The following is a 57,671-nucleotide window of genomic DNA, read 5'->3' as shown; positions in this document are numbered from 1 at the left end:
CCGGACCGTGCCGACGTCGATCCCGAGCCGACGCCCCCGCCCCGGATCCGCAGCAGTGCTCGGATCCCCCGGCCGGTCGGGCGTGCGGCTGGTCGAGTCGGTGTCGGGCACGGGGTCAGCTCCGGCCGATCTCCGCGCGAATCGCCGCCAGCGCCGCGTCGATGCCCGCCGCCCCCTTACCGGAGCCCTGGGCCAGTTCGGCCTTGCCGCCGCCGCGGCCGTCGACCACGCCCGCGATGACCTTGACCAGCTCGTCGGCGCGCAGCCCCTTGTCCTGGGCCGCGGGGTTGACCGCCACCACGAACGGCACCGTTTCGTTCTCCCCCTCGGCGATCAGCGTGATCACCGCGGCGTCGCCGCCCAGCTTGCCGCGGATGTCGCCGACCAGGGAGCGGAGGTCGCCGCCGGAGATCCCGCCGGCCATCCGCTGCGCCACCAGTTTCACGCCGCCGATCTGCTCGGCCCCGGCAGCGGCGTTGACCGCGGCCGAGCGCGCGTTGGCCAACCGCAGCCGGTCGAGCTCCTTCTCGGCGGCGCGCAGCCGCTCCACCAGCGTGGCGACGCGGTCGGGCACCTCCTCGGAGGGCACCTTCAGTGACGACGCCAGGCCGGCCATCAACGCGCGCTCCTTGGCGAGGTGACGGAACGAGTCCAGCCCCACATAGGCCTCCACCCGGCGCACCCCGGAACCGACCGAGGACTCACCGAGGATCGTCACCGGGCCGATCTGCGCCGAGCTGCGCACGTGGGTGCCGCCGCAGAGTTCCAGCGAGAACGGCCCGCCGATCTCGACCACACGCACCTCGTCGGGATAGTTCTCGCCGAAGAGCGCCATGGCACCCATCGACTTGGCCTTCTCCAGTTCGGTGGTGAAGCTGTGCACCTCGAAGTCGGCCTCGACCGCCTCGTTGGTGACTTCTTCGATTTGTGCGCTTTGCGCGTCCGTCAATGCGCCCTGCCAGTTGAAGTCGAACCGCAGGTATCCCGGCCGGTTCAGCGAACCGGCCTGAACGGCGTTGGGCCCCAACACCTGTCGCAGTGCGGCGTGCACCATATGGGTACCCGAATGGCCCTGTGTGGCGCCATGCCGCCAGCGCGGGTCGACCGCCGCGACGATCGTGTCGCCCTCGACGAACTCGCCGGACTCCACGTTCACGCGGTGCGCCCACAGCGTTTTGGCGATCTTCTGGACATCGGTGACGGCGGCCTTCGCCGTCTGCGAGGCGCCGGTGCCGGCGATGGCGCCCTCGTCGGCGATCTGTCCGCCGGATTCGGCGTAGAACGGGGTGCGGTCGAGGATCAGCTCGACTCGCTCCTGCGCGCCCTCGCGGCCGGTGTGCGTCACCACGGGCACCCGTTTGCCGTCCACGAAGATCCCGAGAACCCTTGCCTCGCTAGTCAATTCGTCGAAGCCGGTGAACTCGGTGGGGCCGGCGTCGACGAGTTCGCGGTAGGCCGACAGGTCGGTGTGCGCCTGCTTGCGCGCCGCCGCATCGGCTTTGGCCCGGGCCCGTTGCTCGGCCATCAGGCCGCGGAAACCCTCTTCGTCGACACTCAGGTCGGCCTCGGCGGCCATCTCCAAGGTGAGTTCGATCGGGAAGCCGTAGGTGTCGTGCAGGGTGAACGCGTCGCGCCCGGACAGCTTCCGGGCCCCCGATGCCTTCGTGGCGCGGGCCGCCTCGTCGAACAGCCTCGACCCGGACGCCAGCGTGCGGTTGAAGGCCGTCTCTTCGGCGACCGCGATGCGCTGGATGCGCTCGAAGTCCGTGGCCAGTTCCGGGTACGAGGGGCTCATCGCGTCGCGGACGGTGGCCATCAGCTCGGCCATGACCGGCTGCTCGACGCCGAGCAGCTTGGCGGCACGGATGATGCGGCGCAACAACCGGCGCAGCACGTAGCCGCGACCCTCGTTGCCCGGGCTGACGCCGTCGCCGATGATGATCGCGGCGGTGCGGCTGTGGTCGGCGATGATCCGGTAGCGGACGTCGTCGTCATGGACGCCCTGGCCGTATCCGCGCGGCGCCAGACCGGCGACCAGGTCGATGACCGGGCGCAGCAGGTCGGTCTCGTAGACGTTGTCCACGCCTTGGAGCAGGCACGCCACCCGCTCGATGCCCATGCCGGTGTCGATGTTCTGCCGCGGCAGCGGCCCGAGGATCTCGAAGTCCTCCTTCGAGGTGCCCTCACCGCGCTCGTTCTGCATGAACACGAGATTCCAGATCTCGATGTAGCGGTCCTCGTTGGCCTCGGGTCCGCCTTCGATGCCGTACTCGGGGCCACGGTCGTAGTAGATCTCCGATGACGGTCCGCACGGTCCGGGTATGCCCATCGACCAGTAGTTGTCGGCCATGCCGCGGCGCTGGATGCGTTCGGCAGGCAGGCCGGCCACCTCCTGCCAATACCCGACCGCCTCGTCGTCATCCAGATACACGGTGGCCCAGAGCCGTTCGGGGTCGAAGCCGTACCCACCCTGCTCGACCGGGTTGGTCAGCAGAGTCCAGGCGAACTCGATGGCGCCCTTCTTGAAGTAGTCGCCGAAGCTGAAATTCCCGGCCATCTGGAAGAAGGTGTTGTGCCGAGTGGTGACACCCACCTCGTCGATGTCCGGCGTTCTGATGCACTTCTGGATGCTGGTGGCGCGGTCCCACGGCGGAGTGCGCTGACCGAGGAAGTACGGCACGAACTGCACCATGCCGGCGTTGACGAACAACAGGTTCGGATCGTCGAGGATCACCGAAGCGCTGGGCACCTCGGTATGGCCCGCCTTCACGAAATGATCAAGGAACCGCTTCCTGATCTCGTGTGTCTGCACGTCCTGTTGTCCTTCGTTTAACCTGCGAATACTCGACCGCACCACAGTACCGGTCGCCCACAGGTGCGGGCCGTCAGCCCGACACGAAGCTCAGCCGGACCGAGCGGCTCGGATTGTCCCTGTTCAGGTCCACCAGCACGATGCTCTGCCAGGTGCCCAGCAACGGCCGGCCACCGGCCACCGGCACCGTCACAGACGGCGACACCAGCCCGGCAACACGTGGTCGGCGCCATGGCCGGGTGACCCGTGCGCGTGCCGGTACCGGTCGTCGCGCGGCAGCAGGCGTTCCAGCGCGTCGAGCAGGTCCGCATCCGATCCGGAGCCGGTCTCGATGAGCGCAAGGCCGGCCGTCGCGTGCGGGACGAACACGTTGCACAGCCCGTCCTGGCGGCCCGCACAGAAGGTCCGCACCTCCGAGGTGAGGTCGACGATGCGGCGGCGAGAGGTGTCGACGTCGAGCAGTTCGGTGTCCACCTGTCGAGGGTACGGGCCGGGCACCCGATTGACGTGCGCGTTTATTGACCGGCCGGTGGGGTATGCCTGCGCCAGCCTGACATTCGCTTCTGGAGGAAGACATGACCATCACCGGCATCATCAGCGCCATCCTCATCGGCATCGTCGTCGGCGTGCTCGGTCGGCTCGTACTGCCCGGCAAGCAGCCCATCGGCATGCTTGTCACCATCCTGGTCGGCATCGTATCGGCCCTCATCGGCACCGCGGTCGCCCGCGCCATCGGGATTCCGACGGCCACCAGCGGTGTCGACTGGCTCGAACTGCTCGTCCAGGTCGTCGTCGCAGCTCTGGGTGTGGCGCTGGTCGCCGCGCTCATGGGCCGCCGTCGCACCGGCATCACCGGTGGCCGCCGCTCGGGGATGATGCGGTAGACGGACCCCAACACCCCCCTTGGTGATCCCGGCTGGGCCCCCGACCAGCCGGGATCACCTCATCTGGGGGGGCGGTCAGTGTCGACGGCGGATGATCGCCCGCAGCTTCTCCACCCGGGTCGAGATCTCCCTTTCCACTCCACGGTTCGTGGGCCGGTAATAGTCGACCCCGATCAGCTCGTCAGGCGGATACTGCTGCGGCACAACCCCGTCGGGACTGTCATGGGCGTACTTGTAGCCGACCGCGTTACCCAGCTTCTGAGCGCCCGAGTAGTGACCGTCGCGCAGGTGCGCCGGAACCAGTCCGGCCTTACCCGCGCGGATGTCGGCCATCGCGGCGCCGAGCGCGGTGGTGACGGCGTTGGATTTGGGTGCGGTCGCCAAATACACCGTCGCGTGGGCCAGCGTCAGCTGCGCCTCCGGCATACCGATCAGCTGGACGGTCTGCGCCGCCGCGACCGCGATCTGCAACGCGGTCGGATCGGCCATTCCGATGTCCTCGCTGGCAAGGATCATCAGCCGGCGTGCGACGAAACGCGGGTCCTCGCCGGCCACCAGCATCCGGGCCAGGTAGTGCAGGGCGGCGTCGACGTCGGAGCCGCGGACGGACTTGATGAACGCGCTGACGACGTCGTAGTGCTGATCGCCGTCCCGGTCGTAGCGCACGGCCGCCTTGTCCAGGGACTGCTCGATGACCTCGACCGTCACAGTTCCCTGGCCGGCCGCGGACGTCTCGGCCGCCACCTCCAGCGCGGTCAGCGCCCGCCGGGCGTCGCCGGCTGCGAGCCGGACCAGCTGCTCGACGGCCTCGTCGGTGACCTTCACCTTTCCGTCCAGCCCGCGCGAATCCTCGATGGCCCGCCGGATCACCGTGTCGATGTCGGCCGGCGTCAGTGGCTGCAACTGCAGGATCAGCGAACGGCTCAGCAGCGGCGCGACGACGGAGAACGACGGGTTCTCCGTGGTCGCCGCGACGAGCAGCACCACCCGGTTCTCGACCGCGGCCAGCAGCGCGTCCTGCTGGGTCTTGGAGAACCGATGCACCTCGTCGATGAACAGCACGGTCGGCTGCCCCCGGAGAAGCGCGACGCGGGCCTCCTCGATCACCGCGCGCACCTCTTTGACACCGGCGGCCAGCGCCGACAACGCCTCGAACCGGCGGCCCGTGGCCTGCGAGATCATCGACGCCAGCGTGGTCTTCCCGGTCCCCGGCGGCCCGTACAGGATCACCGACGCGGCGCCGGAGCCCTCGATCAGGCGGCGCAGCGGCGAGTTCGGTGTGAGCAGATGCCCCTGCCCGACGACCTCGTCGAGCGAGGTCGGACGCATCCGCACGGCCAGGGGCGTCGAGGCTCCCGCGGCCGCCGGGCGCGCGGCAGGCGCCTCGCCGGGGTCGTCGAACAAGCTGTCGGACACGCTCCCTGCTTACACGGGGGCGGTGACGAAGTCGATGAGCTCCTCGACACGGCCGATCAGCTCGGGCTCGAGGTCGGTCCAGTCCCGCACCCGGGCCCGGATCTTCTGCCAGGCCGCGGCGATGTCCGCCTGGTCGCGGTGCTTCCAGCCGAGCGCGGCGCACACGCCGTGTTTCCAGTCCTGGCCTCTCGGGATCACCGGCCACTCGGCGATCCCGAGCCGGACAGGTTTGACCGCCTGCCAGATGTCGATGAACGGGTGCCCGACCACCAGGGTGTGCTCACCGCCGGGGCCGCGCCGCACCGCTTCGGCGATGCGGGCCTCCTTCGTGCCGGTCACCAGGTGGTCGACCAGCACGCCGAGGCGGCGTCCCGGTCCCGGGCGGAATTCGGCGACGATCGCGGCGAGATCGTCCACGCCGCCGAGGTACTCGACGACCACCCCCTCGATCCGCAGATCTTCGCCCCACACCTGCTCGACGAGCTCGGCGTCATGGCGGCCCTCGACGTAGATACGGCTGGCCAGCGCGACCTTCGCGCGGGCCCCTTTGACCGCGACGGAGCCGGACGCGGTGCGCGTCGGGGCGGCCGGCACCGCTTTCTTCGGCGGGGTCAGGATCACGGGCTCACCGTCGATCAGATAACCGGGACCGACCGGAAACGGTTTGGTACGGCCGTTGCGGTCTTCGAGCACCATCCGGCCGTATTCGACGCGCAGCACCGCACCGACGAAGCCGGTCTGGGCGTCCTCGACGACCATGCCGATCTCGATCGGCTGCTCCCGCGAGCGCGGCTTGCGGGCCTGGTGCGGGTTGTTGGACAGGATGTCGGCGCCATAGCGATCAGCCACCGGCTGATCGTAGGGACAGCGCGGCCGGACTCGGGCCAACGCGGCCCCGTGTGTTGCTCACCTTCCGGCGCGGCGGCTCGCGCCAACCTGTCAGCCCATCTGCTGGCTCTGATCCGCGACGGGCGCTCCCACCTCGGCCAGTTTGGCCGGGTTCGAGGTGATCTCGTCGATCACGGTGTGGATGAACCGCATCTTCTCCAGCACCGGCGGTGGCAGCACGAACGGGTAGAGGTCCTGTTTGCCCATCGACCGGTTCACCATGTTCAGCGCCCAGGAAAGCGGCAGCCACAGGTCGATCAGCGTGTCGAATCCGCTGGGCCCCAGCATTCTGCGGTCGTAGGTGGCGTTCGCCGGCGCGAACCCGAACGCCGCCGCGGTGTCCAGGGTGTCGCGGATGTGGAGGTAATGCGCGAACGTCTCGGCCCAGTCCTCGGCGGGATGCATGGTGGCGTAGGAGGATACGTAATCGTCCTCCCAGCCGGCCGGGGCGCCCTCGCTGTAATGCCGGTCCAGTGCAGCCTGGTAGTCGGCGTTGGGGTCACCGAACAACTCGTGATAGCGCTGCAGGTAGTCCTGCGACGTCCCGATCAGCCGGTACTGGTAGTAGTGGCCGATCTCGTGGCGGAAGTGACCGAGCAGCGTGCGGTACGGCTCGTCCATCGAGATGCGTAACTGCTCGCGGTGAACGTCGTCACCCTCGGCGAGATCGAGTGTGATGACCCCGTTCTCGTGCCCGGTGAACACCTTCTCGAACTGACTGGAGAGCAGGTCGAACGCCAGTCCGAACTCGGGATCCAGGTCGCGGCCGACGATCGGCAGTTTGAGTTCGTGCAGCTCGGCGATGAGCCGGCGTTTGGCCCGCTCCGCGTTCGCGAACGCAACGAGCGCCATGGTGTCGGCGTCGTTGGGCCGCGTTCTGGTCAACGCGCACGACACGCACAGCTTGGCGATCGGACCCTTTTCCACCAGCCAGTTGCATTCGGCGAGATGCAGATTGGCGCACAGTTGGAACTGCCTCTCGTCGACCGCACCGGCGTGCTCGCTCTCCTCGGTCGGCGCGATCACCAGCAGCGCCATGTCGTCCAGCGAAAAGCCCAGCGCGCTACCGCAATTCAGACACACCGAGTTTTCGAACGCCAACCGCTGGCCACAGTTCGGGCACGTGAAGTCACGCATGCAGAACTCCCCCTCCATACGGCGCGACGTCGACGGACACGTCGATCGCGCTGTTCTCCGAATCGGTGTAGATGATGCCGCGCAGCGGCGGAATGTCGGCGTAGTCACGTCCGTAGCCGACCGTGACGTAGCGTTCGTCGACCATCTGGTTGTTGGTCGGGTCCAGCCCGAGCCAGACATTCTGGGGCGTCCACACCGAGGCCCACGCGTGTGTCGCGTCGACTCCCACCATGCGTTCCTTCCCGGGCGGAGGATCGGTGGCCAGATACCCCGACACATAGCAGGCGGCCAGACCATTGGCACGCAGGCAGGCGATCGCCAGCCGCGCGAAGTCCTGACATACCCCTTCCCGCGCCGCCAAAACCTCGCTCACCTTGGTCGACACCGTCGTCGACCCCGACCGGTAGGTGAAGTCGGTGTGGATCCGTTCGGTGAGGTGGCGCAGCACGTCGATCAGCGGCCGCTCCGCGGTGAAACTGGGTGCGGCGTAGGCGCGGATCTCCTCGGTGATCTCCGGCGGCTGCAGGTCGAGAGTGAACTCGGTCGCCAGGGCCCCGTCCGGGCCGACCGGACGCGCGATCTCCCACGGCGCCCGCGCCGAGGGGCCGTTGTAGAGGTCCGGCGGCGGCGGATCCACCTCGACCACCGAGCGACTGGTCACCGTCAGCACCCGATGCCGTTGCGTGACATGGAAATACGAGCTGACATTGCCCCATCCGTCGCGACTGGTGGAGCTGTCGGCCGCGTGCGGTTCCAGCACGACTTCGTGGAACAGGCACCGCTGGCGCGCCGAGTCACGCGGTGTCAGGAACCCGCGCCCGTAGGAGCTGGTGACCACATCGGAGTAGCGGTACTGGGTGCGGTGGGTGATCTCGTAGCTGCGGCCGCGGGCCGAAGCGGTGGGCCCGTCCGGGTACGCCGTCACGGAACCAGCCGCCGTTCGTGCGGGCCCCACAACGGCTGCATGTCACCGGGCAGGGACAGGTGGATCGCGGTGATCACGCTGGCGAGCTCGCGCAGGTCGCGATGGATGGCGGCCAGCAGCGCGTCGAACTCGTCGCGTCGGCCGTCCTCGCCGGCCTCCTCCAGTTCTGTCGGCTCGATGCGGCGCAAACGCGCGGCGATCTCGTCGACCATGCGCTCGGGCCGCGACGACCCCGACGCCCCGGGCAGCGACCGCAGGTGGGTGCGCAGCCGCTCCAACTGATACACCAGCGAGCGGGGATTACCGGCGTCGAACAGCACCAGTTCCGCGACACCTGCGACGTTGTAAGTGCCCGGGTTGCGGCGGCGGTAGATCACCAGCGACTCGCAGACCACCAGCGTCGACTCGGTGACGGTCTGCTCGGCGCCCGGCGTCCGCACCGTGGTCATGGTCGCCCGTAGCAGTGCGGTCATCGCGAGCGCCCGCTCGATGCGTTTGCCGATCTCGAGCATCGTCCAGCCGGCGTCGTGCACCATCGATTCGGCGACGACCCCCGACAACGTCAGCATCCCTGCCAGCGTGAGCGTGCTCGTCGACGACAGGAACGCGTCGCCTTCGGCCTTGGACTCGGGCGGGGTGTCCGGCGCATTGAGCAGTGCGCGTTCCAGCGTCGAGAGCACCATCCAGGTGTCGTTGGACATCTGATCACGCACCGCACGTGCCGCCAGCCCGAGCCGCTCCACCGAATGGGCCAGTGATCCCGGCCGGTGCCGGTCGGCGGTCAGCGACCACAGCGTCGTCGGTGCGATGGCCACCATTTCCGCATAGTCGCCGCCGGCTCCGGTGTCTGTGCCTGTGATCACACCCAGTGCGGTCAGCAGGACGGGCACGCACTCGCTGCCGTCGAGCGTGCGGCGGTACCGGTACTTGTGGTAGCGCTCCCGGGTCACAGTCAGCAATCGGGCCATGTTCTCGGCACGCTCGGCGTAGCGGCCTATCCAGAACAGGTCGGACAGCACGCGCGGCGAGCTGACCTCCTGGGTGGGGCTCGCAGTCGCCAGCTGTGGCAGCGCCGGAACCGTCTCGGCGGTGACCCGGCTGGGTGTACGGACCCAGATATCTTTGGCGGCAACTGATTTCAAACGGTATCCGTCGGCGCCAGGTGCCACCAGGTAGCCGAGGCCGCCGATCATCGGGGCATACCCGCCGCGCTGGGACACGGTGAACAGCCGCATGCCGACGCTAGCCGAGGTCAGCCCGCCCCCGAGGAAGTCGGCCGGCGCCGAGGAGAACTCGGGCAGCTCCTGACCGACCCACTGCCACGGCGCGGCGCTGATGCGTGCGGCCAACGCCTCCCGCTGCGCCGCCGACATCTGGGGACCGACGACGGTATCGCCTCCGGTGACGGGCTTGAACAGCAGCGACGACAGGTTTGCCAGCAGGTGGGAACGTTCGGTGTTGATGCCGCCCCAGTACGAGGGGGCGGTGGGTAGCAGCGGCGTCTCACCGAGCAGCTTCTCGGCCAGCTCAGGCAGGAAGCGAAGCAGCCCAGGGCTTTCCAGCACACCGCTACCGAGCGTGTTCACCACGGTCACCGCCCCGCGGCGCAGCACCTCGACGAGTCCGACCACACCGAGCCGGGAATCCGGCCGCAGGTCGAGCGGATCGGCGTAGTCGGCGTCGACGCGGCGCAGCACCACATCGACCCGCTTGAGGGTGCCCATCGACCGCATCCACAGCTTGCCGTCGCGGACCACAAGGTCGGCGCTCTCGACCAGCGGCAGACCCAGTACGCCGGCCAGGTAGGCCTGGTCGAACGCCGTCTCGGAGTGGATGCCCGGGCTGAGCACCACCACCACGGGCTCCTCGGCCGACTCCGGGGCGGCCTCGACCAGGGCCAGCCGCAGTGCCTGCGCCCAGGGCGACACCGGTTGCGGGCCGATCTGCTCGTAGAGCTCCGGGACCGCGTGAGCCACCACCCGCCGGTCGGCCAGCGCGTATCCCGCACCAGACGGCGCCTGGGTCCAGTCCGCGTTGACGACGAAGTCACCCGTGGCGCCGCGACTGATGTCGCAGCCGTGCAGGAACAGCTGGTGACGACCGGGTACCGCGATGCCGTGGGCGGCGCGGACGTACCCGGGATGGGCGAACAGCAGCTGCGGTGGCAGCGCCCCGCTGGTGATCGCGCGCCGCTCTCCATAGAGGTCGGACAGCACGGCGTCGAGTAGCCGCGACCTTTGCACCAGGCCCGCCTCCAGCCGGTCCCAGTCCGGGGCCGAGATGACCAGTGGCAGCGCGTCGAGGTGCCACGGCCCGGGCACCGCGTCGTCACCGTCGGTCTGGATGTAGGTGATCCCGTCGTTGTCGACGAGCTCCCGCACGATCGCGCGCAGCTGATCCAGACCGTCACGGCCGCGCTCCCGGACGCAGTCGGCGAGCTCCTGCCACGCCGGCCTCACTTCCCCTGCCGCGTCGACGAATTCGTCGTACCCGGTGGTCGGGCCGCCAAGCTGCGACCCGACGTCGAACAACGCCTGCTGGGCCCGCATGGTGCCGTAGGGCGCCAGCGGGTTGTCGAGATCGGTCGGTCCGGCACCCGGGTGGGGTGCCGGCGACGGTGCGGGGTAGGCCATTACTGCAGAACGGTACGCACTCGCCGCAGGTCGAGGATGCCGGGTGCGCCCACATCGGTGGATTGTCTGGCCTGCTTCTCGCGCAACTCGGCGAGATCGACCTTGCCCGGGGTGAAGCCGGTGGCCTCGAATCGCCGGGCCCGGCGCGACTCGGCCTCCACCGCGTTGACCGGGGGCGCATCGTAGGCGCGGCCCCCGGGATGGGACACGTGATAGGTGCAGCCGCCGCGGGACACCCCGGTGGCGGCGTCGATCAGCTCGAATCGCAGCGGCCCGTCCACGGTGATCGTCGGGTGCAGCGCACTCGGCGGCTGCCAGGCCCGGTATCGCACCCCGCCGACCTGGACGTCGGGGTTGTCGGTGGACAGCAGCGGCACCGGGTGGCCGTTGACGGTGACCAGGTAGCGCTGCCGGTCCGCTCCGATCAGCCGCACCTGCAGTCGCTCCACCGAGGAGTCGACGTAGCGCGCGGTCCCGCCGGCGGTGGCCTCCTCCCCCAGCACGTTCCACGGCTCGATGGCGCCGCGCAGCTCGACCTCGACACCGCCGAACACCGCGGTCCCGATGCGCGGGAAGCGGAACTCGGTGAACGGATCCAGCCAGCTGGTGTCGAATTCGATGCCGTGGGCGCGCAGGTCGGCGGCCACCTCGGCGATGTCCTGAATGATGAAGTGCGGCAATAGGTATCTACCGTGCAGGTTGGCACCGTGCCGAATCAGCGGCGCCCGCAGCGGCTCCTGCCAGAACCACGCCACCAGCGCGCGCACCAGCAGCGACTGCACCATCGCCATCTGATGGTGTGGCGGCATCTCGAAACCGCGCAGCTCCAGCAGACCGAGGCGGCCGCGCGGGCTGTCGGGGCTGTAGAGCTTGTCGATGCAGAACTCCGCGCGGTGGGTGTTACCGGTGATGTCGGTGAGCAGGTGCCGCAGGGCACGGTCGACGATCCACGGGGAGGAACCGCCCGACTCCTGGGTCAGCCGGGCGATTTCGGCGAAGGCGATCTCGAGCTCGTAGAGCGCGTCCGGGCGACCCTCGTCGACCCGCGGCGCCTGCGATGTGGTGCCGATGAACCGGCCGGCGAACAGGTAGGACAGCGCCGGGTGCCGCTGCCAGTAGGTGAGCAACGAGACCAGTAGGTCCGGGCGGCGCAGCAGCGGCGAGTCGGCCGGGGTGATTCCGCCGAGGGTGATGTGGTTGCCGCCGCCGGTGCCGCCGTGGGAGCCGTCCACGCCGAACGATTCGGTGGACAACCGTGCCTGCCGGGCCTGCTCGTAGAGCGTCTCCAATTGCGCGCACTGCTCGGCGAAGGAGCCTGTCGGTGCGACGTTGACCTCGATGACCCCCGGGTCCGGGGTGATCGTCATCGACGTGAGCCGGGCGTCGGCGGGCGGACCGTACCCTTCGATCACGACGGGACATCCGATCGCGCCGGCCGCGCTTTCGAGCCGCTCGACGAGGTCGATGAAGTGTTCCAGTTCCTCGGTGGGCGGCAGGAACACGTACAGCAGCCCGTCCCGGATCTGGGCGACCAGAGCGGTTGGCGGGAGCCGGTCGACGTCCTCGGTCTCCGGGTCTGTCGCCGCGGTCGCCACCGTGGAGCCGCGGGCCGGCAGCGGCAGCCGGCGCCGTGTCGGATCGGCGTCGAACGTGGGCCGCGGCGGCCGCCAGCTGATCGAATCCAGCGGCAGCCGCAGTCCGGCGGGCGAGTCCCCGTCCAGCAGCACGATCCGGCCGCGCCGCAAGGTCCAGTCCGCGCTCGCCCATCCTGTGTCGTCGTCACGGCGATGCAGCGGCAACACGAACGCGGCCGGTTCGGCGACCGAGGCGTCGAGTCGGGCCAGGAGTTGTGCGCGGCTGTCCGGGGTATCGCGCTCCAGGTCGTCCTGGGTCGGGACAGGCTCGCCATCGGGTTGGCGTACCGCCTTGGCGAGGCGGGCCAGCGCATCTTCATACGCCGGCCGGACCTGGGACCGCGGCAGGCCGAGTCCGTCGGCGACGGCGCCGAGCAGCCGGGCCGCGGCGTCGGGGGCAGGGGCACGGCGGTCCGGCTCCGGCTGCCAGGGGTCGGCCAGCAGCGATCCGTCAGTCCACAGCGGTTCACCGTCGGTGCGCCAGAAAATCCCGATCTGCCAGCGCGGCAACGGTTCTCCTGGATACCACTTGCCCTGGCTGCGCTGGACCAGCCCATGCGGCGCCCACACCGTCTTCAGACGAGCCGCCAGCGCGGAGGCCCGGTCCCGTTTGTGCGGCCCGTCGGCATCGGTGGTCCATTCAGGATCGACCTGGTTGTCGATCGACACGAAAGTCGGTTCACCGCCCACGGTCAGTCGGACGTCACCTGCACAGAGCCGCTCGTCCACGCGCCGGCCGAGCGCGGTGATCGCCGCCCACGACTGTTCGCTGTAGGGCAGCGTCACGCGCGGATCCTCGTGCACGCGGGTCACGACGTTGCTGAATTCCAGTGTGGTCTCGCAGGGTTCGACAGCGCCGGTGATCGGCGCGGCCGAGTCGGGATGCGGTGTCGCCGACAGCGGGATGTGCCCCTCGCCGGCGAACAACCCGGAGGTCGGGTCGAGTCCTATCCATCCCGCGCCCGGGACGTACACCTCGGTCCAGGCGTGCAGGTCGGTGAAGTCGGCGGTGGGACCGGACGGGCCGTCGAGGGCCTCGACGTCGGAGGTCAGCTGGACGAGGTAACCCGAGACGAACCGGGCGGCCAATCCGAGCTGGCGCAGGATCGACACCAGCAACCACGCGGAGTCCCGGCACGATCCGATGCCGGTGCGCAGCGTCACGTCCGGGGTCTGCACGCCGGGCTCCATCCGCACCGAATAGCCGACGTCGGCGTTCACGGCGCGGTTGAGCGCGACGAGGAAGTCGATGGTGCGGGTGCCCGGCGCGACGGTGAAGTTCTCCACCCACGCCCGGGCGAGGTCACCGGGCCCGGAGCCCGCCCCGTCCTCGTCGACGGGCCGCAGGTAGGGCTTGAGGTCTTCGGCCAGCGGACGGGGATAGGAGAAGCCGATGTGTTCGGCGTAGTCCTCGATGAAGAAGTCGAACGGGTTGACCACCTTCAGGTCGGCGATCAGGCCCACCGTGATGGTCAGGCTCCGAGTGCGCGCCGGGAACACGAGCCGGGCGACGAAATTGCCGAAGGCGTCCTGCTGCCAGTTGACGAAGTGATCGGCGGGTTCGACCTGCAGCGAATAGGCCTCGATCGGGGTGCGGGAGTGCGGCGCGGGGCGCAGCCGGACCACGTGCGGATGGACCGCGACAAGTCGGTCGAACGTGTAGCTGGTCCGATGCTCCAGGGCCACCTTGATCCCCATAGCGCTAGATCCCACCACACCGGGCAGTGCTACGCAGGATGCGTCAGGTCTGCGCGCGGCGCGGGATGAGGCTGCCCCGCGGCCGCAGCACCAGCACCAGCACGCCGGCCAGTACGACGCCGACCAGGTTGACCGTGAGCTGCGCGGCCGACTTCGCGGCGACGTCCCAGTGTCCGAGGATGCCGGCGACCGCGGCGAAGCCGGCGGCGGGCACGGTGGTGACGGAGATGAACACCCCGACCAGCGCGGCGGACTTCGACGACATCAGCGACAGCATTCCCGCGGCGCCGGCCAGCAGCGCCACCACGAACGAGATCGGACCGACCCGGAAGATGAAGTCCACGTCGTGAATGTCGCCGAGGGTGTCGAAGCTCAGCCACCCCACCGCCCGCCCGGCCAGCGTCACCAGCGCGGTGATGCCCATTGCCACCGGGAACCCGACGAGCAGCGCGATGAGCGCCCGCCGTGCGAGGTCCGCGCGTCGCTGCACCACCGCCACCGACAGCGCGGCCAGCGGACCGAACTCCGGCCCGAGCACCATCGCGCCCATCACCGTCACCATCGAGTCGGTGACGGCTCCGATCGCGGCCAGCAGGCAGGCCAGGGTCAGGAACGTCATGAATGTCACCGACAGGGTCGACTCCTCGCGGGTGCGGGTGATCAGTTCGTCCCACACCAGAGCGTCGGCGGGATCGCCTTCGGCTTGGTCCTCGGCCGCGTGCGCCCGGGTGGACAGCACGGTGTCGAGCACGGTCAGCGCGATCGCGCCGCGGTGCTGCACGTCGAGGCCTTTGAGTTGCTTGATCAGGTCGTTGGCGGACTCGCGGGCGATGATGGCGCTGATCTCGTCGCCGGGCGGTTCCACCGCCGCGCCCCGGTGCAACAGGATGTGCGCGACGCCGACCTCGTGGCGCAGCACGGCCAGCACCTCGTCGCGCATGTCCTCGGGGACGATCACCTGCAAGTGCAGCACCGCCGCACGGTAACCGGGTGACGCATCGGAATTGAACAATCGCGCGCGAAATGTGGCGGCCCCACACCTTCCTGTTATAGATTCACACTCCTGACGGCGATAACCGGCCCAATTCTGGTAGCAGATGGAGTTTTCTGTGAATTTTGAACAGGAAAAGTTATGGTGACCGTGGACGTCAAGACCCGCCGGGAACGGATCGAACAACGCGTCCGCTCCGCCCGTGAGGTCAACTTCGCTGACCTGGCCGCCGAGTTCGACGTCTCGGAGATGACCATCCGGCGTGACGTCGAAGTGCTGGAAGGTCTCGGTGTGCTGCGCCGGGTGGTGGGCGGCGCGATCGCGGTGCAGGGCAAGGACTCCGAGCCCTCGTTCGCGACCCGGGTGGCCGACGCCGCACAGGAGAAGATCCACATCGCCGACGTGGTGGCCGACCTGATCGGGGTCAACGAGACGCTGATCCTGGACTCGGGCAGCACCGCGCTGGCTGTGGCGAACTCGTTGAAAGGACGCAACCTCGGTCTGACCGTGGTGACGCCGAGTGTCCTGGCCGCCGTGGCGCTGGTCGACGAACCGGACACCACCGTGGTGCTCACCGGTGGACAGCTGCGTGCGGGCGAGCTGAGCCTGATCGGGCCGAACGCCGAGGACACCCTGGCCAACTACAACTGCGACACCTATGTGATGGGCGTGGCCGGCATCGACGGCGACCGCGGAATCTCCGACTACCACCAGGCGGAGAGCCGGGTGAAGCGCGCCGCCAGCCGGCGGGCCGATCGGGTGATCGTCGCCGCGGACAAGAGCAAGCTCGGCCGGGTCACCTTCGTCAGCATCGCCGCGCTGTCCCAGGTCCAGACCATCGTCAGTGACGGCCCACCGGACCACCCCGCTCTGGTCGCCGCACGCGGCGCCGGCGTCGAGGTGATCTGCGTTGCCGCCCAAGATGATTCCTGTGCCACAGCGGCGGGCGGCGCTCGGTGAGCCGGTACACCGTCGGCGTCGACGTCGGCACCACCGGCACCAAGACGGTGCTGCTCGACACCCTCGGCGGGCTGGTGGCCACCGCCAACCGGGAGAACACGCTGCACTCCCGGGGACCCGGTTTCGCCGAGGCCGACCCGGCGCAGTGGTACCGCAACGTGGTCGACTCGATCCGCGAGGTGCTCTCCGCCGGCGGCGTCGCCCCCGAGCAGATCGGCGCGGTGTCCACCTCCGGCATGGTCCCGGCCGTCATCCCCGTCGACGCCTCCGGAAACCCGCTGCGGCACGCCATCCTTCAGAACGACGCCCGCGCGCACCGGGAAGTCAGCGAGCTGGCCGCCGAGTTGTCCACCGTCGACCTGGTCAGCCTCACCGGGTCGGCGCTGACCCAGCAGTCGGTGGCGCCCACGACGGTGTGGCTGCGCGAGCACGAACCCGACGTCTATGCGCGCACCGCCCACTGGGTCGGCTCCTACGACTGGGTGCTCTCGGCGCTCGGCGCTCCCGTTCACGTGGAACAGAACTGGGCGCTGGAGTCCGGGTTGTTCGAGGTCGACGGTGACCTCGCTGCCGACGTCGTGCGGGCCGCAGGCCTGGACCCGGCCACGCTGGCCCCGATCCGGCGCCCCGGCACGCTGGTCGGCGAACTCAGCCGTCAGGCCGCCGACGCGACCGGGCTGCGAGCCGGCACCGCGCTGGTGGTCGGCGGCGCCGACCACGTCCTGTCGGCGTTCGCCGCAGGCGTCAACGAACCCGGTGACGCGCTGGTGAAACTCGGTGGGGCGGGCGACATTCTGGTCGCCAGCGACACCAAGGTCATCGACCGGCGACTGTACCTCGATGCGCACCCCGTCCCGGGCCACTGGCTACCCAACGGCTGCATGGCCACCAGCGGCAGCCTGATCCGCTGGTTCCAGGCACTCATCGGCGGTCCGGAACTGACCGCGCTCGACGACGAGGCCGCCTCGCGCTCCCCCGCTGAGGTGCTGTGCCTGCCGTACTTCCTCGGCGAGAAGAGCCCGATCCACGATCCGGACCTGCGCGGCGTCTTCGCCGGCCTGCACCTCGGACACACCAGGGCGGACATGTACCGCTCCGTGCTGGAGGCCATCGCGTTCGGCTTCCGCCACCACGTCGACGTCTTCAGCGAGATCGGCATCCCGCTGCGCCGGGTGATGATCACCAACGGCGGCTCGAAATCCACGCTGTGGAAGCAGATTCACGCCGACGTGCTGGGACACCCGATGCATCCGGTCAGCGGCCACCCCGGCGCCTCACTCGGGGCCGCGGTGATCGCCGCGATCGGCATCGGCGCGCTCGACGACTGGTCCGATGCCGCCCGGTTCGTCACCCTCGACCCGCCCTACGTTCCCGACCCTCACCGCCGCGAGATCTACGCCGGCGCCTACGCCACGTGGCGCGACCTGAGTTCGGCGATGACACCGATCTCCCACGCGATCGCCCGCACCACCCGATGAAACACACGAAAGGATCACTCTGCCAATGAGAATCACGCAATGGCCCACTTCGGGGCGGAGGAGCAGGCGCCCAGGCACCGCATTCTCCGCCGTGACCGCCCTCGTCGCCGTGCTGGCCCTCGTGCTGACGGGCTGCGCGGGCAGTGGCGGACCCGACGAGGTGGAGGCCACCGGCACCGGCGAGGTGCCCACCGACGTCTCGGGCACCGTGCGGATCCTGATGGAGAACGTGCCGGACACCGACATCGTGAAGTCCATGGTCGCGGACTTCAACAAGGAGTACCCGGACGTCGAGGTCAACATCGAGTCGCTGACCTACGACCAGATGCGCGACAAGCTGGTGTCGTCCTTCCAGTCCTCGACGCCGACCTACGACCTGATCGTCGTCGACAACCCGTGGATGGTCGACTTCGCCAACGCGAAGTTCCTCCAGCCGCTCGACGCCCGCATCGACAGCACCCCGGACTACGACGCCGCCGACTTCTTCGCCCCGCTCACCGACATCACCACCGTCGACGGAACCCGCTACGCCGTGCCGTTCTACAACTACGCGCTCGGATACCTCTACAACACCGACGATCTCGCGGCGGCCAACCAGCAGGTCCCGACCACGCTCGACGAACTGGTCAGCACCAGCAAGGCCCTGAAGACCGCTGACCGCGCCGGGATCGCGATGCAGCCGCAGCGCGGCTACAAGATCTTCGAGGAATGGGGCAACTGGCTGTTCGCCGCCGGCGGCTCGATCTACGACGCCGACGGCAAGGTCACGCTGAACACCCCCGAGGCCAAGCGCGCGCTCGAGGCCTACATCGACACCTACCGCAACGCCGCGCCCGCCAACAGCCTCAACTGGAGCATGGACGAGGCCCAGCGCTCGGTGGCGGCCAATCAGTCCGCATCGATGATCAATTACAACTGGCAACTGCCCGCACTCAACGAGCCGGGTTCCGGGCCCGCGGCCGGCAAGATCAAGCTCGCCACCATCCCCGGCGGCAAGCAGGTGCTGGGGTCGTGGAGCTGGGCGATCCCGGCGAACTCGGCCACCCCGGACGCGGCATGGGCGTTCGCGTCGTGGATCACCGCCAAGCCCAACGACGTCACCCGCACCCAGAAGGGCGGCGCGGCGATCCGCAAGAGCACCCTGCAGGATCCGGCCGTGCTCAGCGGCGGATTCGGCGAGGAGTACTACCGGACGGTCGAGCAGCTGCTGGCCGACTCGGCACCGCTGAGCCAGGGGCCCAGCGGTGAGGAGATGATCCAGGCCGTCGGCACCGAACTCAACGAGGCGGTCGCCGGAACCAAGAGCGTCGACGACGCACTGGCCGCCGCGCAGGCCGAGGCAGAGAAGATCCAGGGCTGATTCGAGTGCCCAGACCGGAAACCGACCACCCCACGAAAGGAGCGAGACCAGCCGTGAAGTCGCCCTTGAGGTTTCAGCACGGCATGGTCGCCCCCCTCGCCGCCCTCTTCGTCGGGGTGGTCGGTTTCCCCCTGCTCTACGCCGCATATCTCAGCGTCACCGACTACAAGCTGACCGACCGCGGCGCGCCGGACATCGTCGGCGCCGACAACTACGTCGCCACCTTCGCCGACAGCGCCTTCTGGGGCGCCTTCGGCACCACCGCTGTGTACGTCCTGGTGGCCGTCGGGCTGGAACTGGTGCTCGGGCTGGCCATCGCGCTCGCCCTGCAAAAGCAGCGCTGGGCGCGGGATCTGACCCGGTCGATGCTGCTGGCGCCCATGTTCATCACGCCGATCGCGGTCGGCTTGACCTTCCGGTTCCTGCTCAACGACCAACTCGGGGCGATCCCGGCGATGCTGCACGGCCTGGGAATCGACTACGACTTCTTCGGCCCCGGCCGTGCGCTGTTCACGCTGGCGTTCATCGACGTGTGGCAGTGGACGCCGTTCATGGTGCTGCTGCTGCTGGCCGGGCTGCAGTCCATCCCGAAGGAACCGCTCGACGCCGCGCGTCTGGACGGGGCCAGTGGTCTGTACGTCCTGCGCCGGGTCACCCTGCCGCTGCTGGCACCGGTGCTCGTGGTGGCGATCCTGCTGCGCTCCCTGGACGCGATGAAGGTGTTCGAGTACGTGTTCGCCACCACCCGCGGCGGCCCCGGCACCGAAACCGAGACGCTGCAGTACTTCATCTACCAGACCGGGATCCAGTTCTTCCGGCTCGGATCCGCATCCTCGATGGCGTTCATCGTGCTGGTCGTCGTTCTGGCAGTGATCGTCATCGCGTTCCGCCGCATGGAGAGGACCAAATCGCGATGACCCGTTCCTCGGTGGTCACCGTGTTGCGGGTGGCCCTGCTGTGGGCGGCGGGCATCACGGTGCTCTTCCCCATCGTCTGGATCGCACTGGCGAGCGTGAAAACGCCCGAGCAGCTCAATGATCCCTTCCTGATCACCTTCACACCGAACTTCGCCAGCTGGCAGAACGTGCTCACCTCGGGGATCCTCGGCGCCGCCGGGCGCAGCGCGCTGGTCGCGCTGATCACCGTCGGCATCAGTGTGGTGGTCGGCAGCATGGGCGCCTACGCGATCGCCCGCTACCGGGCGGGCGGCACGCTGACCCGGTTCGGGATGCTCGCCGCGCAGGTGCTGCCGCCGGCGGTGCTGGTGTTCCCGTTCCTGACGATGGCGTACGCGCTGCGACTGACCGACACCCTGGTGCCGGTGATCTTCGCGCACCTGAGTTTCGTTCTGCCCGTGGTCACCTGGTTCCTGATCGGGTTCTTCGAGGCTGTCCCCCGCTCGCTGGAGGAACAGGCCCAGGTGGACGGCTTCAGCCGGTTCGCGGCGTTCCGGCTGGTGGTGCTGCCGCAGGTTTATCCGGGTATCGGGGCCGCAGCCATCTTCGGCTTCACACTGTCCTGGAACGATCTGTTCTACGGGCTCATCCTGGCTCCGGGTAAGGCGGCGATCCTGCCGGTGGCCATCGCAGGTTTCAACACATTCCGCGGGGTTCAGATCGGCTCGATGAGCGCGGCGATCCTCATCGCGGTCGTTCCCGTCGTCATCGCGAGCTTCTTCATCCAGCGCAAGCTGGTGCAGGGCATCAGCGGCGGCGCGGTGAAGTTCTAGACACAGATAGGTTTTTGGCACACCATGGCAACGGTCCGATTCTCCGGCGTCCAGAAGGCGTACGGAACCACCTCAGTCGTCAGCGATCTCGACCTCGAGCTGCCCGACGGGTCCTTCACGGTGCTCGTCGGCCCGTCCGGATGCGGCAAGTCGACCTCGTTGCGCATGCTGGCCGGTCTGGAGACCGTCACCTCCGGGCGCATCACCATCGGCGACCGCGACGTGACCCACCTACAGCCACGGGACCGCGACATCGCGATGGTGTTCCAGAACTACGCGCTGTACCCGCACCTGTCGGTCGCCGAGAACATCGCATTCCCCCTGCGCGCCACCAAGACCCCGCGACGTGAGGCGCTAACCCGCGCGGCGAGCATCGCCGAATCGCTGGGTCTGGGAAAACTGTTGGAGCGCAAGCCCAAAGACCTCAGCGGCGGTCAGCAACAGCGCGTCGCGATCGGCCGGGCGATCATCCGCGAGCCTTCGGTGTTCCTGTTCGACGAGCCGCTGAGCAACCTCGACGCCAAGCTGCGGGTGGAGACCAGGACCGAACTGCTGCAGATCCAGCGGCGGCTCGGCATCACGTCGGTGTACGTCACCCATGACCAGGAAGAGGCCATGACGCTGTCGGACCGCATGGTCGTCATGCGGGACGGGCACATCGCGCAGCAGGGCACCCCGCAAGAGGTGTACGCGCGGCCCGCCGACACGTTCGTCGCGACCTTCGTGGGCAGCCCGAAGATGAACCTGATCGACGGCGCCGTCGCGGGCACCACGTTCACCGCGGGCAACGGCTTCACCCTCACCGTCGATCGGCCCCCCGCCCACGGTCCGGTCACCCTCGGGGTCCGGCCCGACGATCTGCTGCCCACCGCCGCCGAGGGTGACGGGCAGGCACGGGTGGTGCTGATCGAACATCTCGGACCACGCGCCATCGTCACGATCGACGCTCACGGCACCGAGCTGACCAGCGTGGTCGAGACCGCGCGTCTATCGGGCATCAGCGAGGGCAGCCCGGTCGACCTGGCCGCCCGTCCGGGCGCCACCCACCTCTTCGACACCACCACCGGCCGGCGTCTGGCCGGCTGAAACAACACAGAAGAAACGAGTAGTGCAGATGACGAGAACTGTCGTGGTGACCGGAGCGGGATCCGGTATCGGCCGCGCGATCGCCCACACGCTGGCGCAACGGGATTGGCGGGTGGTGGTGACCGACCTCGACGCGGCCGCCGCGGGCGAGGTCGCCGCCGCGTTGCCCAATCCGGATGCCGGCCACGAGTCGGCCCAGCTCGACGTCACCTCGGCCGAGAACGCGGCCGCGGTGGCCTCCGACATCGCCGGTCGCCTCGGCCTGCACGCGTGGGTCAGCAACGCCGGCATCTCGTTCATGCACCGCTTCCTCGACGCACCGGTCGAGCGCTATCAGCAGACCATGGACGTCAATCTCAAGGGCGTCTTCGTCTGCGGCCAGGCCGCCGCCCGCGAGATGGTGCGGTCCGGCACGCGCGGGGCGATCGTCAACACCGCCTCGATGGCCGGAAAGCAGGGCCGGGTGCCGTTCCTGTCGGACTACGTCGCCTCGAAATTCGGTGTGGTGGGGCTGACCCAGGCGATGGCCTACGAACTCGGTGAGCACGGCATCACCGTCAACTGCGTCTGTCCCGGTTTCGTCGAAACACCCATGCAGTCACGGGAACTGGAGTGGGAGGCCGAACTGCGCGGCACCACCGCCGACGACGTGCGCGCGATGATGATCGCCGACACACCGCTGGGCCGGCTCGAAGCGCCCGACGACGTCGCCCGCTCGGTGGCTTTCCTGCTCTCCGACGACGCCCGCTTCATCACCGGCGAAGCGCTCGCCGTCAACGGCGGCGCCTACATGGACTGAGCCGGCCGCAACTCATCCGTTTCACCCGAAAGAGAAAGGCACTTCACGTGACCACCACCTGGCTCGACGAGGTCTTCGGCGTGTCGAAACCCGTCATCGCCATGCTGCACCTGTCCGCGCTGCCCGGCGATCCCGGCTTCGACTCCGCGGGCGGCATCGCCGCCGTCGTCAACCGCGCCCGCACCGAACTGGACGCGCTGCAAGCCGGCGGTGTCGACGCCGTCATGATCAGCAACGAATTCAGCCTGCCCTACCTGACCAAGACCGAACCCATCACCGCGATCACGATGGCCCGGATCATCGGCGAGCTGCTGCCCGACATCTCGGTGCCGTACGGGGTCAACGTGCTCTGGGACGGCCGGGCGTCCATCGACCTCGCGGTGGCCACCGGCGCGAAGTTCGTCCGCGAGATCTTCACCGGGGTGTACGCCAGCGACTTCGGCCTGTGGGACACCAACGTGGGCGAGGTCGCGCGGCACCGGGCACGCATCGGTGGGTCACACGTGAAGCTGCTGTTCAACATCGTCCCCGAGTCGGCCCAGTACCTCGCCGACCGCGATCTGGCCGCCATCACCCGCACCACCGTCTTCGCGACGCGTCCCGATGCGATCTGCGTCTCCGGCGCGACCGCGGGCGCGCCCACAGACACCGAGACGCTGCGCGTCGTGAAATCGGCCGCAGGTGAGGTGCCGGTGTTCGTCAACACCGGTGTGCGCGCCGAGAACGTCGCTGCCCACCTCAGCGTCGCCGACGGCGCCGTCGTGGGCACCTACTTCAAGAAGGACGGCCTGTTCGCCAACGCAGCCGAGAAGTCCAGGGTCGAAGAGCTCATGGGCGCGGCCAAGGAGTTCCGCGCTCAGCTGGGCTGATCGTTCGTCCGCCGGACGAGCCGCATCCCCAGCTCGTCCGGCGGAACCGAATGTCCTTCGGCACAGACGATCTCGACGCCCGCCTGAGCACCGCAACCCAGGTGGGTGAGTCGCAGCGACGTGTCGTCGAGGTGCTTGCGTCCCCATTCGAACATCGCCCACACCACCGGCATGAACTCCGACCCGGCCTCGGTGAGCACGTATTCGTCGCGCGCCCGCTGTCCAGGCTCCCGGTACGGACGTTTGGTCAGCAGCCCGGCTTCTACGAGTTCGGACAAGCGCGCCGACGTCGCGGCCTTGGTGATTCCGACGCGTTTGGCGAAATCGTCGAAGCGCGTGGTGCCGTAGTAGGCCTCCCGCATGATCAGCATCGCGGACTTGGTGCCGACGAGCGCCATCGTCTTCTCGATCGGGCACCGGCCGACCGCCGACCATGCGCCACGGTCGGCGAGCGGACCCTGCAGGACTGTCATGCACATCACTCCACCGCTGGGTTGTCTTGACTGAACCTAGGTGTTACATCTAGGTACACAGCAGCATACTCAGCGACGAGTTCCAGGAGGATCCGCATGGCCGACTATTCCGATCGCGACGCCGTCATCGTCGGCGCCGTCCGCACCCCCGTCGGCAAGGGCAAGGCCACCGGCGCCCTCCACGACGTGCTGCCCGCCGACCTGCTGGCACACAGCCTGCGCGAGCTCGTGACGCGTACCGGCGTGGATCCCGTCGAGGTCGAGGACGTCATCGCCGGCGCCGTCACCCAGGTCGGTGACCAGGCCGTCAACATCGCCCGCAACGCCCTGCTCGGCGCCGGGTTCCCCGAGAGCGTGCCCGGCACCACCGTCGACCGCCAGTGCGGCAGCAGCCAGCAGGCGATCAGCTTCGCCGCACAGGGAGTGCTTTCCGGCGCCTACGACGTGGTGATCGCCGCGGGTGTGGAATCCATGAGCCGGGTGCCGATGGGATCGTCGGTGCTGCCCGGCAGCAACCCGTTCGGCCGCGACATGACCGCCCGCTACCCGGATGGCCTTGTCGCCCAAGGCATCAGCGCCGAACTGATCGCGGCGCGGTGGAACCTGTCGCGCACCCAGCTCGACGAGTTCTCCGCCGCGAGCCATCAGAAGGCGGCGCGCGCTGCCAAGGACGGTCTGTTCGACGCCGAGCTCGCCCCCATCGCCGGACTGACCGCCGACGAGATCGTCCGCCCCGACACCACGGCCGAGACGCTGGCCGGGCTCATGCCGGCGTTCTACAACGAGGCCCTCGGCGCGCGGTTCCCGCAGATCGCTTGGAACATCACGCCGGGCAACTCCTCGCCGCTATCGGACGGGAGTGCCGCGGTGATGATCACCAGCGGCGCGGCGGCCCGCCGGCTCGGTCTGCGCCCGCTGGCGCGCATCCACACCACCGTCGCGGTCGGATCCGATCCGCTGTACATGCTGACCGGCGTGATCCCGGCGACGGAGAAGGTATTGCGGAAAGCCGGCTTGAGCCTTCCTGATATCGACCTGTTCGAGGTGAACGAGGCGTTCGCGCCGGTGGTGCTGGCGTGGGCCGCGGACGTGGGCGCCGACCTCGAGAGGACGAACGTCAACGGCGGCGCGATCGCGATCGGCCATCCCCTGGGCGCCAGTGGTGCGCGCATCATGACCACGCTGGTCAACGCGTTGCAGCAACGCGACGGGCGCTACGCGCTGCAGACGATGTGTGAGGGCGGCGGCATGGCCAACGCCACCATCATCGAACGGCTGTAAACGTCTGCGCTTAAGCCCGGGTCAGCTCGAACAGCGGGATGACTCGGTCGGTCTTGGCCTGGTAGTCGGCGAACACGGGCGCGATCTCGACGATCTTCGGATACAGCGCCTCGCGCTCGTCGTCGGACAGCTCACGGACGTCGACGTCATAGGCGTCGGTGCTCACCTCGATGTAAGCCTTCGGGTTCGCCCGCAGGTTGTGCACCCAGGCGGGATGCCGGGGTGCGCCGGCGTAGGACCCGACGATGAGCATCTTGCCGTCGATGGTCAGGTAAGCCAGCGGTGAGAGCCGCGACCTACCCGATTTCGCGCCCGTGGTGTGCAGCAGAAGCAGCGTGGCGCCGTCGAACGGCCCGCCGACCTTGCCTCCGTTGGCGCGGAACTCTTCGACGATGTTGCCGTTGAATGCGTCCAGCGCCGCAGTGTCGGCGACGAGCTTGTCCTTGTCCGGTTGCCTGTCCGGTGGTGTCATGCCTTGTCCAGCTTCTCCGGCTTGACGTCTATTCCGGACTCCTTGCGCTGCTGATCGGTGATCGGCGCGGGCGCTTCGGTCAGCGGGTCGACACCGCCGCCGGACTTCGGGAACGCGATCACCTCGCGGATCGAGTCCACGCCGGCCAGCAGCGCGGTGATGCGGTCCCAGCCGAACGCGATGCCACCGTGCGGCGGAGCGCCGAAAGTGAAGGCGTCCAACAAGAATCCGAACTTCTCGCGCGCTTCGTCGTGATCGATGCCCATCATCGCGAACACCCGTTCCTGGACGTCGCTGCGATGGATACGGATGGATCCGCCGCCGATCTCGTTGCCGTTGCAGACGATGTCGTAGGCGTCCGATAAGGCACTGGCCGGATCGGTGTCGAAGGTCGCCTCGGACTCGGGTTTCGGCGCGGTGAACGCGTGGTGCATCGCGGTCCAGGCGCCGGATCCGACCGCCACATCACCGGCGGCCGTCGCCTCCGCGGTGGACTCGAACATCGGCCAGTCCACCACCCACGTGAACGCCCACGCGTCCGGGTCGATCAGGTCGAGCCGTTTGGCGATCTCGATGCGGGTGGCGCCCAGCAGCGCCCGTGCCGACTTCGCGGTGCCGGCCGCGAAGAACACACAGTCGCCGGGGTTGGCGCCCACGTGCGCGGCCAGCCCGTCCCGCTCGGCGTCGCTCAGGTTCTTGGCGACCGGCCCACCGAGCGTGCCGTCCTCGCCGATCAATACGTACGCCAGCCCCTTGTGCCCGCGTTGCTTGGCGAACTCCTGCCAGCCGTCCAGCGTGCGCCGCGGCTGCGAGGCTCCGCCCGGCATCACCACGGCGCCGACATAGGGTGCCTGGAACACCCGGAACGGCGTGTCTTTGAAGTAGTCGGTGCACTCCACGAGCTCCAGGCCGAAGCGCATGTCGGGCTTGTCCGACCCGAACCGACGCATCGCGTCGGCGTAGCTGATCCGCGGCAACGGCAGCGGCAGGTCGTACCCGATCGTCGACCACACGGCCTTGAGGACCCGCTCGGACACTGCTATGACGTCGTCGGCGTCGACGAAGCTCATCTCCATGTCCAGCTGGGTGAACTCGGGCTGGCGGTCGGCGCGGAAGTCCTCGTCGCGGTAGCAACGGGCGATCTGGTAGTACCGCTCCATACCCGCGACCATCAGCAACTGTTTGAACAGCTGCGGGCTCTGCGGCAGAGCGTAGAACGAGCCGGGCTGCAACCGGGCGGGCACCAGGAAGTCACGGGCGCCCTCCGGTGTGGAGCGCGTCAGCGTGGGGGTTTCGATCTCGATGAAGTCTTGCTCGGCCAGCACACTGCGTGCGGCGGCATTCACCTTGGAGCGCAAGCGGATCGCGTTGCCCGGCCCCTCCCGGCGCAGATCCAGGTAGCGGTACTTCAGCCGGGCTTCCTCGCCGGCGGTCTCGTCGAGCTGAAACGGCAGCGGAGCGCTCTCCCCCAGTACCGTCAGCGACGTCGCGTTCACCTCGACCTCACCGGTGGCGATGTCGGGATTGGCGTTGCCTTCCGGACGGACCTCGACGACGCCGGTGACGGCGACGCAGAACTCCGAGCGCAACCGGTGCGCCTGCGCCAGCACATCGCCCTCCCGGAACACCACCTGAGCCACGCTCGGCCCGATTTTCCCGTCGCTACCGTCCTGCCCTCCGGACAAGCCGTCTCGCAGGTCGATGAAGATGACGCCGCCGTGGTCGCGACGGCGCGCCACCCACCCGGCCAACGTCACCGTCTGACCGGCATCGGTGGGGCGCAATGAACCGGCGGTGCGGGTGCGCAGCACGAAGTACTCCTGTTCGCGGGGGATAGTCAACAGTTCAGTCTAGTGGGGCACGGTGGACAGCTCGACGAGGTCCGATCTTCCGTCGACCAGTCATGGTGACCTAACGTGTATGGTCATGCATCCCTGCGAGCGCGTCGGCCTGGACTTCGTCGACACCGCCCCGTACCGGTTCGTCAGCACCGTCGACCTGACCATCACCCCCGAGCAACTCTTCGAGGTACTGGCCGACGAGACGTCATGGCCACACTGGGCCAGTGTCATCACCAAGGTGACCTGGACCAGCCCGGAACCCCGTGGAATCGGGACGACGCGCACCGTGGACATGCGCGGCAGGATCACCGGTGCCGAGGAATTCCTGGCGTGGGAGCCATTCTCCCGCATGGCGTTCCGCTTCAACCAGTCGAGCACGTCGAGCATCTCGGCGTTCGCCGAGGACTACCACGTGGTGCCGACCGCCAAGGGGTGCCACCTGACCTGGATCATGGCGCTCAAACCCCATGGGCTCGCCGGGCGGTTCGGCCTGGCTGCCGGGAAGCCGTTGATGGCATGGATGTTCCAGCGCTTCCTGCACAACCTGCGGCGCTACACCGATGAACGGTTCGCCGTGCGCTGAGGTCTGTGGCGCGGCCTCGCTGAGTGCGAAGAAACGTGCCGGCCGTGTCACAGCCCACGGGTAGAATCGCACATATGTTCGATGGATCGCTTCCCGGGCCCACTGCGATGGGTACCGTCAGCGACTCCGTGCTGGTGCAGTCCATCACCGGGTGGGCCGCTACTGCCTCTGCCGCCGAGGCCCGAAAACTCGCGGCCATCGCCGAACTTCACCGCCGCGTGGTCGGCGGTGAATTCCGCGAACGCCTCGCGATCGACGACACCGACGCCGCTGCCGCTCACGTCAGCTGCGCGCTGACCCTGCGCCACGGCAAAGCTGTCGGGCTCATCGACCTCGCCGTGACGCTGCGCGACCGCCTTCCCAAGGTCGGTGCCCGTTTCCTTGCCGGAGAAATCAGCGCGGGCATGATCGCCACGATCGCCTGGCGAACCTTCCTGGTCGGCCAAGCCGCACTTGCGGCCATCGACACCGCCCTCGCCGAGCACGCCCCGGCCTGGGGCAACCTGTCCGACGCCAAACTCGCCCAAGCCATCGACGTGTGGATCCATCGCCACGATCCCGACGCCGTGCGCCGCGCCCGCAACGCCATGCGCGGCCGCTACTTCAACGTCGGCGACTACACCGACGAGAACACCGGCACCGTCACTGTGCACGGTCGCGTCAGCCTCGCCGACGCCGCATTGATGCAACAACGCCTGGCCATCATGATCGCCACGCCCTGCCCTGATGACCCGCGTACCAACGATCAACGCCGCGCCGACGCCGTGGGCGCCGCCATGGGTTTGGGAGTGTTCTTCCTGGCCTGCACCTGCCCCGACCCTGACTGCGCCGCCAAAGTGGACGACGGACGAGCCAGCAGCATCACCATCCACGTCATCGCCGACTCCGACTCCCTGCACGCCGAACCCGATCCGCAGATGCACGGAGACGCTCCCATCGAGGCCGCGCCCGCCCCACCTGGTCCGCCGGCCCAGCCCACGCCCACCGCCGAGCCCCCGCAGCTGTCGCCGTCCGACCCGGAGCCTCACCCGGTACCGCCGGAACGCAAGCCTGCGCTGATCCCTGGGTTCAACGGCGCGATCCTGCCCGCGCCACTGCTGGCCGAGCTGGTTCTGCACGGCGCCAAGATCCGCCTCGTCGACACGCTCAACCTCAAGACCGAACCGCGTTACAAGCCCTCAACCGCACTTGCGCGCTTCGTCCGCACCCGGGACATGACCTGCCGTTTCCCCGGCTGCGATCGTCCGGCCGTCTACTCCGATCTCGACCACACCCAGCCCTGGCCGGCCGGGTCCACCCACCCGGCCAACATCAAGTGCTACTGCCGCACGCACCATTTGATCAAAACTTTCCTTCCCGGCTGGAGCGACCACCAACACCCCGACGGCACGCTCACCGTCGTGACCCCCGCCGGGCTTCGGTACACCACGAAACCGCTGACAGCTCTGCTGTTTCCACACTGGAACACCACCACCGGACCCCCACCGCCACCACCGCCGAGCCACCAAGCCTCACCGAGCCGACCCGGCCGGCAACTGATGATGCCCACCCGCCGACGGACCCGCGCCCAGAACCGCGCCGCCCGCGTCACCGCCGAGCGCACCTACAACGCCACCCAACGCGCACTCGAACAATCCGCCCGACAAGCCACCGAAGCAGCGGCCGCGGACCAATCGTTCCGGCGACCCGGCTATGGCGACGACCCACCACCGTTCTGAAGCACGTTCATGCAAGTCGTCTGCGCGGCAGGCGAACCCGAACATCGCCGGGGGTCCGTTGCAACTCCGGTGTCACCTGACGTCGACGTAGTAGATGCTGCCGGTCTTGCTGTTCTGGAACGTCCGATCGTTGCGGAAGTCGCGGACCGTGGAGCGGACGTCGCCTCCCTTGTTCACACCGACGACGTTGGCCTGGCTCAGCGGGGCATCCGACAGGCGGTTGACCACGACCCGGTGACCCTGGGCCTCCAGGTGGCTGATGGTCGCGTCGGCGTTGCCGCCGGTGGGGGCGGCAACCGCAGGAGCGGCCAGCCCGACGACAGCGGCACCCAAGCCGGCGGCGAAAGCGGTGGCGATGGTGAGGTTCTTCATTGTTCTTGCCCTTCCCGGTGGCATTTCCCTGTGGTTCTGACGGGTTAAACCGGCGGCTCAGCGGGTTCATTTCAGTTGGCAGAAATTGAGCTCCGCCTGGCAGGAATGAGTCGTCGGGCCGGTCCCGCAGGACTATGGTGAGCCCAACTGCCGTCAGATCGTCGGGATCGCGGATGGGTGAACAACAGACCCGGTGCCGAACCTGTAGCACCGAAGCCCGTCAGGGTGCGCGCTTCTGCGACCAGTGCGGCGCGGTGCTGTCCCCCGTGCCTCCGGTGCCCGAGTACAAGAATGTGACGGTGTTGTTCGCCGATGTGACCCGGTCGATGGACATCGCCAGCGCAGTAGGCCCAGAACGTCTGCGCGAGATCATGTCCGAACTGCTCGACAGGTCGACACGAGTGGTACGACGCTACGGCGGCACAGCCGAATTCATCGGGGACGGGGTCATGGCGCTGTTCGGCGCACCTGTCGCGATGGAGGACCATGCCTTTCGCGCATGTCTGGCGGCATTGGCCATTCAGGACGAAGCACGTGATCTGGCCGAGAGGGTCCTCGTACGCGACGGTATGGATTTCAAGATTCGTGTCGGTCTGAACTCCGGCCAGGTCATCGCCGGTGACATTGGTTCCGCTCGGGCCGGTTACACCGTGATCGGCGAACATGTCGGGCTGGCCCAGCGAATGGAGTCCGTGGCGCCGCCGGGCGGGGTGATGATCAGCGAGACCACCGCACGCCTGGTCGAACACGTTGCTCAACTGGGTGACGTGGAGTGGGTGCACATCAAGGGCGCAGATCAACCGGTACCTGCGCGGACGCTGCTGGGAACCGCCGAGCGACACGACCTACGGTCAGCAGACACCCCGTTCGTCGGGCGCACCTCGGAAATCGCCGAGCTGGTAGGCACTCTGGACAACTCATCTCGTGGCCGCGGCGCGGTGGTCCGTGTGGTGGGAACACCCGGTATCGGCAAGAGCCGGCTCACCCGCGAACTCGCCGCGCTCGCCACCGATCGCGGCATGCAGGTGTTCTGGACCTACTGCCAGTCCCATACCCGCGATGTGCCCTTCGGTACGGCCACCGGATTACTGCGAGCCTTCTTCGGCATCGCGCACGTGTCGGCCGAAAGCGCCAGGGCGGCCACGCGCTCGGCGCTGCCTGACGCCGACCCGCAGGACCTGCTGATGCTCGACGACATGCTGGGAATCGGCGACGGCCGTCCCCCGCCAGAAGACGTCACCCCTGATGCCCGAAAGCGGCGCCTCACCGCACTTTTGGACAAAGCCCTGCTGTCGCGTCATCAACCGACGGTGTATGTGGTCGAGGACGCCCACTGGATCGATGCGGCCAGCGAGGCGATGATCGCGGATTTCCTCGGCACGATCACCGAGGCCGCGGCCTTGGTGCTCATCACGCACCGACCCGAGTACCACGGCGCGCTCGCGAGAGCGGACAACAAGACGATCGCACTTGCACCCCTGGACTATTCGAGCTCATCGAAGCTCACTGTCTCACTCGTCGGTCCGGACACCTCGGTGGCCACGCTCGCCCAACGCATCACTGATCGAGCCGCGGGGAACCCGTTCTTCATCGAGGAGATGATCCGGGATCTCGCCGAGCGCCGCGTCCTCGGTGGAACGAGGGGCGCCTACACCTGTCACGGCGATGCCGACATCCCCGTCCCAGCGTCCGTGCAGACCACCATCGCCGCCCGGATCGACCGGCTCGCGCCGGCAGCCAAGCGCACCCTTTACGCGGCTGCGGCAATCGGCTCCCCGTTTTCTCGCACGCTCTTGGACGCTGTATCCGGGTCCTCGGCGATCGACGACCTGAAGGATGCCGAGTTGATCGCACAAGTGAGCACCCGCCCGGATCAGTACGCGTTCCGGCACCCCTTGATGCGCGCCGTTGCCTATGAAACTCAGCTGAAGGCCGGCCGGGCCGACCTTCACCGTCGCATCGCGGCCGAGATCGAACGCACCGATCCCGAAGGCGCTGCGGCCAACGCGGCACTGATCGCCACCCACCTCGAAGCAGCTGGTGACCTCCGTGCGGCATTCAGCCGGCATATGGAGGCCGGCACCTGGGCGACTCATCGCGACATCGCCGCGGCCAGAATGAGCTGGCGGCGCGCGGCCGCCGTCGCCGATGGCCTCCCTGAGGACGAACCGGATCGCTTGACGATGCGCATCGCTGCGCGAACATTGCTTGTGGCCACGATCTGGAGGGTCGGCGGCGAGCTGGCCGACGTCGGGTTCGACGAGCTGCGCACACTGACCCAGCAGGCCGGCGACAAACGGTCCCTGGCGATCGGCATGGCCGGACTGATCCAGATGCTGAACTTCCACGGCCGGTACACCGAGGCGTCTCGACTTGCGTCGGAGCAGGTGCAGCTCCTCGACGCCATCGACGACCCGGAACTGACGGTCGCACTGATCCCGATGGTGAGCGCCATCGCCAAATGGGACGCCGGTGAGATGACGGCATCGCTGGATCTGGCCCAACGGTCCATCGATGACGCGGCCGGAGATCCGACGATGGGCAACCTCGTCATCGGATCTCCACTGGCCATGGCGTTGGCGATGAGGGCGTCGACGCGGTGCTGCCTGGGGATCAGCGGCTGGCGTCAGGATTTCGACGACGCACTCTCGATCGCCCGAAGTGTGGACAAGTTCACCTTCTCGACCGTGGTGATGTTCAAGTACATCGCAATCATGAATTGGGCGCTCGTCGCCGACGATGACGCGCTGCGCGATACCGCTGAGGCCCTTGACATCGCCCGCCGGTTCGGCGACAACTTCCTGCTGACCAACGCCGAATTCACCTACGGATTCATCCTGGTACGCCGTCGGGACACCGACCGGCAGCTGGGCTTCGAGTTGTTGGCGAAAGCGCGGCAGGTCGCGCTCGAACACCGTTACACGATCATCGCGGCATGGTGCGTCGACCTGGAAGTGGCCGCCGAGTCGATCCGCCGCGGGGACTACGACACCGCTGTCGATCTCTGCCGGGGTGTGCTCGCGAGCGAGATCCGCGCCGGCGAGGGCATCAACCGGGGCTGGTCCACCACCGTTCTCGTCGAGGCCCTCCTCGCCCGCAACCGCGAAGGTGATCGCGACCACGCCGGGCAGGTCGTCGCTGAACTGGCCGCCGTCCCGACGGAACCCACCTTCCTGTATCACGAACTTCCGCTGATGCGCATGCGGGCGATGCTTGCGAAGGCCGACGGCGATCTGCGCGCCTACACCGCGCTGCGTGACCGCTACCGGGCCCGCGCCGAGGAGGTCGGTTTCGACGGTCACATCGCGATGGCGCGGGCCATGGCCTGAACCGGCGCTAGGGTCCAGCCATGAGCCTCGTCACCTACGAAGTGGACGATCACATCGCCACGATCACCCTGAACCGCCCGGGGGCACGTAATGCCATCAACGGCGCACTACGCCGCGACCTGAATGCGGCATGGGACCGGTTCCGTGACGACGAGGACGCGTGGGTTGGCATCCTGACCGCCAACGGTGACGTCTTCTGCGCGGGCGGGGACCTCAAGGACGGCGAAGGCTCGGTGGGCACCTTCGGCGGCACGTTCTGGGAGAAGCCGACGATCAACTCGTTCGAATCCGGGATGGAACTGTTCAAGCCGACGATCGCCGCCGTCCACGGCCCGTGCATCGGCTACGGATTGACCGGGATCCTGTTCTGCGACTTCGTCATTGCGAGCACCGAGGCCACGTTCGCGTTTCCGGAGGTGTCCCTCGGAGTGCCCACCATCGTCGGCGCGATCCGACTGCCGGAGCGGGTGCGGTGGGCCGATGCCATGGAGTTGCTGCTGACGGGCAAACCGGTCACGGCCCAGCGCGCCAAGGAGATCGGCCTGGTGTGGCGGCTTGTCGAACCGGATCGTCTGCTCGCCGAAGCGCAGTCGTGGGCGCGAACGCTCACCGAGGCAGCGCCGCTGGCGCAGCGCGCCACCAAGGAGGTCGCGTGGCGGACGGCGAAGATGGGCTGGATCGAATCCGTGCGGTTCGGGGAGACCATGCGCAAGGTCGCCGCCGCGACAGATGACGTGGCCGAGGGCATCCAGGCGTGGCGGGAGAAGCGTGCGCCGCGGTGGCGCGGCCGCTGATATCCCGTCGACCGCACCAGTCCCCTAGTACACCGCCGCCCAGGCTCGTCGCCGGTCCCGGTCCGGGTCGGGCGCCATGACGTCGCGGGTGGAGGTGATCAGCCGGGTCAGCCGCTGCCCGGTCTCGTAGCACGGCCAGTGCTCGTCCTCGCCGTCCTCGGTGGTGCGGGCGAAGTCCAGCCAGGCCCGCTGCATCCGCCGTCCGACACCGGGCTGGATACGCCGGCCCAACGGGTGCAGCTTTCGCCCGACGAACGACTCGTAACTGTGATGGATGTGCACGATCTCGCTGCCGTGCGTCGCACCCAGACCGAGCATGCGCAGGCTCCACCCGAAGTGGTCGAAGCGGTACACCCGTGTCGGCGCATGCGCGCTGTAGGCATCGGCCAGCGCCCAGGTCGGTCCACCGAACATCGCGTCGGCACCCAGCGCGACCAGGGCGCTGCGCCGCGGGTATGACGGATATGCTTGCAGCACCGTCTGTTTGGCGTCCGGCGCCACCCGCGCGAAGTACGCGTCGACCGACGCCTTGGTGGTGGGCAGCATCGGCGGCTTGGTCCACGCGAACATCGAGGCCTCATGGCTGTTGGTGCCGACGATCAGCGGCACCGCCGACATGCGGCCCTCCCGCGCGGCCTGCACCGGGTGCTGAGGCAACAACTCGGTGCCGTGGGTCAGCCCGTAGGCCAGCGTCGGGGTGGTCGCGGCGCTCTTGAGCTGCAGCACACCGGCGGCGCGGCGCAGTTGCCTCTGCGGCAGGTCCTTCACCTGAGCGGCGCTCACCCCAAGGCGGCGCAGGAACTCGTGCGCGTTGGCGGCGCGGAACTCCCGGTCGGCGATCAGCGGCAACGCCGGGCTCTGCGCGATGGCCCGCTGGAACAGTCCGCCCGCCTGCGGTGCGGCCATCAACGCCAGCACCGACGTCGCCCCCGCCGACTCGCCGAACACCGTGATCCGGTCGGGGTTCCCGCCGAACGCGGCGATGTTGTCACGCACCCACTGCAGCGCGGCGATCTGGTCGCGCAGCGCGAGGTTGTCGTCGAATCCGTGCCCCAGATCGCCGAGCTCGAAGCCGCCGAACACCCCGATGCGGTAGGTGACGTTGACGACGACGACGTTGCCGTTGGCCGCCAGCCGCGACCCGTTGTACAGCTGGAACTGGCCCGCGCCGTAGACGAAGGCCCCGCCCGGGATCCATACCATCACCGGCAGCGAGGCCGTGGTGTCGGGCGACCACACCGTCAGCGTCAGGCACGCTTCGTCGCGCGCCTTCGGGTCGTCGCGACCGCCCCCGACGAACGACTTCGTCTGCGGGGGCAACGGCCCGTGTTCACGCGCGTCGCGCACCCCGGTCCAGGGCTTGCGAGGTTCGGGCGCCAGGAACCGGCGCGGCCCGACCGGCTGCTCGGCATACGGCACACCGCGCCACACACCGATCCCACCCTCGACCTCGCCCTGCAGGTCGCCCGACGGAGTGCTCAGCACGCTGGGTACTCCCGCCACGACAGACACGCGGCAAATCGTAGTGTGCGAAGCTGGACCGACAGCGGTGTCAGGCACCCCGCCCAGCGGCGGACGGCAGATTGGGGGTAGCGACATGACCTTCAACGAGGGTATGCGGATCGACACCAGCACCACCTCGACGAGCAGTGGCGGCGGCCGCGGACCCGGCCGCGGCATCGCGGTGGGCGGCGGTCTGGGCGGTCTGCTGATCGTGGTGGTGGCGCTGTTCCTGGGCGTGGACCCGGGCACGGTGCTGCCGAACCAGACCCCGATGGACACCCAGGGCGCGCAGGCGCAGGGCTTCGATCTGAGCCAATGCCGGACCGGCAGGGACGCCAACGACATCCCCCAGTGCCGGGTGGTGGCGACCGGCAACTCGCTCGACGGCGTATGGGCGCAGCTGATGCCCGGCTACACCCGGCCGCAGATCGAACTGTTCACCAACGGCGTCGATACCGACGGATGCGGTTTCGCCAGCAGCGACGTCGGACCCTTCTACTGCCCTGTCGACAAGACTGCGTACTTCGACGTCGGTTTCTTCGACGTCCTGCAGAACCAGTTCGGCGCCAGCGGTGGCCCGTTCGCCCAGGAGTACGTGGTGGCCCACGAGTTCGGTCACCACGTGCAGAACCTGCAGGGCGTGCTCGGCCGCGCCCAGCAGGACCCCACCGGCCCCACGGGCGCAGGGGTGCGCACCGAGCTGCAGGCCGACTGCTACGCCGGCGTGTGGGCGCACTACGCGGCGATCACCAAGCAGGAAGGCACCGACGTTCCGTTCCTGGAACCGTTGACCGACAAGGACATCGCCGACGCGCTGTCGGCAGCGGCGGCCGTCGGCGACGACCGCATCCAGGAGGCGGCCACCGGCCGGGTCAGCCCGGAATCCTGGACGCACGGCTCCTCGGAGCAGCGGCAGAAATGGTTTACCACCGGTTACCGGACCGGTGACCCGGCGCAGTGCGACACCTTCGCGACGAACAACCTTGGCTAGGCCCACCACGGCCGTCGACGCGGTCGCCGAGCGCTATCTCGACACCCTCGCGGCCCTGGACCCGTGTGCCGCCACCGAGGCCGGCATCGCGGGACACGACGACCAGATCACCGATTACTCCCCTGCCGGGGTGGCGGCCCGCGCCGACGCCGCCCGCGCCGCTCTGCGCGAACTGGACAGCGTCGAGCCGTCCGACGGCGTCGACGCCGTCACCGTCGCCGCGATGCGCGAACGCCTCGGCGTACTGCTCGAGATGCATGACGCCGGACTCGATCTCGGCGAACCCAACGTCATCGCCTCACCGCTGCAGACGATGCGCGACGTGTTCGACCTGATGCCCACCGACACCGAGGACGACTGGGCCACCATCGACCGGCGGCTGACCCAGATCCCGGTGCGCGTCGACGGCTACGCCGAGGCGCTGCGTGCGTCGGCCCGTGACGGGCGGGCCCCGGCGGCCCGGCAGGTGCGGCGGGGCATCCAGCAGGCGACCCAGAACGCCGAGCTGTTCGTCGCGATGGTCGCCGAGGCGGACCATCCCACGCTGGCGCCCCAGCTACGCGGCCATGCCGAGGAAGCGGCCAACGCCTACGCGTCGCTGGCCAGGGTGCTCAGGGACGACATCGGCCCGCACGCCCGCGACAGCGACGGCTGCGGACGGGATGTGTACACCGTGATGTCTCGCTTCTTCCTCGGCGCCGCAGTCGATTTCGACGAAGCCTACGAGTGGGGTCTGGATCTGCTCACGAGCATCGTGGCCGAGCAGGACACGATCGCCGACCGGCTCTACCCCGGAGCGTCCGCGGCCGAGGCACTGCGCCGACTCGACGGCGAATCGCGCTACCTCGTGCACGGCACCGACGCTCTGCAACGCTGGATGCAGGAGTTGTCCGACCGGGTGGTGGATGCGTTGAGCGGCAACCATTTCGACGTCGACCCTGCGCTGCGCAACCTGGAATGCCGGATCGCACCGACGCAGACCGGGGGGATCTACTACACCGGCCCGTCGGAGGACCTGTCCCGCCCGGGCCGGATGTGGTGGTCGGTGCCGCCCGGCGTCGACACCTTCCACACCTGGCAGGAGACCACGACCGTCTTTCATGAGGGGGTGCCCGGACACCATCTGCAGATCGGCCGGGCGGTGGTGCTGGCCGATCAGCTCAACCGGTGGCGCCGGCTCGGGTGCTGGGTGTCCGGCCACGGCGAGGGGTGGGCACTGTACGCCGAACGGCTGATGGCCGAACTGGGTTGGCTCGAGGATGCCGGAAACCGGATGGGAATGCTTGACGCGCAACGCTTCCGGGCCGCACGGGTAGTCATCGACATCGGCGTCCACTGCGGCCTCACGGCTCCGGACGGCGGTATCTGGGACGCCAATCGCGCGTGGACGTTCTTGCAGAGCCATAGCGCAATGGCCGAGGAGAATCTGCGGTTCGAACTCGACCGCTACCTTGGCTGGCCCGGACAGGCGCCGTCCTATGCGATCGGGCAGCGTATCTGGCAGCAGTTGCGCGACGACGCGGTCGCGCGCGGTGTGTCGCTCAAGGAGTTCCACAGCCGAGCGCTGGACCTGGGCGGTCTGCCGCTGGAGGTGTTGCGCTCGGCTGTGCTTGCCGCGCTCTGACTAGAGGCGCGATTGCTCCTTGATCGCGGTGTCGGTGGTGCGCAGCGGCCGGATCAGCGCGTCCTGGGCGAAGGACGCGATCAATTCGCCTTCCTCGGTGTGCACGGCCCCGCGCACGTACGACATCCCGGCTCCGACCTGGGTGCTCTCGTGGGTGTACAGCAGCCATCCGTCCCAGCGCACCGGTTCATGGAAGCTCACCGACACGGTCATCGGGGCGGTCGAGACGGTGAGGTGGGCCTGGCTGGTGCCGATGCCCTCGTGGGCGCGCATCGTCGTCGAAATACCAAGGTGGCCGGTGAAATACGCGACGAGCGCCTTTGCCAGATCGTCGCGGGCCGGGATCGGGTCGTAGTGCAGCCAAGCGTACAACTCCGGCGGGCCGACCTCGTCGGGGCTGTTGACGTCGACGACGTCGACCAGGCGCAGTTCCCGTCCCGTCATCGGCATGGCAGACACGTTCGCCTGGGCGGGCGGCGTGACGTCGGGCTTGGGCAGGTGGTGCCGGATGACGTCATCGGTCGGCACGTCGGCCAATACCGTGGTGGTGATGCACCGCTTGCCGTTCTGCTTTGCGGTGATGACCGCAGTCGCGGTCGAACGCCCCTCGCTGACCACGTCGATCTCCAACTCGACCGGCCCCGCGCTCACCATCACCGCACGAGCGAACACCGAGTACACCGACCGCACCGATTTGTCCGGAAAGCGCTTGGCCGCTGCCACGATCGACTGGGCGAGCACCTGCGTGCCCTCCACCACCTGCCGCTCATCCGCCGCGGCCAGGCCGGTGTCCGCGGTGAAGACGTCCTGCCCGCACGGCTGCGCGTCGAACAGGTCGAGCAGACCCTGGACCGTCCACGGGGTTTGCGCCGAATCGGTTGTCATGTGCCATCGCTTCCACTCGGTGACTGTCGCAGGGAACAGTAACCGAGGTTTCCCGAAAGCGGTAACGTCATTACCATGTCCGCGAAGGCCCACCCGGATCCGACCGTGCAGCAGGACGGGCCCGAATCCCGCGCGAGCCGCTTCATGCGCTCGGCGCTGGCGATCCTCGGCGAGACGGGAAGGACGGATTTCACCGTCCTTGAGGTCGTCGAGCGATCCAAGACCTCACTGCGCGCCTTCTATCAGCATTTCGCCACCAAGGACGAACTGCTGCTGGCCTTGGTGGAGAAGATCATGGCCGACGCGACCGAACGGTGGCGCGCCGAGACGGACGCGCTCGACGGCGGCGAGGCGTTGCGCCGGCTCATCGATCGGATCAGCGCCCCGGCGGAGTCCAGCACCCAGGACAGCATCAACCGGGGCCTGACGTACTACAACGACCACCTGCTGGAGACCAGACCCAAGGAATTCGCCAAGGTGCTGGCCCCGCTGCACCGACTGGTGGCCGACATCCTGCACCGCGGCATCGCGGAAGGGTCCTTCCGCACCGACCTCGACGTCGACACCGACGCCGCGATCCTGATGCAGACGGTCCTCGGCGCGCTCCGCCTGCGCGACCTGGGCGCCGAGCTCAACGGGGTGCCGATCGTCGGGGCTCACGTCCACGCGTTCTGCATCCGCAGCCTGCTCCGATAGCGCCCTGAACTGCCCAAACACCGACAACGAGCGCTCTGGCGCCGTTACATACCTGCGTGGTAATGTCGTTACCACCGAACGGTAATGCGATTACCGCTGTGTGCAAATACGTCATGTGAGGAGCCCACATCATGCCGTCACGCATCCTCGACTATCCGGTGTTCGACGCTGACAACCACTTCTACGAGCCCAAGGAAGCGCTCACCAAGTTCCTCCCGGACAAGCGCAAGGGCGTCATCGACTACATCGACGTGCACGGCCGCACCAAGATCATGGTGCGCAACCACATCAGCGACTACATCCCGAACCCGACCTTCGAGGTGGTCGCGCGCCCCGGCGCCCAGGAGGAGTACTTCCGGCACGGCAGCGGGGGCAAGAGTTTCCGCGAGATCATGGGCAAGCCGATGAAGGCGATCCCCGCGTTCCGCAACCCGCAGGCCCGCCTCGAGGTGATGGACGGTCTGGGCCTGGACTACACCCTGATGTTCCCGACGCTGGCGTCGCTGGTCGAGGAACGACTCAAGGACGATCCGGAACTGATCCACGACATCATCCATGCGCTCAACGAATGGATGTACGAGACTTGGCAGTTCAACTACCAGGACCGGATCTTCTCGACCCCGGTGATCACGCTTCCGATCGTCGACCGCGCGCTCGAGGAGCTCGAATGGTGTCTGGAGCGCGGCGCCAAGACCGTGCTGGTGCGGCCCGCGCCGGTCCCGGGATACCGCGGCACCCGATCGTTCGGCACCGAGGAGTTCGACCCCTTCTGGCAGGCCTGCGTCAAGGCCGGCATCCCGGTGGCGATGCACGCTTCGGACAGCGGCTACGCGCAGTACCTCAACGACTGGGAGCCTGCCGACGAGTTCCTGCCGTTCCGCCCCACGGCGTTCCGGATGGTGGCGATGGGCAAGCGCCCGATCGAGGACACCATGGCCGCGCTGGTGTGCCACGGCGCGTTCACGCGAAACCCCGATCTGCGGATCCTGTCGATCGAGAACGGCGCCTCCTGGGTGCCGTACCTGTTCTACCAGTTCAAGGACGTCTTCTCGAAGATGCCGCAGGAGTTTCCGGAGGACCCGGTTGAGGCCTTCAAGCGCTGCGTGTACGTGGCGCCGTTCTGGGAGGACGACTTCAAGAAGATGGCCGACCTGTGCGGCATCGACCGGGTGATCTTCGGGTCCGACTGGCCGCACCCCGAAGGTCTGGCCGATCCGCTGAACCTCGTCGCCGACCTGGAAGCGCACGGCCTGGACGCTGAAGGTGTCCGAAAGGTCATGGGCAAGAACATGATCGATCTGTTCAAAGTCGACAACAAGGTCGTTTACAAACCCGACGTGCCGGCCCTCGTCCTCACCTGACATCCCCGAAAACCGAAGAGGCTGAGCCTGTTTCATGACAACCGCCAACCCGGAACAGCTGCTGTTCGCGTCTACCACCCAGACCTTTCTGGAGAAGCAGGCGTCTCTGACCCATGTGCGCGGGCTGCATGCGTCGGAGGTGTCGTTTCAGCCCGAATGGTGGCAGCGTGCCGCCGAACTGGGGTGGGCCGGCCTGCTGGTGCCCGAGGAACTCGGGGGCGGCAGCGTCTCCGGCGACGGGGTCGCCGATCTGGCCATGGTCGCCGAGCAGATCGGCCACACCGTCGCGCCCGGTCCGCTGCACCCGGTCAGCGTCGTGTTGGCAGGGCTCGTGGAGGCACCGACCGGGCACGAGCAGACCATCGAGGCGCTGATCTCCGGTGAGCTGGTCGCGTCCTGGGCGGTGTACGAACCGCGTCGTCCTTTCGCCCCGCTGCAGGCCGCGACGACAGCCACCCGCACCGCGAGCGGCTACCGCCTCGACGGTGTCAAGGACCGGGTGGAGGCCGGCGCCGAGAGCGGTGCGGTGCTGGCGGTCGCCGAGTTGGACGGCGCTGTCCGGCAGTTCCTGGTGCCGACGGACACCGTCGGCGTCACCGTAACCCCGCAGAACTCGGTGGATCTGGTGAAGCGTTATGCGCGTGTGCAGTTCGACGGGGTCGAGGTCGACGACTCCGCCGTCGTGGGCACCGCCGAGCAGACCGCGGCGATCATCGAGCGACAGCGCCAGATCGCGCTGGTTCTGCAGTGCGCGGAGATCGTCGGCGTTCTCGACGCGGTGCTGACGATGACCAACCAGTGGCTGTTCGACCGGCACAGCTTCGGCCGGCCGCTGGCCTCCTATCAGGCGCTCAAGCATCGGGCCGCCGACATGAAGATGTGGTTCGAGGCGGCGCGCGCGACCACCGCGGGCGCCGTCCGCGCGGTCGCGCAGCGGACCCCCGACGCCGAGATGCTGGTGAGCGTCGCGAAAGCCTATGTGGCTGAGCGTGCCCCGGTGATGCTGCAGGACTGTGTGCAACTGCACGGCGGAATCGGTGTCACCTGGGAACACGATCTGCACCTCTACCTGCGTCGGGTGGCGCTGTACCGGGCCATGTTCGGCTCCCCGGAGGATCACCACCGCGCGGTGTACGCGCTGAGCAGCACGACGGAGGCGACGGCATGACCGAGACCATGGCATCGACCGGCTCCACCGGCACCGTTGAGACGGTCGACGAGTTCGCCGCCCGCGCACGGGCGTGGCTGGCCGAGAACATGCCACGCATCGATCCCGACAACCCGCCGTTCTCGGTCCGCGCCGAGCAGTCCTCCTGGGACCGGGCCAAGGACCTGCAGAGGCGGCTGCACGAGGGGGGTTTCGCGGGGATTTGTTTCCCGCGCGAGTACGGCGGCCTCGGACTGGACTACGCCTACCAGAAGGCGTTCAACGCCGAGTGCCGCAGCTATGAGATGCCGCTGATCCTCAACGTGCCGACGTTCACCATCTGCGCGGCGACCCTTCTGGACATGGGCAGCGAAGCCCAGAAGCGGGACCGCATCTCGGCCGCGATTCGAGGTGACGAGATCCTGTGCCAGTTGCTGTCCGAACCCAGCGGCGGGTCAGACCTCGCCGGGGTGATCACCCGCGCCGAGAAGCAGGGCGACTCGTGGATCATCAACGGCGCCAAAACCTGGAGCACCAGCGCCTTCGCCGCCGACTACGGGCTGCTACTGGCTCGCACCGACTGGACCGTGCCCAAGCACGAGGGTCTGACGATGTTCCTGGTGCCGCTGAACGCACCCGGCATCACCATGCGCCGCATCAAGGAGGTCAACGGTAACGAGGAGTTCTGCGAGGAGTTCTTCGACGGCCTCGAGCTCGGCGACGACGCCGTGGTGGGCGAGGTGAACAAGGGCTGGGAGGTCGCGACCCGCCAGCTGCACCATGAGCGGCGCGCCGTCGGCGGCGGCTCGGAGTTCGCCAGCGGCACCGCCGCGGAGAACGCCAGCGAGATGCCGCCCGACCACGTCGGGTTGGCCGAGGCCACCGGCCAGGGTGACGATCCCCGCGTTCAGGACCTCGCCGGCCGGGCCCTGGTGCGCCGCATCGTCAAAGAACAGCTCATCGACCACGTGTTCCGCAGCATCGGTGACGGCTCGCTTCCGCCGAACGCCGGCACGCTGATCCGGCTGTTCCACGCCGAGACCACCGAGCTGGAGGTCGACACCGCGCTCGCCATCACAGGCACGGCCGGTGTGGTCGACGAGGGCACCGCGGATGCCCCGGAACTGGCCGGGCTGCTCGACGTCGGGGTGCGCTACCTGTCGCGTCAAACCGGATCGCTCGGCGGAGGTTCCTCCGAGATGGCGCGCAACGTCATCGGTGAGCGCATCCTCGGATTCCCCCGTGAGTTCGCCGCCGACAAGGGCCTGCCGTTCAATCAGGTCAAGCGCAACAAGAGCTGACGCCGCGCCGGCGCGTCAGTCGTCGCCTCAGAACAGTGCCTGCTGAATCGGCGCGACGGCGGCCGGCGCCGCGGCGGGTGCGGCGGGTGCGCTCATCCGCGACCCATTGGTCAGTCCGTGCTTGGCCATCAGCGGCGCGGACCGGCGCGCCAGCTCCGCCCGGTACTCGGCGGGCAGGTACGCCCCGCGCCGGTACAGCCGCCGGTACTCCCCGACCAACCCGGGATGGGCGCGCGCCAACCAGTCCATGAACCAGCCTCGGGTGCTGCCCCGCAGGTGCAGACCGAAGACCGTCACGCTGGTGCCGCCCGCGGCGGCGATCCGGCGCAGGAGATCGTCGAGGTGCTCCCGCGAGTCGGTCAGCCCGGGCAGCACGGGGGCCACCATCACGTGGCAGCGCAGCCCCGCCGCCCGGATCGCCGAGATCAGATCGAGGCGGGCCTCGGGAGTCGGCGTACCGGGCTCGACCTGGCTGTGCAGCTCGGGATCACCTACCGCCAGTGACACCGCGACGCTGACGTCGACAGAGCCCGCGACGTCGGCGAGCATCGGGAGGTCGCGGCGCAACAGCGTGCCCTTGGTGAGGATGGACAACGGCGTCCCGGATTCGGCGAGCGCGCCGATGATCCCGGGCATCAGCGCATAGCGCCCCTCGGCGCGCTGGTACGGATCGGTGTTCGTGCCCAGTGCCACGGTTTCCCGCGTCCACGAAGGGCGGCGCAGTTCCCTGCGCAACACCTCGGCGACGTTGGTCTTGACCACCACCTGGGTGTCGAAATCCCGACCGCTGTCGAAGTCCAGGTACTCATGCGTGGGCCGGGCGAAGCAGTAGCGACACGCGTGCGAGCATCCCCGGTAGCCGTTGACCGTGTACCGGAACGGAAGATGAGCGCTGCCGTCGGGCACCTTGTTCAGCGCCGACTTGCACAGCACCTCGTGGAAGGTGATTCCGTCGAATTGCGGGGTACGCACGCTGCGGATGAGGCCCATACGCTGCAGGCCGGGCAACGCGCCGTCGTCGACGGCGACTCCCTGACCGGCCCAGCGCATACCTCATGCGAACACATGTTCGATGGGGTGTCAAGTGACCGGCGCCTGCCCGTCCACCATACCGCCGGGACGGGGGCTTGCGGCAAGGCCGGGGTGATGGCGCAGAATCGCATACTCAGCTCAGAAATCTAAGGGGCACATGTCAACTCACTACGAGGACGAACTGCGGTCGGAGCGCGGGTACGTCGACGGGCTCTACGCCCGGCCGGACGCCGAGCGCGCACGGATCAAAGACAGGTACGCGGCGGCGCTGCGTAGTCCGGTCGACAAGCAGAGTGGCGCGACCCTGGTGGCCCGCGACGCCGAGGTGCGCGCGACGGCAGCGCAGATGGACCGGCTCAACGTGGCCGACCAGGGCCTGTGCTTCGGCAGGCTCGACAGCGTCTCCGGTGAGCGGCTCTACATCGGCCGCATCGGTATCCTCGACGACGAGCACGAACCACTGCTGCTGGACTGGCGCGCCCCGGCGGCCCGCCCGTTCTACGTCGCGACGGGCGCCCACCCGGAGAACATGCGCAGGCGCAGGCAGTTCCACAGCCTGGGGCGGCGCCTGCTCGACTTCACCGACGAGGTGTTCGGCCGACCCGCCGCCGAGGAGGCCGGCGACCAGCCCGGAAGTTCCAGCGACGTGGCGCTGCTGGCGGCGGTGAACGCGCCCCGAGGCGAGGGCATGCGCGACATCGTCGCCACCATCCAGTCCGAGCAGGACGCGATCATCCGGCTGGATCACCCGGGAGTGCTGGTCATCGAGGGCGGCCCCGGCACCGGAAAAACGGTGGTGGCCCTGCACCGGGTGGCCTATCTGCTGTACACCCAGCGCAAGCGCATGGAGAGCCACGGCGTGCTCGTCGTCGGTCCGAACGAGGCGTTCCTGCGGCACATCGGGCGCGTACTGCCCTCGCTGGGCGAGACCAACGTGGTGTTGATGACCGTCGGCGATCTGGTGCCCGGCCTGCACGTCAGCGCCGAAGACACCCCTGCGGCCGCCACAGCGAAGGGCTCGCTGGCGATGCTGCAGGTCCTCAGGGCCGCGGTCGCCGACCGTCAGCAGGTCCCGGCGGACCCCATCCCGATCGACCTGTCCGACGTCTCGGTCAGCATCGGCGCCGACATCGCCGGATGGGCGATCCAGGAAGCCCGCGCGAGTGAACAGCCGCACAACGACGCCCGGGCGGTGTTCGTCGACGTCGTCACGTGGGCACTGACCGAACGGGCGATCGCCAAGATCGGCCGGGGGTGGTTGACCCGTGAGGACCGCGCGGCGTGGGAGCATCTGCGCGCCGACCTCCTCGACGAGCTGGAGGACAACGCCGCGTTCCGCGCCGCCCTCGATCGCCTCTGGCCGGTACTGACTCCGGAAACCCTTCTTGCAGAACTGTATTCGTCTCCTGAGCGGCTGCGTGCCGCCGGTGCCGACCCCGCGCTGCATCGCGCCGACGGCCATGCCTGGACGGTGTCGGATGTGCCCCTGCTCGACGAACTCGTCGACCTGCTCGGACGGGACCGGTCGGGCGAGGAGGCCGCCGAGCGGGAACGCCGGGAAGAAGCCGCCTACGCCGCCGGCGTGCTGGACCTGATGGTCGACCGCGAGGACCTGATGGACGACGAGGACCTGCTGCTGGCCCGCGATGTCATCGGCGCCGAGGACCTGGCCGAACGCTTCCTCGAGCGCGACACCCGCGATCTCGCCGAACGGGCGGCCGCCGACCGGGACTGGACGTACGGGCACATCGTCGTCGACGAGGCCCAGGAGCTGTCCTCGATGGACTGGCGGGTGCTGATGCGGCGGTGCCCGAGCCGGTCGTTCACGATGGTCGGTGATCTGGCGCAGCGCCGGTCGCCGGCGGGGGCGACATCGTGGGACGCGATGCTGAACCGGTACGTCCCGGACCGCTGGGTGTACCGGACTTTGACGGTGAACTACCGCACGCCGGCCGAGATCATGGCCGTCGCCGCTTCGGTTCTCGGCGAGTTCGCCCCGTCGGCCGCGCCACCGGAGTCGGTGCGTTCCACCGGTGTGGCGCCGTGGTCACGTCGCGTCTCCGACGACGAACTCGCCGGCGCCATCGCCGATTTCGTCACCGCAGAAGCCGGCCGCGAAGGCACGAGTGTGGTGATCGGGCCTGCGGGTGTGCCCGGCACCGTGACACCCACGCAGACCAAGGGCCTGGAATTCGACGCCGTGCTGGTCGTCTACCCGGAACGGATCCTTGCCGAGGGGCCGCGCGGGGCCGCCGACCTCTACGTCGCGCTGACCCGCGCCACGCAGCGGCTCGGCGTGCTGCACAGCGGGCCGCTGCCGCCGGCCCTGGCCGGGCTGGCGGCAGGGTGACTCACCACTGACCCAGCTGGCACCGCACGTTGTAGGGGTCGTCGTGCTGGGTGAGCACCTGACCGTCGACGGCGATGTCGCAGTGCGCGTTCGGTGCTGCCTGCCCGCCCCGGGTGGTGCTGCTCACCTGCAGGATCGCCCAGTTCGGGTCCTCCATCGTGGTCTCGAAGACCCAGGGCTGCCCCGGCGCGAGGTTGACCTTCTCGCGCTTGGCGAACGCGTAGGCGTCGGCGTTGAACGCCTCCATGCTCGGCGGCTGGCTCGTCAGATAGAACAGATCGAATTCATAGGCGCCGGCCGAGGTGAGCGTGTAGCGGACCTGATGTCCCTCCTGCGCGCTCGCCATTGCCGGGCTGATCATTCCCGCGGCGGCCACCAGTGCTGCTGCCCCGACTGCCGCCCCTACTTTGGCTGTAGCTGTTCGCATGTTGGTCACATCGCCGGACGGTACCGGATCGTTACGTGGTACCGGACCAGCGACCGCTCACCCCATCGATGGCAAACCGGCGGCGTTTGGTGCACACAGGTTAACGCGGCTGTCACACATAGACATTTGGCAGAAACACAGGCGCTCTAACGTCCGGATTCGACACCGGGACGGTGTCACCACTTCGTGTTCTGAAGCGTTTTGAAGTACTTCCGACTCGGCGCCTCATCTGCGGATGAGCGCTGCCGACAGCCAGAAAGGCCGTTCATGGACCAACCCCGACGCCACCCGATGAAACGATCCGCGCTCACTGCAGGAAGCGTCGTGGCCGTGGCGATCCTGCTGCTGGCCGGTTGCGGAAGCAAGGCCAGTGACACCGATTCAGCAAATGCCGAGTCGTGCGTGGACACGTCCGGGTCCACGATCAAGGTCGGCGCACTGAACTCGCTGTCGGGCACCATGGCGATCTCCGAGGTCACCGTCCGCAATGCGATCGACCTGGCCGTCGAGCAGATCAACGCCTCCGGCGGGGTGCTGGGCAAGCAGATCCAACTCGTGGCCGAGGACGGCGCCTCCGAACCGACGGTGTTCGCCGAGAAGGCCGAGAAGCTGATCAGCAGCGACTGCGTCGCCGCGGTGTTCGGCGGGTGGACCTCGTCGAGCCGCAAAGCGATGCTGCCGGTGTTCGAGAGCGCGAACTCGCTGCTGTACTACCCGGTCCAGTACGAGGGCCTGGAGTCCTCACCCAACATCTTCTACACCGGCGCGACCACCAACCAGCAGATCGTGCCCGCGCTGGACTACCTCAAGGAGAAGGGCGTCACGTCGCTGTATCTCGTGGGCAGCGACTACGTGTTCCCGCAGACCGCCAACCGCATCATCAAGGCCTACGCCGAGGCCAACGGGATCGAGATCAAGGGCGAGGACTACACGCCGCTCGGCTCGACGGACTTCTCCACGATCGTCAACAAGGTCCGCACCGCCGATGCCGACGCGGTGTTCAACACCCTCAACGGCGACTCCAACGTGGCCTTCTTCCGCGAGTACAAGAACGTGGGGCTGACCCCCGAGCAGATGCCGGTGGTGTCGGTGTCGATCGCCGAGGAAGAGGTCGGCGGTATCGGTGTGCAGAACGTCACCGGTCAGCTCACGGCGTGGGATTACTACCAGACCATCGACACTCCGGTGAACAACGAGTTCGTCAAGGCCTACAAGGCCAAGTACGGCGCGGACAAACCGACGTCCGACCCGATGGAAGCCGCCTACGTGTCGGTTTACCTGTGGAAGAACACCGTCGAGAAGGCACAGTCGTTCGAGGTCAAGGCGATTCAGGACAACGCCGACGGCGTCACGTTCGACGCGCCGGAGGGTCTGGTCACCATCGACGGCGAGAACCACCACATCACCAAGACCGCCCGCATCGGCGAGATCCGGCCCGACGGTCTGATCTACACGGTCTGGGAATCCGACGGCCCGATCGAGCCGGACCCGTTCCTGAAGTCCTACCCGTGGGCCGCCGGGCTTTCCGGCTGATGCCGGGGCGAGCGAAGCGACGGGAAGTCATTCAGCGCACATGGATGTCGTAATCGGACAGCTGGCAACAGGATTGAGCCTCGGCTCGATCCTGTTGCTGGCCGCATTGGGCCTGGCACTGACATTCGGCCAGATGGGCGTCATCAATATGGCGCACGGCGAGTTCATCATGGCCGGCTGCTACACCGCCTACGTCGTGCAGCAGATCGTCTCGAGCGCCGGTGTCTCGCTGATCATCTCGCTCGTTCTCGGGTTCTTCATCGGCGGCGCCATGGGCGCACTGCTCGAAGTGACGCTGATCCAGCGGATGTACCACCGCCCGCTGGACACCCTGCTGGTCACGTTCGGTGTCGGGTTGATCCTGCAGCAGGTGGCCCGCGACATCTTCGGGGCCCCGGCGGTCAACGTCGTGGCACCGGAGTGGTTGTCGGGCGGCATGGAGATCTTCGGGGCCGTCGTCCCCAAGACGCGCATCTTCATCCTGGTGCTGGCCGTCGTGTGCGTCGCTGTGCTGGCCACCGTGCTCAAGGTCAGCCCGATGGGCCGGCGCATCCGAGCCGTCGTGCAGAACCGGGATCTCGCCGAGACCAGTGGTATCTCGTCCCGCAAGACCGACATCACCACGTTCTTCATCGGCTCCGGGCTCGCGGCCGTGGCCGGTGTGGCACTGACTCTGATCGGCTCCACGAGTCCGACGATCGGGCAGAGCTATCTGATCGACGCGTTCCTGGTGGTCGTGGTCGGTGGTCTCGGCCAGATCAAGGGCACGGTGATCGCGGCGTTCACCCTCGGTTTCCTGAACTCGTTCATCGAATACAACACCACCGCCTCCCTGGCGAAGGTGATCGTGTTCGTCATCATCGTGATCTTCCTGCAGGCGCGCCCGCAGGGCCTGTTCACGGTCCGGACAAGGAGTCTCGTATGACCAGCCTGCTAGGCCGATGGCAGACCTGGGCCGGCTTCGGGGTCGCCGCGCTGGTGCTGTTCGTGATCGCGCCCGCCGTGCTCTCGGACTTCCGGCTCAGCCTGCTGGGCAAGTTCCTGTGCTTCGCGATCGTCGCCGTCGGTATCGGCCTGGCCTGGGGCCGCGGTGGGATGCTGGTGCTGGGGCAGGGCGTGTTCTTCGGGCTCGGCGGCTACATGATGGCGATGCACCTCAAGATCGCCGATGCGCAGCTGCGTGGTGACGAGGTCCCGGACTTCATGCAGATCCAGGGGATACGCGAATTACCCGGTTACTGGGCGCCTTTCGCGTCGCCGGTGGTCACGCTGATCGCGATCGCGGTGATCCCGGCCGGGATCGCCGCGGCGCTCGGTCTCGGCGTGTTCAAGCGCAAGGTCAAGGGCGCCTACTTCGCGATCCTGTCCCAGGCGCTGGCCGCCGCGCTGGCCATCCTGCTCGTCGGCCAGACCAGCCTCGGAGGATCCAACGGCCTCAACCGATTCCGGACGTTCTTCGGCTTCACGCTCAACGACCCGGTGAACCGACGGATGCTGTACTTCATCGCCGCGGCGGTGCTGCTGATCGTCATCGCCGTGGTGCGCCAGCTCATGCAGAGCCGCTACGGCGAACTGCTGGTGGCCGTCCGTGACGGTGAGGAGCGGGTGCGGTTCCTGGGCTACGACCCGGCCAACATCAAGGTGGTGGCCTACACGGTGGCGGCGCTGTTCGCCAGCATCGCCGGGGCGCTGTTCGCGCCGATCGTCGGCTTCATCGCACCGTCACAGGTCGGCATCCTGCCGTCCATCGCGTTCCTGATCGGCGTCGCGATCGGCGGGCGCACCACGCTGCTGGGTCCGGTGCTCGGCGCGATCGGCGTGGCGTGGGCGCAAACGCTGTTCTCCGAACGCTTTCCGTCGGAATGGACCTACGCCCAGGGACTGCTGTTCATCATCGTCGTCGGGTTCTTCCCCGCCGGCTTCGCCGGACTTGCAGTACTGCTCAAACGTCGCCGTAAGGCCAAAGCCGATCCGCCATCGGAGGAAGCCGCCGACTCCGACCCCGACGCAGCGAAGGTGGGCGCCAGCTCATGACCGAAGTCGAAGCGAGCACCGCGGGTAAGGAGCCCGTCGAGGGCGGCAACGCCGGCATGGGCGCCCAGTACCTCGAAGTCCGGGGTTTGACAGTCGATTTCGACGGTTTCAAGGCGGTCAGCGGCGTCGACCTGACGCTGTTCCAGGGCGACCTGCGGTTCTTGATCGGTCCCAACGGCGCCGGGAAGACCACGGTGATCGACGCCATCACCGGTCTGGTTCCGGCGACCGGGTCGGTGAACAAATCCGGCGTGGAACTGCTCGGCAAAAAGGTGCACCAGATCGCCCGCCGGGGCGTGGGCCGCACCTTCCAGACTGCGAGCGTGTTCGAACAGCTCACGGTGCTACAGAATCTCGACATCGCGGCCGGGGCCGAGCGCTCGGCATGGACGCTGTTGCGGCGGCGCAAGGGCGTGCTCCCCGCGATCGAACAGGCGCTGCACACCATCGGGCTGACCCACCTGGCCGACAAACCCGCCGGTGTGCTGGCACACGGGCAGAAGCAGTGGCTGGAGATAGGGATGCTGCTGGTGCAGAACGCCGACGTGCTGCTGCTCGACGAGCCCGTCGCCGGCATGAGCACCGAGGAGCGGGAGGAGACCGGAAAATTGTTGCGCCGCATCGGCGCCGAACGCACGGTGGTGGTCGTCGAGCACGACATGGACTTCATGCGGGCGTTCGCGACGTCGGTGACCGTGCTGGCGCGCGGACAAGTGATCGCCGAGGGCTCGGTCGCCGAGGTCCAGGCCAATCCGAAGGTGCAGGAGGTCTATCTGGGGACCGCCGCGGCCGGCGCCGACGGAATCGAACTCGTCGAGGGGAACTCCTGATGCTGCAACTGGTCGACGTCCGCACCGGCTACGGCCGCAGCGAGGTCATTCACGGGGTCGGCATCGAGGTTCCGACCGACGGCGTCGCGGCGGTGATGGGGCACAACGGTGCCGGCAAGACCACCCTGTTGCGCGCCGCGGTGGGCTTGCTGAAGTGCACGGCGGGCAAGGTGCTGTTCGACGGCGAGGACATCACCAAGCTGCGGCCGAGCGCCCGGGTGGCGCGCGGTCTGGCGTACGTGCCGCAGGGCCAGCAGTCGTTCGGGCAGTTGACCACCGCGGAGAACCTGCAGGTGGTCGCCGACGGTCGCAAGAACGGCAAGGCGCTGATCGACGAGCAGCTCGACCTGTTCCCGGCGCTCAAGGAACTGCTGAGCCGTCGAGCGGGGCTGCTCTCCGGCGGGCAACGCCAGCAGCTCGCCATCGCCCGCGCGCTGATTACCACCCCGAAGTGCCTGATCCTCGACGAGCCCACCGAGGGCATCCAGCCCTCGGTGGTCGCCGAGATCGAGGAGGCCATCACGGCGCTGACCCGCCGCGGCGACCTCGGGGTGCTGCTCGTCGAACAGCACATCGGGTTCGCCCTGGAATCGTCGCAGCGCTACTACATCCTGGAGGCCGGGCGGGTGACCACCAGCGGCGCGGGCGGTTCGGCCTCGGAAGCGGAAGTCCGCGCCGCAATGGCCATCTGAGCGGCCCGCCGCTGTGGCCATCTGAGCGGCCCGCCCTCCAGCGCGAGCGTGCGTGTTTACAGGCGACACGCCGAAAAATGTCGGACAAATGCGCACGCTCGCACTCGATTTGGCGCACCGACGTCTCCGGTGGCACGGCGAACACAGACAACCGGCGCGGTCGCGGTGGAGTTCAGCTCGCGGATGTGTCGGCCCCTTCACCTGGGCGTGATCTTAGGCGTGAAAGACCAGGTAGACACCAAGGTTTGGGTGCCGGCTGCGGCGATCACGCTTGACCTGGCTGTGCACGTCCCTTTGTGCTGATGAAGTTCCGCTGCGATGTACTACCCTCGGCATCACCGGAGTGGTCATCGGCATCCAGTGGTGGGCGGTACGTCAACGTTCGACCGCGCACCCCTGACGAGTCGCTCGACGGTACAAGCCCCTACCGATGACGCCCGTAACCCCGAACGCGACTGTGCTACAAGCCAACACGAGCGCCCCGGCAGCGAGCACCGTCTCATTCGCCCCGAGCCGGTCTGCTTCCAAGGTGAGATAGAACAGTGCGGATACGCCCACGGGCCCGAACCACCCGAGGTAGAGAGCGTCCGGGGCGCCCAGCCGCAGCACACGTTTGATCAGAAGCACAATCGGCAGTCGCCGTAACGTAAGCACGGTGAGCACCAGAAGCATTGCCGGCCAGCCAAATTCGTACCATTCGTGCCACGGCAATGTCGCCCCGAACAGCACGAACAGCGGCAGAACGGCGAATCGATTGATGGCCTCGTCGATCGGCACCGCCGACGCACGCTCCTGCCCGGTGCCGACGATGTTGAACACGACCCCCGCCGACGAAGACGGCGAGAACTCCATCGACACGCAGTAGACCGGACACTCCGAGGATGCCGAGCGCCAATACGACGGTGACGAACAGTGCCGGCGCACCGGCGGTCGAGCCGTGGTCCGCGCCCAGACGGAGCGCACCGCCGCCCAACCAGCCGATGACCCCGCCGACGATCACAGCACCGCCCACCTGCCACACCGATTCCGCGACCGCGTCTCCCGCCCCGAGAGGGCCTGCCACGGCGAGCGCGACCAGAACGAGCGGCAGCGCCAGACCGTCATTGGACCCCGATTCCAGGGACAGCAATTGCCGATCCCGAGCGGGAAGGTCCCGTTCGGCATCGTCGCCGGTCACCACACTCGACGCGAGAACAGGATCGGTGGGGCTGACCGCGGCACCGAAGAGCGCGGCAGCGGCGATGGGCATACCGAGAACAGCCCACCCCAGCGCCGCCGACACGACGGCCATCACCGGCAGGACGATCAGCAGCAGCACAAGCAGCGACCAGCCGTGACGACGAATCTCGCCGAACGGGTAGCGCAACGCCACCGCCATCACCGGGATCGCCAACAGCACCCTGCTGCCCTCGTGCAGCACGGACTGCTCGACAGTCAGCGGAGACATCGACAACACGCCGGTGACCTGTGGTCCGAGCACGATTCCGGCCGCCAGCCCCAGCAGCGGTTCTGAGATCGGCAGACTCCGCATCTTCACTGACAACGTCGCAACCGCCATGCCGAGGACACCGACGGCCGCCAGCACAATGTCCAGTTCCACGGACAGGCGTTTCCCACGCAGAGCTCCAAGTCCGCACCAAACCAGGTGAATCCACACCAACCCAGGTGAAGTCGGGGCAAAGGTGTGCCGGTGCCTCGGCCCGGGTACTTGGAGGGGGCCGGCCGTCGATGCTCGAACGCACCATGAAGGTGTTTCGCCGCTGATGGACAACCGAGTCGGCGACTGCCGCAAGCCTCTGGTGCTCGGTCAGCGCGCCGCCGCGGTCGCCGACGGACTACGCAGTCGACTATGGCCGGTTCCGGCTCTCGGGGTGGTCACTGCTCTGCTTGCCGGCATCGCCATCCCTGAACTCGACACCGCCGTCGATCAGCAGATGCCCCCGGCACTGGCGGGCTACTTGTTCGGCGGAGGCGCCGACGCGGCGAGAGAAGTCCTCGGCGCCATCGCAACCTCGCTGATCACCGTGACGTCGCTGACGTTCTCCCTGACTCTAATCACGTTGCAGCTGGCCAGTTCTCAATACACGCCGCGGCTGTTACGGACATTCGCTGCCGATCGTTTCGTCCAACGAACCCTGGCACTGTTTCTCGCGACCTTCGTTTACGCACTGACTGTCCTGCGCACCGTTCGTAATGGCAATGACGGTTCAGCGGAGTTCGTTCCGCAGATTGCGGTCACGGTGGCCTACCTGCTGGCCATGGCCAGCGTTCTGGCCCTGGTGCTGTTCCTCGGGCACCTGGTACGTCAGATACGGATCGAGACCATGCTGGACCATGTCGCCGGCGACATCGAGCAGACCGCAGACCGGCTGCTCGGCCGGATCGAGGAACAACCCGCTGACCGCGACGCACCTGTCCCGCCCGCCGACGCGGCGATTATCACAGCCCGCTCTTCAGGCTTCCTCGTCTCGGTCGCCGAGCAGGCGCTGGTAAAGGCCGCCGTCGACGCCGATGTGGTGGTCTGGGTGGAGCGTCCGATGGGATCGGACCTCACCGCAGGCGTACCGGTGGCCTTCTGCTGGTCCTCCCAGAACCGGGGCGGCACCCTCCACGGGGAGCGGTTGATCTCGGTGCGTGAGCAGGTCGCCGACGCCCTCACCGTGGGTAACGAACGCACCGCGTCCCAGGACATCGGCTATGGGTTCCGTCAGCTCACGGACGTCGTTGTGCGTGCGTTGAGCCCTGGTATCAACGACCCCACCACCGCTGTGCACGGCCTGAACTCGTGCAGCGCCGCACTGTGCCGACTGGCCGGATACCGTCTGGGTCCCCGGATTCTGCGCGACGAGAACGGGGCGGCCCGGGTGGTACTGGCGCAACCCGACTTGCCGGATCTGCTCGATATCGTCTCCAACCAGCCATTGCTCTACGGCGCGAGCGACCCGGCGGTGCTGAAACGGTTGCTGTCGATGCTGCGCGAACTCGCCTGGGTGGTGGTGCTCCCCGAACACCGGCACGCGATCGCTGACCGGCTCCGCCGTCTTGAGAGGGCGGTGGCCGACCGGGATTACGATGACGTCGAGCGGCGTCAGTTGGATCAATTGGCGCGAAACGTCTGGGAAGCACTCGACTGTCGATGGCCTGCGGGTTGATTCCGTCAACGACAGCGTCATCGCCTCGGTAGCGCTGAAGCGTTCGCCACTCCGGCCAGCGCAGACCCATCGCCGATCTTGTCGTGAGGAATGACGCTGAGGGAACCGTCGCTCTCCAGTACGACCGCCGCGATCCGGCTGACGTCACCGTGCCCCGACGACCGGATCGCCTGGTTAATCTCGTCGGCACTGACGCGTTGGCGGCGCAACGCGTCGTCGAGTGATCGGCCGTGGGACAGCAGGAGCGTCGGTCGGGCGGTCAGCACCGTCCGACCCGCGCGAAACCGCGATGACACCTTTGCCGCAGCATACTGCAGCCCGGCGAGCAGCGCCAGCGCGGTCGATCCCTCCACGAATGACACGTCGGTGTTGAGCAGAATGGTGGCCAGCGTCGAGCCGACGGCGACGGTGACCACCAGGTCGAACGCGTTGAGTTTGGCCAGAGTCCGTTTGCCCGATACCCGCAGTACTACGATCAGGGCGACGTAGGCAGCCGAACCGATGAGCAGAACTCGGACGACGTCGGACCATGTGTCAAACCACATGCAGCGCACTACCTCTCAAGTCCATGGCGACGCCGGCCACATCCGTCGGTACCGAATCTGTTCGGCTTCCGCTCGCTGTCGACGCGGCGTCGGCGGTCAACCGCCGTCGCAGCAGGGTTAGCGCCGCATTCAGCAGCCGAGACACCTGAACTTGAGAAATGCCCAGTCGGCGACCGATTTCTCGCTGGGACAGGCCGTTGAAGTAGCGCATACCGAGAATCGCGCGGGATCGAGGAGTCAGCGCGCCGATGGCGTCCTGTAGCACGATGCGATCCTCGACGGTCTCGAACTGGGGGTCTTCCGCGCCGTGAATCGTTCCGAGCAACGTCGGATCCGGTCCACCCGGCCCCGAACGAGACGCATCGAGTGACAGCGGTTGATACGCCCAATGCGCAGATCTCGACTGGGCCACGTCGTCGCTGCCGATGCCGAGTTCCCGCGCCAACTCGGGGTTCGTCGGTGACCGGTTCAAGCGCCGAGAGAGTGTCTCCACCGCGTCCCGCACTCGCAGCTGTGTCTCCTGAATGTGGCGAGGAACGCGGATCGACCAAGTGTGGTCGCGAAAGTGCCGACACACCTCCCCGCGAATGGTCGGCACCGCGAACGCCGCGAATCGCCCCTTGGCGGGGTCGTAGCGGTCCACGCTCTTGACCAACCCCATCCGGGCAACCTGGACCAGGTCCTCGGACGGTTCGCCGCGCCCGACAAATCGGACGGCGATGTGGTCGGCCAGCGGCACACACTCGGTGATGATCCGTTGGCGCCAACGCCTGCGCTCGTCGTCCGCCGCGCAGGCAGTCAACTGCGCGAACATGGTGTCGACATGCGGCCAGTCAGGATCTCGGACGGCAACATCGCTGCCTGAACCATCCGGCTGCGCGAGTGTCATCGTGGCCTCTTTCTGGGGCGGAAGGCGTCGTCTTCGTCGGCTTTGCTGTGCCCGCCGCCTACCCACATGAGCCACACAACTATGGTGTTCGCGCAATCGTTGCTCAACCGAGACAAACACCGATTTCCGGATGGCGGGTATCAAGCCCCGGCCCGGAGGGAACTCCTCCTCGGACAATCGAGATCGCCGATGCGACCCACTGGAGGCAGACACATGCGGCAAGCACAGGTCCACCGGGAGGCTCCGGTGGTGCTGGCAGCAACGGCGCTGGCACTCGGAATCTCCGGGTGCGGCGAGGATGCCGCGGTGGACTCGTCCAATCGCGGCTCGGGATCGGATACGGAGGGTACGTCGGTCGAGAACGCTTTCATCGTGCCGGCCTTTGTGCCCGGTCAAGTCCAGGGACGTGGTGTACGACGTCGTCGTGTGATTCTTCGAGGTGATGGTTCAGGTGGTCAGTGCCGCGGGGGTGGCCTCCTGTTCGGTCGGGGTGTCGTTGACGGTGCGTGATTTGCTC

47 protein-coding genes and 2 pseudogenes (1 of these 49 running past the window's edge) are annotated in these 57,671 nt (G+C 67.9%); 27 read left to right on the top strand and 22 right to left on the bottom strand.

Annotated elements, in window-relative coordinates:
- The 3 genes and pseudogenes from ruvX to ACTWP6_RS00235 all read right to left on the bottom strand — a co-directional run.
- A protein-coding gene (gene ruvX / locus ACTWP6_RS00245) for a Holliday junction resolvase RuvX (RefSeq protein WP_260752069.1) crosses the window boundary here: on the bottom strand, window positions 1–111 show its 5' portion. Its footprint begins 417 nt before the window's first position; the window shows 111 of its 528 coding nt (coding positions 1–111); its start codon is at window positions 109–111; its stop codon lies off the left edge, out of view.
- 4 nt (window positions 112–115) lie between these two features.
- The gene (gene alaS / locus ACTWP6_RS00240) at window positions 116–2,812 is read right to left on the bottom strand and encodes an alanine--tRNA ligase (protein ID WP_260752068.1); all 2,697 of its coding nucleotides are present in this window, start codon (window positions 2,810–2,812) and stop codon (window positions 116–118) included.
- 73 nt (window positions 2,813–2,885) lie between these two features.
- Window positions 2,886–3,274, bottom strand: a pseudogene (locus tag ACTWP6_RS00235) (secondary thiamine-phosphate synthase enzyme YjbQ).
- A gap of 113 nt (window positions 3,275–3,387) precedes the next feature.
- Here ACTWP6_RS00235 and ACTWP6_RS00230 point away from each other — a divergent pair.
- Window positions 3,388–3,696: a GlsB/YeaQ/YmgE family stress response membrane protein gene (locus ACTWP6_RS00230; RefSeq protein ID WP_260752067.1), complete on the top strand. Its 309-nt coding sequence runs from the start codon at window positions 3,388–3,390 to the stop codon at window positions 3,694–3,696.
- A gap of 75 nt (window positions 3,697–3,771) precedes the next feature.
- On the opposite strand, the gene ACTWP6_RS00225 is transcribed toward ACTWP6_RS00230, so the two are convergent.
- From ACTWP6_RS00225 to ACTWP6_RS00195, 7 genes are all read right to left on the bottom strand, one after another.
- A complete protein-coding gene (locus tag ACTWP6_RS00225; protein ID WP_396884536.1) occupies window positions 3,772–5,112 on the bottom strand; it encodes a replication-associated recombination protein A in 1,341 nt (446 codons plus the stop codon).
- A gap of 9 nt (window positions 5,113–5,121) precedes the next feature.
- A complete protein-coding gene (locus tag ACTWP6_RS00220) occupies window positions 5,122–5,961 on the bottom strand; it encodes a DUF3097 domain-containing protein (protein WP_260752066.1) in 840 nt (279 codons plus the stop codon).
- A 90-nt stretch (window positions 5,962–6,051) separates the two neighbouring features.
- The gene (locus ACTWP6_RS00215) at window positions 6,052–7,137 is read right to left on the bottom strand and encodes a zinc-binding metallopeptidase family protein (protein ID WP_260752065.1); all 1,086 of its coding nucleotides are present in this window, start codon (window positions 7,135–7,137) and stop codon (window positions 6,052–6,054) included.
- Complete coding sequence (locus tag ACTWP6_RS00210; protein ID WP_260752064.1) at window positions 7,130–8,062, bottom strand: transglutaminase family protein; 933 nt, start codon at window positions 8,060–8,062, stop codon at window positions 7,130–7,132. Before ACTWP6_RS00210 ends, ACTWP6_RS00215 begins: the two co-directional genes overlap by 8 nt.
- Entirely contained in the window at window positions 8,059–10,695 is a 2,637-nt protein-coding gene (locus ACTWP6_RS00205) for a circularly permuted type 2 ATP-grasp protein (RefSeq protein ID WP_260752062.1), read from the bottom strand. Before ACTWP6_RS00205 ends, ACTWP6_RS00210 begins: the two co-directional genes overlap by 4 nt.
- On the bottom strand, window positions 10,695–14,027 hold the full coding sequence (locus ACTWP6_RS00200; RefSeq protein ID WP_260752061.1) for a transglutaminase family protein: 3,333 nt from the start codon (window positions 14,025–14,027) through the stop codon (window positions 10,695–10,697). Before ACTWP6_RS00200 ends, ACTWP6_RS00205 begins: the two co-directional genes overlap by 1 nt.
- 43 nt (window positions 14,028–14,070) lie before the next feature.
- Window positions 14,071–15,000, bottom strand: coding sequence for a DUF389 domain-containing protein (locus ACTWP6_RS00195; protein ID WP_443186527.1), 930 nt, complete (start codon window positions 14,998–15,000; stop codon window positions 14,071–14,073).
- A 159-nt stretch (window positions 15,001–15,159) separates the two neighbouring features.
- On the opposite strand from ACTWP6_RS00195, the gene ACTWP6_RS00190 reads away from it, so the two are divergent.
- From ACTWP6_RS00190 to ACTWP6_RS00155, 8 genes are all read left to right on the top strand, one after another.
- On the top strand, window positions 15,160–15,978 hold the full coding sequence (locus ACTWP6_RS00190) for a DeoR/GlpR family DNA-binding transcription regulator (protein WP_443186526.1): 819 nt from the start codon (window positions 15,160–15,162) through the stop codon (window positions 15,976–15,978).
- Window positions 15,975–17,456 (top strand): FGGY-family carbohydrate kinase, encoded by a 1,482-nt coding sequence (locus tag ACTWP6_RS00185; RefSeq protein ID WP_443186525.1) that lies wholly within the window; start codon window positions 15,975–15,977, stop codon window positions 17,454–17,456. Before ACTWP6_RS00190 ends, ACTWP6_RS00185 begins: the two co-directional genes overlap by 4 nt.
- Window positions 17,457–17,481: 25 nt before the next feature.
- The gene (locus ACTWP6_RS00180) at window positions 17,482–18,816 is read left to right on the top strand and encodes an ABC transporter substrate-binding protein (protein WP_443186524.1); all 1,335 of its coding nucleotides are present in this window, start codon (window positions 17,482–17,484) and stop codon (window positions 18,814–18,816) included.
- Window positions 18,817–18,881: 65 nt separating this feature from the next.
- Entirely contained in the window at window positions 18,882–19,733 is an 852-nt protein-coding gene (locus ACTWP6_RS00175) for a carbohydrate ABC transporter permease (RefSeq protein WP_443186649.1), read from the top strand.
- A complete protein-coding gene (locus ACTWP6_RS00170; protein WP_260752055.1) occupies window positions 19,730–20,545 on the top strand; it encodes a carbohydrate ABC transporter permease in 816 nt (271 codons plus the stop codon). Before ACTWP6_RS00175 ends, ACTWP6_RS00170 begins: the two co-directional genes overlap by 4 nt.
- Before the next feature lie 24 nt (window positions 20,546–20,569).
- The gene (locus ACTWP6_RS00165) at window positions 20,570–21,631 is read left to right on the top strand and encodes an ABC transporter ATP-binding protein (RefSeq protein ID WP_443186523.1); all 1,062 of its coding nucleotides are present in this window, start codon (window positions 20,570–20,572) and stop codon (window positions 21,629–21,631) included.
- Between the two features lie 28 nt (window positions 21,632–21,659).
- Window positions 21,660–22,430, top strand: a complete 771-nt coding sequence (locus ACTWP6_RS00160; protein WP_260752053.1) for an SDR family NAD(P)-dependent oxidoreductase — start codon at window positions 21,660–21,662, stop codon at window positions 22,428–22,430.
- 47 nt (window positions 22,431–22,477) lie between these two features.
- Window positions 22,478–23,299 (top strand): BtpA/SgcQ family protein, encoded by an 822-nt coding sequence (locus ACTWP6_RS00155; RefSeq protein ID WP_313901319.1) that lies wholly within the window; start codon window positions 22,478–22,480, stop codon window positions 23,297–23,299.
- On the opposite strand, the gene ACTWP6_RS00150 is transcribed toward ACTWP6_RS00155, so the two are convergent.
- Window positions 23,287–23,772 carry a winged helix-turn-helix transcriptional regulator gene (locus ACTWP6_RS00150; protein WP_260752052.1) on the bottom strand — a complete coding sequence of 162 codons (486 nt, stop codon included), beginning with the start codon at window positions 23,770–23,772 and terminating at the stop codon, window positions 23,287–23,289. The genes ACTWP6_RS00155 and ACTWP6_RS00150 overlap by 13 nt on opposite strands.
- 96 nt (window positions 23,773–23,868) lie before the next feature.
- Between ACTWP6_RS00150 and ACTWP6_RS00145 the strand changes: the two genes are divergently transcribed.
- The gene (locus tag ACTWP6_RS00145; protein WP_443186522.1) at window positions 23,869–25,053 is read left to right on the top strand and encodes a thiolase family protein; all 1,185 of its coding nucleotides are present in this window, start codon (window positions 23,869–23,871) and stop codon (window positions 25,051–25,053) included.
- 10 nt (window positions 25,054–25,063) lie between these two features.
- On the opposite strand, the gene ACTWP6_RS00140 is transcribed toward ACTWP6_RS00145, so the two are convergent.
- Both ACTWP6_RS00140 and aspS read right to left on the bottom strand, forming a co-directional pair.
- On the bottom strand, window positions 25,064–25,525 hold the full coding sequence (locus ACTWP6_RS00140) for a nitroreductase family deazaflavin-dependent oxidoreductase (protein WP_443186521.1): 462 nt from the start codon (window positions 25,523–25,525) through the stop codon (window positions 25,064–25,066).
- Complete coding sequence (gene aspS, locus ACTWP6_RS00135) at window positions 25,522–27,336, bottom strand: aspartate--tRNA ligase (protein WP_443186648.1); 1,815 nt, start codon at window positions 27,334–27,336, stop codon at window positions 25,522–25,524. Before aspS ends, ACTWP6_RS00140 begins: the two co-directional genes overlap by 4 nt.
- Before the next feature lie 109 nt (window positions 27,337–27,445).
- Between aspS and ACTWP6_RS00130 the strand changes: the two genes are divergently transcribed.
- Window positions 27,446–27,949, top strand: coding sequence for an SRPBCC family protein (locus ACTWP6_RS00130; protein ID WP_443186520.1), 504 nt, complete (start codon window positions 27,446–27,448; stop codon window positions 27,947–27,949).
- Window positions 27,950–28,023: 74 nt separating this feature from the next.
- A complete protein-coding gene (locus tag ACTWP6_RS00125; RefSeq protein WP_443186519.1) occupies window positions 28,024–29,667 on the top strand; it encodes a DUF222 domain-containing protein in 1,644 nt (547 codons plus the stop codon).
- A 72-nt stretch (window positions 29,668–29,739) separates the two neighbouring features.
- Here the strand turns inward: ACTWP6_RS00125 and ACTWP6_RS00120 are convergent, their stop codons facing one another.
- A complete protein-coding gene (locus ACTWP6_RS00120; RefSeq protein WP_443186518.1) occupies window positions 29,740–30,039 on the bottom strand; it encodes a hypothetical protein in 300 nt (99 codons plus the stop codon).
- A gap of 173 nt (window positions 30,040–30,212) precedes the next feature.
- Here ACTWP6_RS00120 and ACTWP6_RS00115 point away from each other — a divergent pair, with 173 nt between their 5' ends.
- Window positions 30,213–33,368, top strand: coding sequence for an ATP-binding protein (locus ACTWP6_RS00115; RefSeq protein WP_443186517.1), 3,156 nt, complete (start codon window positions 30,213–30,215; stop codon window positions 33,366–33,368).
- A 20-nt stretch (window positions 33,369–33,388) separates the two neighbouring features.
- Window positions 33,389–34,162 carry an enoyl-CoA hydratase/isomerase family protein gene (locus tag ACTWP6_RS00110; RefSeq protein ID WP_260752039.1) on the top strand — a complete coding sequence of 258 codons (774 nt, stop codon included), beginning with the start codon at window positions 33,389–33,391 and terminating at the stop codon, window positions 34,160–34,162.
- A 24-nt stretch (window positions 34,163–34,186) separates the two neighbouring features.
- On the opposite strand, the gene ACTWP6_RS00105 is transcribed toward ACTWP6_RS00110, so the two are convergent.
- Window positions 34,187–35,674 (bottom strand): carboxylesterase/lipase family protein, encoded by a 1,488-nt coding sequence (locus ACTWP6_RS00105; protein WP_260752037.1) that lies wholly within the window; start codon window positions 35,672–35,674, stop codon window positions 34,187–34,189.
- 85 nt (window positions 35,675–35,759) lie between these two features.
- On the opposite strand from ACTWP6_RS00105, the gene ypfJ reads away from it, so the two are divergent.
- On the top strand, window positions 35,760–36,656 hold the full coding sequence (gene ypfJ, locus ACTWP6_RS00100) for a KPN_02809 family neutral zinc metallopeptidase (RefSeq protein ID WP_260752034.1): 897 nt from the start codon (window positions 35,760–35,762) through the stop codon (window positions 36,654–36,656).
- A complete protein-coding gene (locus ACTWP6_RS00095; protein ID WP_260752033.1) occupies window positions 36,649–38,280 on the top strand; it encodes a DUF885 domain-containing protein in 1,632 nt (543 codons plus the stop codon). The genes ypfJ and ACTWP6_RS00095 overlap by 8 nt, the downstream gene beginning before the upstream one ends.
- Here ACTWP6_RS00095 and ACTWP6_RS00090 read toward each other — a convergent pair whose 3' ends face one another.
- A complete protein-coding gene (locus ACTWP6_RS00090; protein ID WP_443186516.1) occupies window positions 38,281–39,165 on the bottom strand; it encodes an acyl-CoA thioesterase in 885 nt (294 codons plus the stop codon).
- A gap of 75 nt (window positions 39,166–39,240) precedes the next feature.
- On the opposite strand from ACTWP6_RS00090, the gene ACTWP6_RS00085 reads away from it, so the two are divergent.
- The 4 genes from ACTWP6_RS00085 (at window position 39,241) to ACTWP6_RS00070 (ending at window position 43,670) form a co-directional block, all read left to right on the top strand.
- On the top strand, window positions 39,241–39,861 hold the full coding sequence (locus ACTWP6_RS00085; protein ID WP_443186515.1) for a TetR/AcrR family transcriptional regulator: 621 nt from the start codon (window positions 39,241–39,243) through the stop codon (window positions 39,859–39,861).
- Window positions 39,862–39,992: 131 nt separating this feature from the next.
- A complete protein-coding gene (locus ACTWP6_RS00080) occupies window positions 39,993–41,222 on the top strand; it encodes an amidohydrolase family protein (RefSeq protein ID WP_260752027.1) in 1,230 nt (409 codons plus the stop codon).
- A gap of 34 nt (window positions 41,223–41,256) precedes the next feature.
- The gene (locus tag ACTWP6_RS00075) at window positions 41,257–42,390 is read left to right on the top strand and encodes an acyl-CoA dehydrogenase family protein (protein ID WP_260752026.1); all 1,134 of its coding nucleotides are present in this window, start codon (window positions 41,257–41,259) and stop codon (window positions 42,388–42,390) included.
- Window positions 42,387–43,670: an acyl-CoA dehydrogenase family protein gene (locus ACTWP6_RS00070; RefSeq protein ID WP_260752024.1), complete on the top strand. Its 1,284-nt coding sequence runs from the start codon at window positions 42,387–42,389 to the stop codon at window positions 43,668–43,670. The genes ACTWP6_RS00075 and ACTWP6_RS00070 overlap by 4 nt, the downstream gene beginning before the upstream one ends.
- Window positions 43,671–43,697: 27 nt before the next feature.
- On the opposite strand, the gene ACTWP6_RS00065 is transcribed toward ACTWP6_RS00070, so the two are convergent.
- On the bottom strand, window positions 43,698–44,720 hold the full coding sequence (locus ACTWP6_RS00065) for an Rv2578c family radical SAM protein (protein ID WP_443186514.1): 1,023 nt from the start codon (window positions 44,718–44,720) through the stop codon (window positions 43,698–43,700).
- Window positions 44,721–44,859: 139 nt separating this feature from the next.
- On the opposite strand from ACTWP6_RS00065, the gene helR reads away from it, so the two are divergent.
- The gene (helR, locus tag ACTWP6_RS00060) at window positions 44,860–47,052 is read left to right on the top strand and encodes an RNA polymerase recycling motor ATPase HelR (protein ID WP_443186513.1); all 2,193 of its coding nucleotides are present in this window, start codon (window positions 44,860–44,862) and stop codon (window positions 47,050–47,052) included.
- A gap of 1 nt (window position 47,053) precedes the next feature.
- Here the strand turns inward: helR and ACTWP6_RS00055 are convergent, their stop codons facing one another.
- On the bottom strand, window positions 47,054–47,479 hold the full coding sequence (locus tag ACTWP6_RS00055) for a hypothetical protein (RefSeq protein ID WP_443186512.1): 426 nt from the start codon (window positions 47,477–47,479) through the stop codon (window positions 47,054–47,056).
- 291 nt (window positions 47,480–47,770) lie between these two features.
- On the opposite strand from ACTWP6_RS00055, the gene urtA reads away from it, so the two are divergent.
- From urtA to urtE, 5 genes are read left to right on the top strand one after another with little or no spacing between them, the layout of a single operon-like run.
- Window positions 47,771–49,012, top strand: a complete 1,242-nt coding sequence (urtA, locus tag ACTWP6_RS00050; protein WP_396885483.1) for an urea ABC transporter substrate-binding protein — start codon at window positions 47,771–47,773, stop codon at window positions 49,010–49,012.
- 40 nt (window positions 49,013–49,052) lie between these two features.
- Window positions 49,053–49,937 (top strand): urea ABC transporter permease subunit UrtB, encoded by an 885-nt coding sequence (gene urtB / locus ACTWP6_RS00045; RefSeq protein WP_260752012.1) that lies wholly within the window; start codon window positions 49,053–49,055, stop codon window positions 49,935–49,937.
- Complete coding sequence (gene urtC, locus ACTWP6_RS00040) at window positions 49,934–51,046, top strand: urea ABC transporter permease subunit UrtC (protein WP_260752010.1); 1,113 nt, start codon at window positions 49,934–49,936, stop codon at window positions 51,044–51,046. Before urtB ends, urtC begins: the two co-directional genes overlap by 4 nt.
- Window positions 51,043–51,876 carry an urea ABC transporter ATP-binding protein UrtD gene (gene urtD, locus ACTWP6_RS00035; RefSeq protein ID WP_260752009.1) on the top strand — a complete coding sequence of 278 codons (834 nt, stop codon included), beginning with the start codon at window positions 51,043–51,045 and terminating at the stop codon, window positions 51,874–51,876. The genes urtC and urtD overlap by 4 nt, the downstream gene beginning before the upstream one ends.
- The gene (urtE, locus tag ACTWP6_RS00030; protein ID WP_260752008.1) at window positions 51,876–52,568 is read left to right on the top strand and encodes an urea ABC transporter ATP-binding subunit UrtE; all 693 of its coding nucleotides are present in this window, start codon (window positions 51,876–51,878) and stop codon (window positions 52,566–52,568) included. Before urtD ends, urtE begins: the two co-directional genes overlap by 1 nt.
- 375 nt (window positions 52,569–52,943) lie before the next feature.
- Here urtE and ACTWP6_RS00025 read toward each other — a convergent pair whose 3' ends face one another.
- Both ACTWP6_RS00025 and ACTWP6_RS00020 read right to left on the bottom strand, forming a co-directional pair.
- Entirely contained in the window at window positions 52,944–53,420 is a 477-nt protein-coding gene (locus tag ACTWP6_RS00025; protein WP_313901318.1) for a cation:proton antiporter domain-containing protein, read from the bottom strand.
- 37 nt (window positions 53,421–53,457) lie between these two features.
- A pseudogene (locus ACTWP6_RS00020) lies at window positions 53,458–54,099 on the bottom strand (cation:proton antiporter domain-containing protein); the annotation flags it as partial.
- A gap of 232 nt (window positions 54,100–54,331) precedes the next feature.
- Here ACTWP6_RS00020 and ACTWP6_RS00015 point away from each other — a divergent pair.
- Window positions 54,332–55,720: a DUF2254 domain-containing protein gene (locus ACTWP6_RS00015; RefSeq protein ID WP_443186511.1), complete on the top strand. Its 1,389-nt coding sequence runs from the start codon at window positions 54,332–54,334 to the stop codon at window positions 55,718–55,720.
- 17 nt (window positions 55,721–55,737) lie between these two features.
- Here ACTWP6_RS00015 and ACTWP6_RS00010 read toward each other — a convergent pair whose 3' ends face one another.
- Both ACTWP6_RS00010 and ACTWP6_RS00005 read right to left on the bottom strand, forming a co-directional pair.
- Entirely contained in the window at window positions 55,738–56,265 is a 528-nt protein-coding gene (locus ACTWP6_RS00010; RefSeq protein ID WP_443186510.1) for a DUF421 domain-containing protein, read from the bottom strand.
- Complete coding sequence (locus ACTWP6_RS00005) at window positions 56,255–57,331, bottom strand: SigB/SigF/SigG family RNA polymerase sigma factor (protein ID WP_443186509.1); 1,077 nt, start codon at window positions 57,329–57,331, stop codon at window positions 56,255–56,257. Before ACTWP6_RS00005 ends, ACTWP6_RS00010 begins: the two co-directional genes overlap by 11 nt.
- Between the last annotated feature and the right edge of the window lie 340 nt (window positions 57,332–57,671).

The organism is Mycobacterium sp. 4D054 (assembly GCF_052245755.1).
In the GTDB taxonomy this organism is placed as follows: domain Bacteria; phylum Actinomycetota; class Actinomycetes; order Mycobacteriales; family Mycobacteriaceae; genus Mycobacterium.
The sequence above is the reverse complement of the archived record's forward strand: the minus strand, read 5'-3'. Positions and strand labels throughout refer to the sequence as shown.

Bases quoted from the DNA above. Each gene is read 5' to 3' on its own strand.
- ACTWP6_RS00230 (WP_260752067.1), top strand. From the start codon at position 3,388: ATGACCATCACCGGCATCATCAGCGCCATCCTCATCGGCATCGTCGTC.
- ACTWP6_RS00215 (WP_260752065.1), bottom strand. From the start codon at position 7,137: ATGCGTGACTTCACGTGCCCGAACTGTGGCCAGCGGTTGGCGTTCGAA.
- ACTWP6_RS00205 (WP_260752062.1), bottom strand. From the start codon at position 10,695: ATGGCCTACCCCGCACCGTCGCCGGCACCCCACCCGGGTGCCGGACCG.
- ACTWP6_RS00200 (WP_260752061.1), bottom strand. From the start codon at position 14,027: ATGGGGATCAAGGTGGCCCTGGAGCATCGGACCAGCTACACGTTCGAC.
- ACTWP6_RS00190 (WP_443186526.1), top strand. From the start codon at position 15,160: ATGGTGACCGTGGACGTCAAGACCCGCCGGGAACGGATCGAACAACGC.
- ACTWP6_RS00180 (WP_443186524.1), top strand. From the start codon at position 17,482: ATGAGAATCACGCAATGGCCCACTTCGGGGCGGAGGAGCAGGCGCCCA.
- ACTWP6_RS00170 (WP_260752055.1), top strand. From the start codon at position 19,730: ATGACCCGTTCCTCGGTGGTCACCGTGTTGCGGGTGGCCCTGCTGTGG.
- ACTWP6_RS00165 (WP_443186523.1), top strand. From the start codon at position 20,570: ATGGCAACGGTCCGATTCTCCGGCGTCCAGAAGGCGTACGGAACCACC.
- ACTWP6_RS00160 (WP_260752053.1), top strand. From the start codon at position 21,660: ATGACGAGAACTGTCGTGGTGACCGGAGCGGGATCCGGTATCGGCCGC.
- ACTWP6_RS00150 (WP_260752052.1), bottom strand. From the start codon at position 23,772: ATGACAGTCCTGCAGGGTCCGCTCGCCGACCGTGGCGCATGGTCGGCG.
- ACTWP6_RS00145 (WP_443186522.1), top strand. From the start codon at position 23,869: ATGGCCGACTATTCCGATCGCGACGCCGTCATCGTCGGCGCCGTCCGC.
- ACTWP6_RS00140 (WP_443186521.1), bottom strand. From the start codon at position 25,525: ATGACACCACCGGACAGGCAACCGGACAAGGACAAGCTCGTCGCCGAC.
- ACTWP6_RS00130 (WP_443186520.1), top strand. From the start codon at position 27,446: ATGGTCATGCATCCCTGCGAGCGCGTCGGCCTGGACTTCGTCGACACC.
- ACTWP6_RS00125 (WP_443186519.1), top strand. From the start codon at position 28,024: ATGTTCGATGGATCGCTTCCCGGGCCCACTGCGATGGGTACCGTCAGC.
- ACTWP6_RS00120 (WP_443186518.1), bottom strand. From the start codon at position 30,039: ATGAAGAACCTCACCATCGCCACCGCTTTCGCCGCCGGCTTGGGTGCC.
- ACTWP6_RS00115 (WP_443186517.1), top strand. From the start codon at position 30,213: ATGGGTGAACAACAGACCCGGTGCCGAACCTGTAGCACCGAAGCCCGT.
- ACTWP6_RS00110 (WP_260752039.1), top strand. From the start codon at position 33,389: ATGAGCCTCGTCACCTACGAAGTGGACGATCACATCGCCACGATCACC.
- ypfJ (WP_260752034.1), top strand. From the start codon at position 35,760: ATGACCTTCAACGAGGGTATGCGGATCGACACCAGCACCACCTCGACG.
- ACTWP6_RS00090 (WP_443186516.1), bottom strand. From the start codon at position 39,165: ATGACAACCGATTCGGCGCAAACCCCGTGGACGGTCCAGGGTCTGCTC.
- ACTWP6_RS00085 (WP_443186515.1), top strand. From the start codon at position 39,241: ATGTCCGCGAAGGCCCACCCGGATCCGACCGTGCAGCAGGACGGGCCC.
- ACTWP6_RS00080 (WP_260752027.1), top strand. From the start codon at position 39,993: ATGCCGTCACGCATCCTCGACTATCCGGTGTTCGACGCTGACAACCAC.
- ACTWP6_RS00075 (WP_260752026.1), top strand. From the start codon at position 41,257: ATGACAACCGCCAACCCGGAACAGCTGCTGTTCGCGTCTACCACCCAG.
- ACTWP6_RS00070 (WP_260752024.1), top strand. From the start codon at position 42,387: ATGACCGAGACCATGGCATCGACCGGCTCCACCGGCACCGTTGAGACG.
- ACTWP6_RS00065 (WP_443186514.1), bottom strand. From the start codon at position 44,720: ATGCGCTGGGCCGGTCAGGGAGTCGCCGTCGACGACGGCGCGTTGCCC.
- helR (WP_443186513.1), top strand. From the start codon at position 44,860: ATGTCAACTCACTACGAGGACGAACTGCGGTCGGAGCGCGGGTACGTC.
- ACTWP6_RS00055 (WP_443186512.1), bottom strand. From the start codon at position 47,479: ATGCGAACAGCTACAGCCAAAGTAGGGGCGGCAGTCGGGGCAGCAGCA.
- urtA (WP_396885483.1), top strand. From the start codon at position 47,771: ATGAAACGATCCGCGCTCACTGCAGGAAGCGTCGTGGCCGTGGCGATC.
- urtB (WP_260752012.1), top strand. From the start codon at position 49,053: ATGGATGTCGTAATCGGACAGCTGGCAACAGGATTGAGCCTCGGCTCG.
- urtC (WP_260752010.1), top strand. From the start codon at position 49,934: ATGACCAGCCTGCTAGGCCGATGGCAGACCTGGGCCGGCTTCGGGGTC.
- urtD (WP_260752009.1), top strand. From the start codon at position 51,043: ATGACCGAAGTCGAAGCGAGCACCGCGGGTAAGGAGCCCGTCGAGGGC.
- urtE (WP_260752008.1), top strand. From the start codon at position 51,876: ATGCTGCAACTGGTCGACGTCCGCACCGGCTACGGCCGCAGCGAGGTC.
- ACTWP6_RS00025 (WP_313901318.1), bottom strand. From the start codon at position 53,420: ATGGAGTTCTCGCCGTCTTCGTCGGCGGGGGTCGTGTTCAACATCGTC.
- ACTWP6_RS00015 (WP_443186511.1), top strand. From the start codon at position 54,332: ATGGACAACCGAGTCGGCGACTGCCGCAAGCCTCTGGTGCTCGGTCAG.
- ACTWP6_RS00010 (WP_443186510.1), bottom strand. From the start codon at position 56,265: ATGTGGTTTGACACATGGTCCGACGTCGTCCGAGTTCTGCTCATCGGT.